Here is a 57671-nt window from a genome sequence, read left to right as displayed (position 1 = left end):
GCGCCGGCACCCGCCAGCGCCCCCGCGACCGGCCCCGGGCGTGGGCGAGCCGTGTCTGCGGGCTCGACACCGCTACACGCTTGACCCGGCTCATCCGGGCTGCCGCCGTGCCTCGCCGTCGAGTTCGCCGCGCTGGGCCGCGCGCAGGAGCTGTTCGCGCAGCTCGCGGGCGTGGCGCCGGCTGACCGGGACGTCGCCGACGTCGGTGTGGGCCAGTAGCCCGCCCACGGAGTCGCTGCGCAGCTCGCGGATGGCGTCGAGCGCGACCAGGTAGCCGCGGTGCACCCGGCTGAACCCGGTGCCCGACCAGTACTCCTCCAGCCGCGAGATCGGCATCCGCACCAGGTGCACGCCCGAGGGGGTGTGCAGCCGCACGTAGTCGCCGTTGGCCTCGACGAACCGGACGTCGCTGCGCCGCACGTAGCGGGTGCGCCCCGCCGACTCCACGGTCAGCACGGCCATGGTGTCGGGCAGCCGGGCCCCGGCGGGCGCATCGGCCGAGGCCGCCATGCGGGCCACCTTGCCCAGCGCGGTCGCCAGGCGCTCCGCGCGCACCGGCTTGAGCAGGTAGTCGACGGCGCCCAGCCCGTAGGCGGTGACCGCGTGGCCCTCGTGGGCGGTGACGAAGACGATCACGGGCGGCTCGCTGAGCTTGGCGAGCAGCGACGCCAGCTCGATGCCGTCGAGGCCGGGCATGGAGATGTCCAGGAAGACCGCGTCGAACCGGTCGCCCTGGATGGACCTCAGCGCGCTGAGGGGGTCGGCGGCGGCCACGACCTCGCCGACCTCGGGCGCGGCGGCGAGCAGCCGGCACAGGTCGTCGAGGGCGGGGCGCACGTCGTCGACGGCCAGCACCCGCAGGCGCACGCGATCCGGTGACATCAGGGCATCACTCCCGGCTGGAATCTCGGCACGCGCACCACGACCCGGGTGCCCGCGCCGACGGCGGTCTCGACCACCAGCCCGTACCAGGCGCCGTAGACGTGGCGCAGCCGGCGGTCGACGTTGGACAGGCCGACGCTGTCGGCGCGGCCCCGGCCGGCGAGGACGGCCTCGGCCTCGGCGGGGTCCATGCCCACGCCGTCGTCCTCAACGGCGATGACGCAGTCGTTGCCCTCTGCCTCCCCGGACACCTGCACCAGCCCGGCGCCGGAGCGGGGCTCGATCCCGTGCCGGATGGCGTTTTCCACCAGGGGTTGCAGAACGAGGTAGGGGACCGCGACGCCGAGGACTTCGGGGGCCACTCGCACCTCCACGCGCAGCCGGTCGCCCAGGACGGCCCGTTGCAGGATCAGGTAGGTCTCGATCGCGTGGAACTCGTCGGAGACGGTGGTGTACTCGCCGCGCCGGGCCAGGCTGTAGCGGGTGTAGTCGGCGAAGTCGAGCATCAGCTCGCGCGCCCGCTCGGGGTCGGAGGCCACCAGGGAGGCCACGACGGTGAGGGCGTTGTAGACGAAGTGCGGGGAGATCTCGGCGCGCAGCGCCCGCAGCTCGGCGCGGGCGGCCTGCTCGGCCGACGCCTCCAGCCGACCGCGGCGCAGCGCCTCGGTGATCAGAGCCGCGGCCTCGCGGACGGCGGCGCCGCGGACCCGCCCGGCGACGACGAGGGCGCCGGCCAGCTGGTCGTCGACGTGCAGCGGGACCGCCCGCAGCAGCGGGCCGCCGCGGGGCGCCTCGCGGTGCAGGACGTCCTCGACCAGGGGCGCGGTCTCCGCCTCGGGCGCGGGCCGCCCCGCCCACAGCAGCCGCCCCGACAGGTCGGCCACGGCCAGCCCGGGGACCCCGACCAGCCGACGCAACCGGCGGACGGCAGCGGGCGCGCCCGCCCCGGCCAGGCCGTCGCGCAGCCCATCGGTGACACCGCGCGCGGCGCGCAGGGCAGCGACCGGATCGACGTGCGACCCGCGCCGCCGGGCACCGGGCCGCCACGGCACGGCCGGGCTTCGGTGTCGGTCGGCGGGCGACTGCATGGGCGTTCTCATCATCACTGCCGGGGGCGGAGAGGGTCGGGTGGCGCGGACGGGTTGACACCCCCGCTGACCGTTCGTCGCGTCCGCGGTGCCGTCTATCGCGTGAACGGTACTGGTGGCCGTGCGGGACGTGTCCTGTCGGCACCCTTGATCCTACGGTGGTCGCCGAAGGTAGTGGGCATCACGTAGGTCAGGAGTTGACATGGCAGAGGAAGTGTTGTCGAACCTGATGAGCGAAGGTCGTTCGTTTCCACCGAGCGAGGAGTTCGCCGCCGGGGCCAACGCGACCGCCGCCCTGTACGACGACGCCGCCTCCGACCGCGAGGGCTTCTGGGCGGAACAGGCCGGCCACCTGAACTGGGCGACGCCGTGGGAGCAGGTCCTCGACTGGTCCGACGCCCCGTTCGCCAAGTGGTTCACCGGCGGGCGGCTCAACGTCGCCTACAACTGCGTGGACCGCCACGTCGAGGACGGCCACGGCGACCAGGTCGCCATCCACTGGGTCGGCGAGCCCGGCGACAGCCGCGACATCACCTACGCCGAGCTCCTCGCCGAGGTGAGCCGGGCCGCCAACGCGCTGTCGTCCCTCGGCCTGGTGGCCGGCGACCGCGTGGCCATCCAGCTCCCCATGGTCCCCGAGGCCATCATCGCCATGCTGGCCTGCGCCCGCCTGGGCCTGACCCACAGCGTCGTGTTCGGCGGGTTCTCCCCCGCTGCGCTGCGCTCGCGCGTGGAGGACGCGGCGGCGCGCGTGGTCATCACCTCCGACGGCCAGTACCGGCGCGGCAAGGCCGCCCCGATGAAGGAGAACGTCGACGAGGCCCTGGAGGGCCTGGCCGGGGTCGAGAAGGTCGTCGTGGTGCGGCGCACCGGCACCGACGTGCCCTGGACCGAGGGGCGCGACCTGTGGTGGCACGACCTCGTGGGCGCCCAGTCCGCCGAGCACACGGCCGAGGCGTTCGACGCCGAGCACCCGCTGTTCATCCTCTACACCTCCGGCACCACGGGGCGCCCCAAGGGCATCCTGCACACCTCGGGCGGCTACCTCACCCAGGCCTCCTACACGCACCGCGTGGTGTTCGACCACCGGCCGGGCGAGGACGTGTACTGGTGCACCGCCGACATCGGCTGGATCACCGGGCACACCTACATCGTCTACGGCCCGCTGGCCAACCGCGCGACCCAGGTCGTCTACGAGGGCACCCCCAACACCCCCAACGAGGGGCGGCACTGGGAGATCGTGGAGCGCTACGGGGTGTCGATCTACTACACCGCGCCCACGCTCATCCGCACCTTCATGAAGTGGGGGGCGCACATCCCGGCGTCGTTCGACCTGTCGTCGCTGCGCCTGCTCGGCAGCGTCGGCGAGCCGATCAACCCCGAGGCGTGGCTGTGGTACCGGGAGAACATCGGCCGCGGCACGACCCCGATCGTCGACACGTGGTGGCAGACCGAGACCGGGGCCATCATGATCTCCCCGCTGCCCGGGGTGACCGCCGCCAAGCCCGGGTCGGCGCAGCGCGCGCTCCCGGGCATCGGCGCCCGTGTCGTGGACGACTCCGGCACCGAGGTCGCCAAGGGGTCGGGCGGCTACCTGGTGCTCGACCGGCCGTGGCCGGCCATGCTCCGCGGGATCTGGGGCGACCCCGAACGGTTCCGCGACACCTACTGGTCCCGGTTCGCCGACCGCGGCTTCTACTTCGCCGGCGACGGCGCCAAGTACGACACCGACGGCGACATCTGGCTCCTGGGCCGGGTGGACGACGTCATGAACGTGTCGGGCCACCGGATCTCCACGACCGAGGTCGAATCGGCGCTGGTGTCGCACCCGACCGTCGCCGAGGCCGCCGTCGTCGGCGCCTCGGACCCCACGACCGGCCAGGCCATCGTCGCCTTCGTGATCGCCCGCGGCGGCGCCGCCGGGGTCGACGGCGACCGGTCCGCCGCGGTCGCCGCGCTGCGCGAGCACGTGGCCAAGGAGATCGGGCCGATCGCCAAGCCGCGGCAGATCCTGATCGTCCCCGAACTGCCCAAGACCCGCTCCGGCAAGATCATGCGCCGGCTGCTGCGGGACGTCGCGGAGAACCGCGAGGTCGGCGATGTGACCACGCTGGCCGACTCTTCGGTGATGGAGCTGATCTCCTCGGGCCTGCGGCCCGGGGCGGCCGAGGAGTGAGCGCGGTGGCCGGCGCCGACCGTCCCGGCGTCGGCCACCGCAACGTCCCCGTGCACTCACCGCCGCACCCCCGTAGGGTCGGGGTCGTGGCCGAACCGCCCGACGGCGCGCGTAGCGGTGTGAGGAGAGCAGGCATGGACTTCGACATGGTCGTGGAGATCCCGCAGGGGTCGCGCAACAAGTACGAGATGGACCACGCCATCGGCCGGATCCGGCTGGACCGGGCGCTGTTCACCGCCACGACCTACCCGGCCGACTACGGGTACCTGCCCGGCACGCTCGCCGAGGACGGCGATCCGCTCGACGCCATGGTGCCGCTGGACCTGCCCTCCTTCCCCGGATGCGTGGTGCGGGTGCGGCCGGTCGCGGTCTTCTGGATGCGCGACGAGGGCGGCCCCGACGCCAAGGTCCTGTGCATGCCCGCGGGCGACCCGCGCGTGGAGCACATCCGCGACCTGCGCAACATGCCGGAGTTCCAGGTCAACGAGATCACCCACTTCTTCGACATCTACAAGCGCCTGGAGCCGGGCAAGAGCTCGGAGGTCCGCGGCTGGCAGGACCGCCACGCGGCCGAGGCCACCGTCCTCGACGCCCAGCGCCGCGCCGAGCGCGCCCAGGCCGGCGCACCCGGGGTCTAGGCGGGGACCGGGCGGGGACCGGGCGGGCCGGGCAGGCCGGTCGGTCATCTGGGCGGATCGTCATGCCCCCGGAGGCGTAGAGGGGGACGCGGAGAGCACGGTCTACCCTGAGGGCCGCCATCGCGGATGCCCCGCGGCGCCGGAGCCGAACCGAAGGGATGCCCCCCATGCCCGCATCGACCGTCTCCCCCGAGCTGGCCCGTTCCGTCTGGAAGGCGACCGAGCCCCTGCACTCGCACGTCTACTTCGCCCCTCAGCGGCTGGACGTCTATGCGGCGGTCGGTCTCGAACCCAAGGTCATGGGGTACTTCGCCTCGCGCTCCGCCCCGCTGGGGGCGGTGGGGCCGGAGGCCGTCGCCGCCACCTTCTACAACTTCAACCCGGAGCTGATCGCGTCGGTGATCCCGCAGGCGTGGGGGGTCGCCACCCCCGATGCGGTGGTGGGCGCCCGCACGGCTACGGCGGATCTGTCGCTGCGGGCGCTGCTGGGCGAGGAGGCGATCGGCTCGGCGGAACTGGCCGAGGCGGCGGAGCTGGCCCGAACGGCGGCCGAGGGGGCGGCGCACCACGCCCACGGCCGCCCGCTGTTCGCCGGCCTCACCGGGCTCGGCTGGCCGAAGGAGCCGCACCTCGTGCTGTGGCACGCGGTGACCCTGCTGCGCGAGTTCCGCGGCGACGGGCACATCGCCGCCCTGCTCGCCGCCCGGATCGGGCCGCTGGAAGCGCTGGTGACCTATGCGGCATCGGGGGCCTCCAGCGCGTCCGGGCTGCGAAAGTCGCGGGGGTGGCCGCAGGCCGCCTGGGACGCGGGCGTGGCCGCCACCGCGGAGCGGGGCCTGGTGGACGTCGCCGGACCGGACGGCGCCCTGTCCGCCACGGACGAGGGCGCACGCCTGCGGGCGGAGGTGGAGGCACGGACCGACGAGCTGGCCCGCCCCGCCTTCGAAGCCCTCGGCCCGGACGGCTGCGAACGGCTGATCACCCTCGCGTCCCCGTTCACCCGCACGGTACGCGAGGCGGGAATCCTCCCCGGCACCCGCAAGCGCTGAGGCGGGAGGCCGGAGTCCGGTCCGTGGTCGGTGGTCTGTGGGTCTGCCGGGTGGCCGGGAGGCGACGGCCTCGAGCATTCGGCCGCCCGGGCGGACCGCCGCTGGCTACGCTCCTGTCGTGCACATGCGTTATGTGAGCGAGCAGGGACAGGGCGCGGTCAACGAGGACGCGGTGGTGGCCGGAGCCGGGTGGGCGTTCGTGCTCGACGGGGCGACCGCCCCGCCCGGCGTGGACAGCGGGTGCCGGCACGGGGTGCGCTGGCTGGTCGACCGGCTCGCACAGGGTCTGACGGCCGAGTTGACGGCACCCGACGCGCATCGGACCCCGCTCCAGGAGGTCCTCGCCGCCGCGATCCTGCGCACCCGCGCCGCGCACGGTCCGGGATGCGACCTGGGCGACCCCGACAGCCCATCGGCGACGACGGCCATCGTGCGCGCGACCGGCGACGGCCTGGACCACCTCGTGCTGGGCGACTGCACGGTGCTGCTGCCCGGGGACGCCGGGCCTGACGACGCCGGATCCGGCATCGGCCACCCAGGTGAGGCCGCCCCCTCCCCCGTCATCGCGGTGACCGATGATCGCCTGGAGCATCTGCCGGGCGGGCGCCCCTACAGCCGTGCGCTGGTCCGCGCCGCCCGGAACACAGAGGGCGGGTTCTGGGTCGCCGCCGCGTCCGTGGACGCCGCGGCGCACGCTGTGTGCGGCCGGGCCCGGTCCCCCCGGCGCTCCTTCGCGCTCCTGACCGACGGCTGCACACGCCTGGTCATGAACTTCGGCGCGACCTGGCCCGAGGCCTGGTCCCTGCTGGAGTCCGGCGGCCCCGAATCCCTGGTCGCCGCGGTCCGCACCGCCGAACGCGACCGCCCCGTCCCGGGCGTCAAGCGCCACGACGACGCCACGGCCGCCTTCGGCGCCTTCGATCCGCCGCCGCCGTCGTGACGGCGGCGGGGCGGGGCGGCCCGATGGGCGGGGAGGTCAGACGGTGTCGAGGGTGGCGCCGATGCGGTCGGCGACGGTGGTGGCGAGCAGGGCTGCGGCGTCCAGTTTCGCGTCGACGTCCATGTCCGGGGTTCCGCGGTAGATGACGTCGACCGCGATGTTGCGGGTGCTGAAGGTGGCTTCCGCCCAATCGTCCTGGGCCGCGACCGCGGGGTTGGCGCTGCGCGGGTCCGCGTAGGACACGGCGTGGCCGCCGTCGCCGGCCGGGAGGTCGCGCAGTTCCACGTCGGCGACGAGGTCGTCGCCGGTGTCGACCGAGGGGGCGGCCGATGCGCCGGCCAGTCCCCGTTCGATCGGGGCGAGGGCGCGCGTGACGTGGGCGCGCGGTTCGGCGTAGTCGGCGTCCCGGGTCTCGGGGAGGTAGCGCAGCACGATGACGGTGAACAGCGCCGGGCTCTCGTCGTCGCGGGTCGCCGAGCAGAACAGGGACTCGTCGACGCCCGGCTCGGCTTCGCCGTAGTAGTAGCTGGGCCCGCCGCCGAGCGTGTGCCCCCCGGTCGCGGGGATCTCGGCGACGACGTCGTCGGGGAGGAGGTCGGCGCAGGCGCCGAGGGCACCGTAGGCGGGCCGCGGCCCGGTCAGGCTCAAGGCGAGGGGGACGGCGACCGCCACCGCCGCGAGCGCCGCGGCGGCCCCGGCGAGGGCCCGGCCCCGTCCGGGCGGCCGGACCGCCCCCTCGGGCAGCGGTCCCCCGGGCTCCCCGGGGAAGTCCGGCCCGCGGACAGGGGCGCCTCCGGCCGAGGGGAGCCGTGACGGGCCTGGTGGCGGCGGTGGTGATCCGGCGGGCGGGACGTCCCCGGACGGCTCCGGCGGCTCCCACGGCGAGCGCTGGGCGGACGGCTCCGGGCGATCCCAAGGGGACCGGTGGGCGGGCGGCTGACCGGGCATCGTACTGGCTCCTCACACCGGAGGGAGACCGACCGGCGACGGGACCGGAGCCCCGCCGCCGCAGGCCTTTCGCCCCATCATTGTCCGCCTGTCATGCCGTATCGATCCCCCGCGGATGGGGGCCGCCAGTCGTGGCTACGCGGTCACTCCCGTGGCCTCGATGTATTGCTTGACCAGCCGGGCGGCGTCGGTCACCGCGTCGAGCCGTTCTCCGCGTTCCATGCCGGGGGTTCCTTCGTAGGTCAGCGAGACCAAGACGTTTCTCGTGGTGAAGCTGGCAGCGGCCCAGTCGTCCGGGTCTTCGAAGTCGAGGTACTCGTCTCGGATCTCGACATTGGAGTAGTCGACCGCTTGCCCGGTCTCGCCAAGCGACAGGTCCCGGATCTCGACGTCGGCAATGACGACCCCACCGGCGCCATCCTCGATCTCCACACCGTCACCCGTCGTTGCGCCGTCGCCTAACGCGCGCTCGATCGGGCTCCGAAACAGGAGATCGTGCTGCTGCTGGGGCAGGACGTAGTCATCCTGCTCTGTCGCCGCGGAATATCGCGAGATCGACACTTGGAGGACGGAGGACTCCACCCAGCCGTTATCCGTGACGACCGAGCACGAAGTGTCGACCGATGCAGGGGTAACGTAGCTGGTCGCTGCGTCGACGCCCTCGACTTCGGCACCCTCGGTGCCGGGGATCTCAGCGAGCACGTTGGCGTTCAGCAGCTCGTTGCACCCGCCAATAGCGGTAAAGGCCGGGCCGGGGACGGACAGACGCCAGACCAGCAGGCCCGCGATCACCAGCACAACGGCGGTTCCGCCCGCGGCCGCGCCGATGATCCAGACGCGCCGGGGATCACGGGGCGGGGGAAGCGGAGCGCCAGGCGGGGGGCCATCCGACGGCTGCCCGTGCCCCTCGGATCCGGGTCCGGTCGGATCAGGACCTGGCCGGCCCGGGGACGGGAGGGGGCCGTGGGGTTCCGCGGGAGGATCGGACTGGGGTGGGTCACCTGCCACGGCGGCACTCCTCGTGCGGTGGGGGAGCGTAAGGCGTCTCTCTGAGTATTCACGCCGAAACGGTCACCGCACCACCCGTCCACACCTCCTGATGGTCGTCCGCTTCCGGCCACCGCCGTGTCCGGCCCCGGCGACTAGACCGTCTCGCCGGCGGCCTCGATGGAGTCCTCGACCAGCACGGCCGCGTCGGACACGGCGTCGAGCCGTTCCGCGGGCTCCATGCCGGGGGTCCCCGAGTAGATGATCGACACCATGACATTGCGGGTGAAGAACTCCGCCGTGCTCCAGGCCTCTTCGCCCTCGACGTTCCCCTCCCCCCAGTCCGCGCCGGAGTAGGAGACCGCGTACCCGGCCCCCTCCACCGGCAGCTCGCGGACTTCGAGGTCGGCGGTGAAGCCGCCCTCGACCGCGACACCGGTGCCCGCGGTGGCGTCGCCCAGCGCCTCGTCGACCGGCCGGCGGGTGTCGTCGATCCGCCGTTGGAGCTCCGCGTAGCCGTCGTCGGCGGTCGACACGGGGAACAGCCGCGCGGAGACATAGAGGAGCTGCTCTCCCCCGCCGCTCCCGGCGGGGGCCGCAAAGCAGTCGGTGTAGCTTTCGTAGCCCCCGTCGGAGGGCTCGTCGCCCACGAACTCCTCGCCGTCGATCTCGGCGCCCTCGGCGCCGGGGATCTCGGCGAGCGCGTCGGAGGTCAGCAGCTCGTCGCACACGGGCAGCCCGGTATAGGCGGGCCCGGGACCGGACAGGCTCCAGACCAGCAGGCCCGCGATGACCAGCACCACGGCAGTAGCGCCCGCGACCACGCCGATGATCCACCCGCGCCGGGAATCACGAGGCAAGGGGCCACCAGGGTGGCCCGGGTAGCCGGGAGCGGGCGGCACCGGCCCGTGGGCGGCCTGGGGTGCGGGCGGGGCCGCGTACGGGCCCTGCGGGCCCGGGCTCCCCTGCGGTCCGTGTGGATCCTCCGGTGGGAACGAGGGGGGTCGGCCGGTCATCGCGGCACTCCTCTGGTCTGGAAGGGGGAGGGGGAGGGGGAGGGGGAGGGCGGGCGCACCGCCGGACGGCCGCTCCCCCCGCACCGGCGGCGGATCGGGGTCCGGCCACCGGGAGCGTACCCGCCCCCAGCGGGACGCCACCCGCCGCTCCCCGCTGGTCCTTCATCAATGCCCCGTCAAAGTCCGCCGGGTCCACATAAGAGGACCGTAAAAATCACCACGAATCGGACGGATGGCCAGTTCAATTCCTGGTGTCGCACCGGTTCACCCGGGGTCACCCACGTCCCCCGGCCGCGTGCGGCGGATGGGAGTGGTCCCGTGCTCGACGCCGCCTATGTCGGCCTGACTCTGGCGTGCTTCGCACTCATCGGGCTGATCGCACGAGCGGCGGCCCGGCTGTGAGCGCCGTCGCCGTTCTCGACCTGATCGGGCTGGCGGTCGCCGCGGCCCTGCTGGTCTACCTCGTGATCGCCCTCGTGCTCCCTGAGAGGTTCTAGGTGTCCGACACCGTGGCGGGGCTGCTCCAGATCGCCCTGCTGTTCAGCGCGCTCGCCGCCGTCTACGTCCCCCTCGGGGACCACATGGCGCGCGTCTTCTCCCCCGGGCGCCACCTGCGGCTGGAACGGGCCGTCTACCGGCTGTGCGGCGTGGACGCCGGCACCGAGATGCGCGGCCCGGTCTACCTGCGGGCCGTCCTGGCGTTCTCCCTGCTCTCGATCCTGCTGCTGTACGCCTTGCAACGGGTGCAGCAGTGGCTGCCGCTGAGCATCGGCATGGGGCCGGTCGACCCCGACCAGGCGTGGAACACCGCGGTCTCCTTCGCGGCCAACACCAACTGGCAGTCCTACGCGGGCGAGTCCACCATGGGCCACCTGGTCCAGATGGCCGGCCTGGCGGTGCAGAACTTCGTCTCGGCCGCCGTTGGGCTGTCGGTGGCGATCGCCCTGGTGCGCGGCCTGGTCCGGCGGCGCACCGACCGGCTCGGCAACTTCTGGGTGGACCTCACCCGCGGGGTGGTGCGCATCCTGCTGCCGCTCTCGGCCGTCGCCGCCGTCGTCCTGCTGGCCGGGGGTGTGATCCAGAACTTCGCCCCGCACACGGAGTACGCCACCGTGGCGGGCGGCGCGCAGACCATCCCCGGCGGGCCGATCGCCTCCCAGGAGGCGATCAAGGAGATCGGCACCAACGGGGGCGGGCCCTTCAACGCCAACTCCGCCCACCCGTTCGAGGGCCCCACCGCCTGGGTCAGCCTGTTCCAGGTCTTCCTGATCCTGCTGATCCCGGTCTGCCTGACCCGCACCTACGGAACCCTCCTGGCCCGCGCCGGCGTGGGCTCGCACCGCCACGGCCTCGCGGTCCTCGCCGCCATGGGAGCGATCTTCACGCTCTCGCTGGCCGGGACCACCGCCGCCGAGCTGAGCGCCCACGGCTCCGCCGCCCAGGCGGCGGGCGCCGCGGCCGAGGGCAAGGAGGTGCGGTTCGGCACCTGGCTGTCGACGCTGTTCGCGACCGCCACCACCGGCACCTCCACGGGTTCGGTGAACTCCGCACACGACTCCTACACCCCGTTCGGCGGGGGCCTGGCGATGGTCAACATGCTGCTGGGCGAGGTCACACCGGGCGGTGTGGGATCGGGCCTGTACGGGATGCTCGTGCTGGCGATGCTCGCGGTCTTCCTCGGCGGCCTGATGATCGGGCGCACCCCCGAGTACCTCGGCAAGCGCATCGGCCCGCGGGAGATCAAGCTCATCGCCCTGTTCGTGCTGACCACCCCGGCGCTCGTGCTGATCGGCGGCGGGATCGCGATGTCGCTCCCGAGCACGCCGGAGGCCATGTCCAACGCCGATGTGCGCCCGCACGGCCTCTCCGAGGTGCTGTACGCGTTCGCGTCGGCCGCCAACAACAACGGCAGCGCGTTCGGCGGCCTCGGCGCCGACACCTCCTTCTTCAACACCGCGCTCGGGCTCGCCATCACGCTCGGCCGCTACCTGCCCATGGTGTTCGTGCTGCTGCTGGCAACGTCGCTGGCCGCCCAGCAGCCCGCCCCGGCCACCGCCGGGACGCTGCCCACCCACACGCCGCTGTTCGTCACGATGCTCGTGGCGACGACCCTGATCATCACCGGTCTGACGTTCTTCCCCGCTCTGGCGCTCGGACCGATCGCGGAAGGACTGAACTGACCATGGCCGACACCGCCACCCGGCACAGACCCGACGGCCCCGGCCCCGTGCCCCCGTCCGCCCACCACGATCCCCGTCCGGCCGCCGCCGGGGCGTTCTCGCCGAAGGCCCTCGTCGCGGCGGTCCCCTCGGCGCTGCGCAAGCTCGACCCGCGCCTCATGGTGAAGCAGCCGGTGATGTTCACCGTGCTGGTGGGCTCGCTGCTGACCACGGCCTACTGCCTGGCCGACCCGGGCGTGTTCACCGTCGCGGTGACGCTGTGGCTGTGGGCCACCGTGCTCTTCGCCAACCTCGCCGAGGCCGTCGCCGAGGGGCGCGGCAAGGCGCAGGCCGACACGCTGCGCCGGGCGCGCCGCGAGTCCATGGCCCGGCTGCTGCGCGGCGGCGCCGAGTCGGAGGTGCCCGCGACGGACCTGACGGCCGGCGACCTGGTGGTGTGCGAGGCGGGCGACGCCATCCCCGGCGACGGCGATGTCGTCGAGGGCGTGGCCAGTGTGGACGAATCGGCGGTCACCGGGGAGTCCGCCCCGGTGATCCGGGAGTCGGGCGGCGACCGCAGCGCGGTCACCGGCGGCACGGTGGTGCTCAGTGACCGCATCGTCGTGCGCATCACCGCCGAGCCCGGCTCCACCTTCCTGGACCGGATGATCGCCCTGGTCGAGGGCGCCCAGCGGCAGAAGACCCCCAACGAGATCGCGCTGAACGCGCTCCTGGCGTCGCTGTCCGTCTGCTTCCTGCTGGCGGTGGTGACGCTCCAGCCGTTCGCGATCTGGTCGGGCGGGCGGCTGGACGTGCCGGTCCTGGTTGCGCTGCTCGTCTGCCTCATCCCGACCACGATCGGCGCCCTGCTGTCGTCGATCGGGATCGCCGGGATGGACCGCCTGGTGCTCCGGAACGTGCTCGCGATGTCGGGCCGTGCTGTGGAGGCCGCGGGCAACATCACCACCCTGCTGCTGGACAAGACCGGCACGATCACCCTCGGCGACCGGCGGGCCCACGAGGTGCTGCCCGTCGCGGACGCGGGCCGGGAGGAGCTGATGGCCGCGGCCCACCTGTCGAGCCTGGCCGACGGCACGCCCGAGGGGCGCAGCATCGTGGCGCTGTGCGGGCCCCCGGCGGGGGCGCGGGACCGGCAGGAGGGGGCGGTCCCCGTTCCCTTCAGCGCCGAGAGCCGGATGAGCGGGATGGACCTGCCCGGGGGCCGCTGCGTCCGCAAGGGCGCGGCCTCGGCCGTCCGGATCTGGGTGCAGCGCCAGGGCGGCAGGTGGCCCGCCGACGCCACCGATCTGGTCGACCGGATCTCCGGCGCGGGCGGGACCCCGCTGGTGGTCGCCGAGAGCGGCGAGGGCACGGCCCGGGTCCTGGGCGTCGTCCACCTCAAGGACGTCGTCAAGCCGGGCCTGCGGGAGCGGTTCGCGCAGCTGCGCGCCATGGGCATCCGCACGGTCATGATCACCGGCGACAACCAGCGCACCGCCGCCGCGATCGCCGACGAGGCCGGGGTGGACGACTTCCTGGCGGAGGCCACCCCGCAGGACAAGCTCGACCTCATCAGGCGCGAGCAGGAGGGCGGCCGCATGGTCGCCATGACCGGCGACGGCACCAACGACGCCCCGGCGCTCGCGCAGGCCGACGTCGGCGTGGCCATGAACAGCGGGACGACCGCGGCCAAGGAGGCCGGGAACATGGTCGACCTGGACTCCGATCCCACCAAGCTGATCGAGATCGTGCGGATCGGCAAGCAGCTGCTCATCACCCGCGGGGCGCTGACCACGTTCTCCATCGCCAACGACGTCGCGAAGTACTTCGCGATCATCCCGGCCATGTTCGCCGCGATCCCCGGCTACGGCGGCCTGGAGGCCCTCGACGTCATGGGGCTCTCCTCCCCGCAGTCGGCGATCCTGTCGGCGGTCGTGTTCAACGCCCTGGTCATCGTGGCGCTGGTCCCGCTGGCGCTGCGCGGCGTGCGGCACCGCGCGTCGGCGCCCGCGGCGATGCTCCGCCGCAACCTGCTCGTCTACGGGCTGGGCGGGCTCGTGACCCCGTTCATCGGCATCAAGCTCATCGACGTCCTCATCTCATCGATCCCCGGATTGGTCTGATCCCCATGGCTGCCTTCACACCGGCGGCGCTGCGCCAGTACGGCGCTGCGGCCCGCGCCCTGCTCGTCATGACCGTGCTCCTCGGCCTGCTGTACCCGCTGGCCGTGGCCGGGATCGGGCAGGTGCTGTTCCCCGCCCAAGCGAACGGCTCGCTCATCCGCGGCGACGGCGGCGAGGTGGTCGGCTCCGCCCTCATCGGCCAGAACGCCGACGGCCCCGAGTGGTTCCACCCGCGCCCCTCGGCGGCCGGCGAGGACGGCTACGACGGGGCGGCGAGCTCGCCGTCCAACCTCGGCCCCAACAGCGAGGAGCTGCGGGCGGCCGTCGAGGAGCGGCGGGCCGCGGTCGCCGCCGAGGAGGGGGCCGCGCCCGAAGCGGTACCGCCCGATGCCGTGACGGCGAGCGGCAGCGGCCTGGATCCGCACATCTCCCCGGAGTACGCCGCGCTCCAGGCCGGCCGCGTCGCCGCCGCGCGCGGCCTGAGCGCCGGGGAGGTCCGGGCGCTGATCGCCGCGCACACCGACGGCCGCGCGCTCGGGTTCATCGGGGCGCCCGCGGTGAACGTGGTCACCCTCAACGCGGCCCTCGCCGCGGGCTGACCCCGTGCCGCGCACCCGAGGAGCGTTTGCGCAGGCCAGGGGGCGGCCGGTGCGGCGGCGCCGCGGCAGGGCGCGCCGCCGCGCCGGGGCGAAAGAACAAAGGACACAACGCACAATGGATGGTGTGGCACGTGGAAAACTCCGGATATACCTGGGCGCCGCCCCGGGTGTGGGCAAGACCTACGCCGCCCTGAGCGAGGCGCGGCGCCGCCATGAGCGCGGCACCGACATCGTCATCGGCTTCGTCGAGACCCACGGCCGCGACCGCACCGCCGACCTGCTGGACGGCATGGAGGTCCTGCCCCGGCGGACACTCGCCCACCGCGACGGCACGTTCGAGGAGCTCGACCTGCGCGCCCTGCTCGCGCGCGCCCCGCGGGTGGCGGTGGTCGACGAGCTCGCCCACACCAACGTCCCCGGTGCCGGCAACGCCAAGCGCTGGCAGGACGTCGACGAGCTCCTCGCGGCCGGCATCGACGTCATCTCCACGGTCAACATCCAGCACCTGGAGTCGCTCAACGACGTCGTGCAGCAGATCACCGGGGTGCGCCAGCGCGAGACCATCCCCGACGAGATCGTCCGCCGAGCCGACCAGATCGAGCTGTGCGACATGTCCCCGCACTCGCTGCGGCGCCGGATGTCGCACGGCAACATCTACCCCGCCGAGAAGATCGACGCCGCGCTGTCCAACTACTTCCGCGAGGGCAACCTCACCGCGCTGCGCGAGCTGGCGCTGCTGTGGGTGGCCGACCGGGTCGACGAGGGGCTGGCGCGCTACCGCGGCGAGCACAAGATCCGGCAGACCTGGGAGGCCCGCGAGCGGGTCGTGGTCGCGCTGACCGGGGGCCCCGAAGGCGAGACCCTGCTGCGGCGCGCCGCGCGGGTGGCCGCCCGTTCGCGCGGGGGCCGGCCGCAGCCCAGCCACCTCATGGCCGTGCACGTGGTCTCCAGCGACGGCCTGCGCCACGTGCCGCCCGAGGCCCTGGCCCGCCAGCGCCAGCTGCTGGCCGAGCTGGGCGGCACCTACCACCAGGTGGTCGGCGACGACATCCCCACGGCGCTGCTGGAGTTCGCGCGGGGCGTCAACGCCACCCAGATCGTGCTGGGCTCCTCGCGGCGGCGCAGCTGGCAGTACGTCTTCGGCCCCGGTGTGGGGTCCACCGTCGCCCGCGAATCCGGCGACATCGACGTGCACATCGTCACCCACGAGGAGGTGGGCCGCGGCCGGGGGCTGCTGCCCCCGCTGGCCGGGAGCCTCGGGACGATGCGCCTGGTGTGGGGGTGGGCGCTGGGCCTGCTCGGGCCGCTCGTGCTGGCCGCGCTTCTGCACCTGCCGATCGCCGGCGAGCTCGGCCTGACCACCGACGTCCTGGTGTTCCTGACCGCGACCGTCATCACCGCGATGGTGGGCGGGCTGTGGCCGGCGGTGTGCAGCGCGGTGTGGGGCAGCCTCGTCCTCAACCTGCTGTTCACCCCGCCGCTGTACCGCTCCACCATCAACCAGCTCGACAACGCCATCGCGCTCGTGGTGTTCATCCTGGTCGGCGTGCTCGTGGCGATCGTCGTGGACGTCTCCAAGCGCCGCTCGGTGCAGGCGGCCCGGGCGCGCGCCGAGGCGAGCACGCTGAGCCTGCTTGCGGGCAGCGTGCTCGACGGCCAGGAGCCCCTGCCCGCGCTGCTGCTGCGGATCCGCGAGACCTTCGCCCAGCGCTCGGTGGCCCTGCTCAGCCAGGAGGACAACGGCGAGTGGGTGCGCTGGGAGGCGGTGGGCGTCGGCCCGCCCTGCGATTCCCCCGATGACGCCGACGCGCTCGTGTCGGTCAGCGACAGCCTGGCGCTGGCCCTGCGCGGGCACGTGCTCCCGGCGGCCGACCGGCGGATCCTCGGCGCGTTCGCCACCAACATCGGCATCGCCCTCGAACGCCAGCGGCTCACCCTCGACGCCGCCGAGGCCAAGCGGCAGGCCGCCAAGAACAAGATCCGCACCGCCCTGCTGGCGGCGGTCTCCCACGACCTGCGCACCCCGCTCACCTCCATCAAGGCGAGCGTGTCCAGCCTGCGGTCGGCCGACTTCGACCTGGACGAGGCCGACCGCGCCGAGCTGCTGGAGAACATCGAGGAGTCCACCGACCGGCTCAACGGGCTCGTCGGCAACCTGCTGGACATGAGCCGGCTCCAGACCGACACCGTCCGCCCCAACCTGCGCGACGTGGGCCTGGAGGAGGTCGTCCCGGCCACCCTCATCGGCATCCCGCCGCACAGCGTCTACGTGGAGGTGCCCGACGACCTGCCGCGGGTCCGCGTCGACGCCGGGCTGCTGGAGCGGGCCGTGGCCAACGTCGTGCAGAACGCGGCGCGCCACAACCCCGAGGGGGCGCGGCCGTTCCTGATCTCGGCCAGCGCCCTGGGCGACGTCGTGGAGCTGCGGGTGGCCGACCACGGGCCGGGTGTGCCCGATGAGTCCAAGGAGCGCATCTTCGAGGCGTTCCAGCGGCTCGGCGACGCCCCGCGCGGCACCGGGATCGGGCTGGGGCTGGCCGTGGCGCGCGGGTTCACCGAGGCGGTCGACGGCACCCTGACCGTCGAGGACACCCCGGGTGGCGGGCTGACCATGGTGTTCACGCTGCCCGCCGCCGGTTCCGGCGACGCGGGCGGCGATGCCGGCGACGGCGCAGGCGGCGATGCGCACGCGGCGGGTGCGCCTGCGGGGACGGACGCAGGCGCGGCGGGCGCCGCGGATACAGCGGGCGCCGGCCGGGCCGGCGCAGGGGCGGACATGCGAGCGACGGAGAGTGGGGGCGCGTGATGCGGATCCTGGTGGTCGACGACGACGCGCAGATCATCCGCGCGATGCGGATCAACCTGCGTGCGCGGGGCTACGAGGTGGACACGGCGTTCGACGGCGCATCCGCCCTCCAGGCCGCCGCCAAGCACCCGCCCGACATCGTCCTGCTGGACCTGGGGCTGCCCGACATGGAGGGCGGCGAGGTGATCGAGGGGCTGCGCGGCTGGACGTCGGTGCCGATCATCGTGCTCTCGGCGCGGCATTCGGCCAGCGAGAAGGTGCGTTCCCTGGACGCGGGCGCCGACGACTACGTCACCAAGCCGTTCGGGATGGACGAGCTGCTCGCCCGCATCCGCGCGGCGCAGCGCCGGTCGGTGCACGTGGAGGAGGCGCCGGTGGTGGCCACCGAGGCGTTCACGGTGGACCTCGGCGCCAAGCGGGTGGCACGCGACGGCACCGAGATCCGGCTGACCCCCACCGAGTGGCACATCCTGGAGATCCTCACGCGCAACGCCGGTCGGCTGGTCAGCCAGCGGCAGCTGCTGCACGACGTGTGGGGTCCGGCCTACCAGAGCGAGACCAACTACCTGCGCGTCTACATGGCGCAGCTGCGGCGCAAGCTGGAGCCCGATCCGGCGCACCCCCGCTACCTCATCACCGAGGCGGGGATGGGCTACCGGTTCGAGCGCAACGGCAAGGCCTGAGGGCGGCCCCGCACCGGGGCCGCCCGGGGGCGGGGACCCGCCCGCGCGCCCAGGGCGGATGCCCGGGGCGCGCGGGCGGGCGCCGGCGCGGGGCTCAGCCGTCGCGGCCGTCCACGAACGCGTCGCGCGCGGCGCGCAGGTGGTCGGGGCTGTCGGAGAACGCGCCGTCGACCCCCGTGGCCAGCACGGCGGTGTAGTAGGACCGGTGGTCGCCGTAGGCGGTCGGGTCCTCGCCCTTGTCGTAGCCGTTGGGCAGGTGGGCGTTCTCGCTGCGCAGCGTGTAGGGGGTGACGAGCAGGCCCCGGTCGTGGGCGTCGGCCACCAGCGACGTGGGCGTCCCGGCGCGGCCGTCCTCGCCGATGGGCAGCACCAGGCCCGTTTCGGGGCCGATGGCCTGGGCGTACTCGGCGATCCCGTCGAGCCCTTCGGGCGTGGTGAGGTCCCGCTGCGAGCCGCTGATGAGCTGCACGATCCGGGTGTCGACCAAGCCGTCGAGCTCGCGGGCGCTGCCGGGCTCGAAGGACTGGAGGATCAGGGGCGCGTCCTCGCCGTCGAGGCCCCGCTCTTCGAGGGTGTCGGCCACCAGTCGCTCGGTGTCGAGCCCGAGGGAGTCGAAGTAGGCGCCGTGCTTGAGCTCGGGGATGATCTGGAGGTCGCGGCCCCGGCGCGTGTCGCGGTGCTCCTCCCAGCGGTCCAGCACCTCGTCGAAGGTGGGGATCTCGTACCTGCCGTCGTAGCGGGTATTGCGCGGCCGGATGTCGGGGATGCGCTCGACGGCCCGCAGCGTCTTGATCTCCTCAAGGCTGAAGTCCTCGGAGAACCAGCCGGTGAGGGAGACGCCGTCGATGGTCTTGGTGGTGCGCCGGTCGGCGAACTCCGGGTGGTCGGCGACGTCGGTGGTGCCGCCGAGCTCGTTCTCGTGCCGGACGATCAGGTGCCCGTCCTTGGTGGGCACGAGGTCGGGCTCGATGAAGTCGGCGTGCTGGCGGACCGCGAGGTCGTAGGCGGCGAGCGTGTGCTCGGGCCGGTAGGCGGAGGCACCGCGGTGGGCGATGACCCACGGGGTCTCCACGATGGACTCCTCGCCGCCGCCCTGCGGGGCGTCGTCGTCGGCCGCGGCCGGGGCGGCGTGGGCACCGGCCAGGACCCCGAGGGCCAGCAGCGGGGCAGAGAAGGCGGTCCATCGGTGGGTGGGGGCGTAGTGCCGCATGTGTCTCCTTCGATTCCCCATTTCACGATCACGGACCTGGGAAGGCTCCTCTGCCCATGCATCGCGTCGATTCACCGGAATCGAACGAAAACCCACCAGGGGCCGAATTGTGAACGGCGCGGCCACAACCGGACACTTTCGGTCACATGAACCGGACGGTGGGTGGGGGCGGCCGCGGGCACGGCGCCGTAGGCGGGCGCGCGAAGCGCGGCCCGTGGCACCGCCTTCCGGCGGCCGTAAAGGGGTTCGAAAGGGTGTCGCCCGGACACGCCGTGCCGGCACGGGAACGCGCTCCCACGGGGCGCTGTGGTCGCGGCGGGAGAAGTCCGCGCCACTCACGTGCCGGCACGGCGGGCGCCGGTCAGGACGAGAAGTCGAGCAGGAAGCGGAACTCCTCGGAATCGGCCCGGCCCCGCTGCGCCCACGCGACGGCGAAGATCGGCGCGTACGCGCGCGCCCAGGCCAGCAGCCGCTCCCCGGGGACCCCCATCACGTCGGACAGCTCGGACACCCGCCGTTCGACCTCCACGGTCGAGGTGGCCTTCCACAGGAGCCAGTCGACGGCGTCGAAGGCGGCGTCGCCCACGCAGGCGCGGGGGTCGACGGCGACCAGGCCCCGTTCGGGCCCGCCGTCGATGACGTTGCCGGGGTGCAGGTCGCCGTGGAGCGGGACGATGTCGTCCTGGCCGTGCGCGAGCTCCCGGGCGCGCGCGTGGCCCATGTGCAGCAGCGCGGTGGGCACCAGGTCGGCGGCGAGGCCTTCGCGGCGGTTGCGGTCCCACATGTCGAAGATGAAGTTGACCCGCGTGAGGAGCGGATGGAGCTCGCCCTTCTCGTCGCACGGGACGTCGACGGAGTGCAGATCGCGGATCAGTTCGCCGATGGTCCGCATCGAGGGCACTTCACCGTTGAGGGAGACGGTGCGGCCGGTGCCGATGGCCTCCAGCAGAACGGCGCCGCGGTCGGCGTCGACCTCCCACACGGCCGGGACGCGGCCGCTGCTCTCCCACAGCTTCAGGATGCGGGCCTCGCTGGAGCCCAGCCCGGGGTCGGGCGAGATCTTGAGGATGCCCGCGGAGCCGTCGACCCGGCGGCAGAACAGGACCACCGAGGTACGGCCGTGGGGAGCCGGGCCGTCGATGGTGAGTTTCCACTCGGCGGCGAGGTCGGCCACCAGCCCGGGAAGGCCGGACAGCCAGTCGGTCGCGCCGGTGCCGAAGCGGCGCAACAGGCGCGCTCGCTGCTTGTCATCGATCAATTGCGCTATGACGTCGCTCATGCCTCCACCTTAGGAACCAGCACAGCTCGGGAATCGGGATTCCGGTTGCCTCCCTGTTACCACCGCGAAAACTCGCACGGGGGGCGTGTGGGACAGGGGGCGTCCTGAGGGGATCTACCCAGGGAATGGGCGTTTCTATACCCGCGGGGGGCATTATGATGGAGGTGTGATCCGCACAGCACACCCACGACGGACGGTGCCCCTCTGGGCCCGCCTGGTACTGCTGCTGTGCGTGGTGGTGGGCGTGGGGGCCATGCACACCCTCGGCCACCTGCACTCCGACCACGAATCCGGGGCGTCCGCGCAGGCCGCGATGGCACCGGCGCAAGCGCCTCCGGCAGGGGGCGAGGGGTCCGCGGATTCCGGCGCCCTCGGCGAAACCGGCGGCTCCGGCGAGCCCTCGGGCGCCGCGGGCCACATGTCCATGGCCGCAGCGCCGGAAGCGACGGATCCCGGCGGCGCGACGCAGGCGACGACGCCGGGCGAGGCCGACTCCGGCCCGGCGCAGGGAACGTCGCCGGACCATGCCGGATCCGGCGCTCCGATGCTCGACCCCACCTCGGTCTGCCTGGCCCTCGGCGGCCTCGCGCTGGCCGTGTTGTGGGTGGTCACAGGGGCGTTCCGGCACTGGCCGGGCCGCACCGCCCTCGCGCGGGCCCTGCCGCGGCTGCGCGCCGCGATCGAGTCCGGGCCACCGCCCCGACCTCCGTCTCTCTCCGCTCTCCAGGTGCTCCGGGTGTAGATGCCCCGGGGAGCGCGCCGCCGTGCCGTCGTGTGCACGCGTCCGCACCGCGCTCCGGGCCCATCCACCTACGACCACACGCAGGACAGCCGCGCCACTGCGCCGCTGTGCCCTGCGCGCACTCTGGAGAAGAATCCACATGTTCAAGACCCGCAAGGCCCGTGCCCGCCTGCTGCTGCCCATCGCCGCCCTCGCCGGGGGAACCGTCCTCCTGGCCGCGTGCGGGACGGCCGGTGAGGACACCGCCGACAGCCCGTCGGCCTCGCCGGAGGCGTCGGCGGAGGCCAACTCCGCGGACGTGATGTTCGCGCAGATGATGATCCCGCACCACGAGCAGGCCGTGGAGATGTCGCAGCTGGCCGAGACCCGCGCCGGCGACGACGTCCTCGACCTCGCCCAGCGGATCGAGGCCGCCCAGGGGCCTGAGATCGAGCGCCTGACCGGAATGCTGGAGACCTGGGGCGAGCCCACCGAGCCCGAGGGCGGTATGGACCACGGCATGGACGGGATGATGAACGACGACCAGATGGCCGAGCTGGAGGCGGCCGACGGGGAAGCGTTCGACACCCTGTACCTGGAACTGATGATCGAACACCACGAGGGCGCGGTCGAGATGGCCCAGACGGAGCTTGAGGACGGCTCCTACCCTGAGGCCACCGAGATGGCCCAGGAGATCGTGGACGCCCAGGAGGCCGAGATCGAGGAAATGCGCGGCCTCCTCGGCGAGGACCCGTCGGCTCCGGCGGAGGACTCCGGCTCGGACACAGAGGGCGGCCACGGCGGCCACTGAGCCGTCGCTTGTCGCCGGTCTGTGACCGGTGAGGGTGCGAGCGCCCGAGAGGGCGCTCGCACCCTCACCCATGGCATAGTCGGAACCGATGGTTATGGTGTCCTTGCGCAATCCGGCTCGGTCGCGACCAATCGTTCTGACCGAACGGTATTCGGCCGCCGGATAGCCCCAGGTCATTTGGTGTCCGCTCCGCACATGCGGAGGTGAACCGATGAACGGCCGCAGCCTGGAGACCACGAACGCGTCCGCTCCGCACATGCGGAGATGAATCCACCCGCCGCGCCCGGTCGACCGGTCCCCTGGGCCGGCTGACCGGGCGCGCTTCCTTTGGATCCGCTGGCTGATTGCTCCACTGCTCTCAACCTCATCCGCATGTCCTCTTGACAGGAATATACCCCTAGGGGGTATTAATACAGCGTTGGTGAACTACTTCAAGGAGCGGCGTCATGACCTCCGATGCGGGACGACATGACCACGATGGGCACGGCGAACATCAGGAGACCCACGACCACGGCGGCCACGGCAACAAGGAGCGGCGTCATGACCTCCGATGCGGGACGACATGACCACGATGGGCACGGCGAACATCAGGAGACCCACGACCACGGCGGCCACGGCAACCACGGCGACCACGCCGCCGTGTTCCGGGGCCGGTTCTGGTGGAGTCTCGTCCTCGCCCTGCCCGTTGTCGCGACCAGCCACATGGTCTCCGGGTGGCTCGGCTACATGGTGCCCGGCGCGTTGACCTGGGTTCCTCCGGTGCTGGGCACCGTGGTCTTCGCGTACGGCGGGTGGCCGTTCCTCAGTGGGGCCGTGACGGAGCTTCGTGCCCGTGCTCCCGGGATGATGACCCTTGTGGCCATGGCCATCAGCGTCGCGTTCGTGGCGAGTCTGGCCAGCACGTTCGGTATCGCCGGCATGGGGCTGGACTTCTGGTGGGAGCTCGTCCTGCTGATCGTCATCATGCTGCTGGGGCACTGGCTGGAGATGCGGGCGCTGGGTCAGGCCTCCGGGGCGCTCGAAGCGCTGGCCGCGCTGCTGCCCGATACCGCCGAGCGCGTTGGGCCCGACGGCGAGACCGCCGAGGTCGCGATCGCCGCCCTGCGGCTCGGCGACACCGTCCTGGTGCGCTCCGGCGGGCGGGTCCCGGCCGATGGCACCGTTTCCGAGGGCGCCGCCGCCATGGACGAGTCCATGATCACCGGCGAGTCCCGCACCGTCACCCGCTCGACGGACGACCACGTGGTCGCCGGAACCGTGGCCACGGACTCCGCGATCCGGGTCCGCGTCGACGCGATCGGCGACGACACCACGCTCGCCGGCATCCAGCGGCTGGTGGCCGAAGCCCAGGCGTCGCGCTCCCGCGCTCAGGCACTGGCCGACCGCGCGGCGGCGATGCTCTTCTGGTTCGCGCTAGGGGTCGGGCTGTTCACCTTCGCCGTCTGGTCGCTGATGGGCGCGCTGACCGACGCGGTCACGCGCACCGTCACCGTGCTGGTCATCGCCTGCCCGCACGCCCTGGGGCTGGCGATCCCGCTGGTCATCGCGATCTCCACGGCGATGTCGGCGCGCGCGGGGATCCTGGTGAAGGACCGGCTGGCGCTGGAGCGCATGCGGGTGGTCGACGCCGTGCTGTTCGACAAGACCGGCACCCTGACCAAGGGCAGCCCCGCCGTCGCCGACGTCGTCGCCTCCGACGGGGAGGACGCCGGGCAAGTCCTCGCCCTCGCCGGGGCCGTGGAGTCCGACTCAGAGCATCCGCTCGCCAGGGCGGTCGTCCGCGCGGCCCGTGACAAGGGCCCGCTGCCGCGGGCCGCGGAGTTCCGGTCGCTCACGGGGCGCGGCGTGCGCGCCACGGTCGACGGCGCCACCGTGCACGTGGGCGGCCCCGCCCTGCTCGCGGCGCTCGGCGACGGCCTGGCCGAACCCGCCTCCCTTGCGGCGCGCACCGGTGAGTGGCGCGACCGCGGCTCCACTGTCCTTTACGTGGTCCGCGACGACGCGGTCATCGGTGCCCTGGCGCTGGCCGACGAGGTGCGGCCGGAGTCGGCGCAGGCCGTCCGCGAGCTCCAGGAGCAGGGGGTGCGGGTGGCCATGGTGACCGGTGATGCCCGCAGCGTCGCCGACGCCGTCGCGGCGCAGCTGGGCCTGGACGAGGTGTTCGCCGAGGTGCTCCCCGATGAGAAGGACGGCGTGGTCCGCGACCTGCAAGCACGGGGCGACATCGTGGCCATGGTCGGCGACGGCGTGAACGACGCCCCGGCGCTGGCGCGGGCCGATGTCGGCATCGCCATCGGCGCGGGCACCGACGTGGCGATCGAGTCGGCGGGCGTGGTGCTCGCATCGGACGACCCTCGGGGGGTGCTGTCGGTGCGCACGCTGTCGGTCGCCGGGTACCGGAAGATGCTCCAGAACCTGGGGTGGGCCGCGGGCTACAACGTGGTGTCGGTGCCGCTGGCGGCGGGTGTGCTGGCGCCCATCGGGGTCGTGCTGCCGCCCGCGGTCGGTGCGGTGCTGATGAGCCTGTCGACCATCGTTGTGGCGCTCAACGCCCAGTTGCTGCGCCGGGTCGACCTGGGCCGGGCGGCGGCGGCCGAGTGACGCGGCGCCGCGGGTCCGTCAGCGCCGGGCCGCCCGCACGATGAGGGCGACGCCCCCCGCGACGAGGGCGAGGAGCACGAAACCGAGGACGATGAGGACGAGGGGAGAGACGAACATGACGCCACGGTAACAGTGTTGCCGCCGGATCGGTCCCGGTCGGTCCCGTTCTGTCCTTGCGGCCGGTCGCCGGCCCCTCCAACGGCGCGGGCCTTCGCGCTCGGGGGCGGAGGGCGCCGCGGAGCGGCGCCCGGTGCGGAGGTGAGGTGTCGCGGGATGCTGCGGGGCGCGTGCGCCCGTTCCGGTGGCCGACCCGCCACCCGGACGGCCGGCTCAGGCCGCCAGGCGGGCCTTTGCAGCGCGGTGCTGGGCGAGCAGGGTGTCGACCACGATGTCCGACGGCCACAGCGGTGCGGTCAGTGAGGTGGCCCCGAGTTCGCGGAGGCGGTCGTAGTCGCCGCCCTCGACCAGGCGCCAGGCGGCCACCGAGACTCTGCGGTGCCCGCCGCGGTGCAGGCGCTCCAGCGCGTCGGTGACCGTGGGGGCCCAGGCGTTGAGGTAGCCGACCTGGACCGGCGACTGGAGCCGGCGGCTCAGCATCCGGGCGACGTCGGTCACCGCCTGGCGCTCCTCCTGGTCGGTGCTGCCGTCGGCCGCCAGCACGACGCCGTCGCCCGCGGTCCAGCCGTCGTCGAGGAGCCGGCCCGCGAGGTCGGCCACGATCGAGGGCACGGCCCCCAGCGGGGCGGTGGAACAGGCGTCGGACAGGTGGTGCAGGTTCAGGCCGGCGAAGAGCTCGGCGCTGGCGAGGTCACCGCCCGCCACGAACGCCGGGACCACGACCTTGGGGCCGGTGACGGTGCGGACTGCGGCCGCCACCTCCGAGCGCGATCCGAACGCCGGGACGACGGGGGCCTCGCCCCGGTCGGCGACGGCTCCGGCGAGATCGCACAGGGCCTCCCTTCGATGCGCGTCACATGAATCGTCTGCTACGAGCACCATCGTCGGGACCATATCCGTCTCCTTAGAATCGCCGGGAACGCCGGTCCGGTACGGAAGAGGGTAGGGACCAGCGGTTTCACTGGAATGACCTCGTGTTAAGCACGTGAAAACAGAGCACAATCACCGGGCGCTGCCGTCCGAAGGCACGGCGCGGATCAATGCGGAGCGGCTCCATTGCGGGGCCGGGCGGTTGGGGGGAGGGGGGCTCCGCCATCCGGACCTGGCCGCACGCTCACATGCCGGACACGTTATACACATCGCATTGCTTTTTCCATGGCCACCGTCTGTTGCGGTGGTCACTTCCCACCCGCCCGCAACCGCACTCCCTGACCGATGGTCGAAAACGTGACGCATTATGGGGGGCAACACATTTCCCAACCTCTCTGCGCGGACGGCGCAGATCAGAACGGCAATTCGTGGATCCCAGTCGGGAATTGCTGACTACCCATCCGGATGGTCCGGGTAACCCAATGCGCGACAATCCGCAGTGCGAAATGCGGTGCCGCGGAGGCCGCCTACGGGGGCCGACCGCGAGGCCCCCTCGCTGAACGGGCAGGACAGCGACGACGATCCGGTCATCCCACCTCTGCCTCCCACAGGCGTAACGGGAAGCAGCATCTTCCCCTCCGGACCGGGAATGTGCCCGACATCACGTCACGCCGGGCCGACCGGGCCCGTGGGACGGGAGCCGCGGCCCGGGCCCGGTCCCCGGCCGCCCGGAAGCGCCCTCGCTTAGCAGGATCACGGAGCAGGGGCAAGGGCGCATGCACCCCCATTCCCGCACAACCCCGCACCCCGGGAGCCGGGGAGACAGCAAGCGGATCCGGTGCCGCCGCTTGCGAACAGTGGTGATGGATCTCAGACTTGGGGTTGATGGGGGCTCAACGCCACGCGACACCACCGCGCGGCACCCCGGACCCACGCTCCCCCGCCGCGGTGGCGGGAGCGCACCGCCGCCGCACGGCGGGCCCCTCGGCACCTGCGGGGCGCCGGCACCCGAATCCGACGCTCCCAGCGGCCGGGACGATCCAGACTGGAGACCGCATGGCGATCCACCCACGCGTGCAGGCCCTGGCCGAGGTATTTCTCCGCAACGCGGACCTCGAAGCGCCGGGCCTGGTCCAGGGCCTGTATCTGACCGGCTCCGTCGCCCTGGGTGACTTCCGGCCGCACTCCAGTGACGTCGACTTCGTCGTCGTCACCCCCGATCGCCCCACCGCCCCGCAGCGCGACTCCCTGCGCCGCGTCCACGCGCGCACGCGCTCGCAGATCCCCTCCCCCCAGTTCAACGGCGTCCACGTGACCTGGGCCGACCTCGCCGAGGACCCCGCGTCGTGCGGCCCGGTCCCCTCCATGGTGGGCGGCCGGTTCAAGGAGCAGGCCGCCGCCGACGTCAACCCCGTCACCTGGCACGTGCTGGCCACGCGCGGCGTCACGGTCCGCGGCCCGCTCCCGGTGGAGCTGGAGGTGTGGGACGAGCCCGAAAGCCTGCGCGCCTGGTCGCTGGGCAGCCTCGACGAGCAGTGGCGCCGCTGGCGGGCCAAGGCCGGGCGGCTGGTCACCCCGCGCGGGCTGGCCGCGCTGGGATCGCTGGCGCCCTCGTGGAGCGTGCTGAGCGTCAGCCGCCTGCACTTCACCCTGCGCACCTGCGAGACCACGTCGAAATCGGGGGCGGGGATGTACGCCCTGCACGCGTTCCCCGAGCGCTGGCAGCGCATCGTCAACGAGTGCCTGCGCGTGCGCCGCGGCGGCCGGCTCCCCTCGCTCTACGCCAGCTCGCTGGCCCGCCGCCGGGCCGCCCTGGACTACATCGAGATGGTCCTCGACGACGCCCTGGCGCCCAGCCTCGCCTGAGCGGCCCCGACCTGCCGGACCCACCCTGATCGGCGCGTTCCCCGGCGGGTCCCACCCGCCCTGTGGACGAACCCCGGCCGCCTTTCGCCCGGCGCGGCTAGGCTGTGGGCCATGAGCAAGCGCCCCATCGTCCTCTTCGGCGACCCCGTCCTCGTCACCGCGACGACCCCCATCACCACGTTCGACCGGCACACCGACGCGCTGATCCGCGACCTGCTCGACACCGTCGACGCACCGGGGCACGCGGGGGTGGCCGCCACCCAGATCGGGGTGGGGCTGCGGGCCTTCAGCTACAACGTCGAGGGCAAGATCGGCTACGTCATCAACCCGCGGATCGCCGAGCTGTCCGATGAGGTCCAGGAGGGCGACGAAGGCTGCCTGTCCGTCCCCAACCTCTGGTACCCCACCACCAGAGCCCGGCGCGCGGTGGTCACCGGCGTCGACCTGCGCAACGAGCCGGTCACCGTGCAGGGCGAGGGGCTGATGGCCCGCTGCCTCCAGCATGAGACCGATCACCTCGACGGCATGCTGTACCTGTCCCGGCTCGACCGCGAGACCCGGCGCGAGGCCATGCGCGCCGTCCGCAGATCCGCGTGGTTCCTGCGCGAGGAGCCGCCCGCCGATCCGGCGCCGAAGCTCCCGAGCGCATTCGGCGGATTGTCCTAGTCCGACCGCTCTGACCCGCATCGCCGGATAAATCTCCTAGGATCGCTAGTCAGATAACGGCGGGATCTCGTATCGTCTGCTCCAGCATCGCGCGGACCACGGGCATCACCACCCCCCGCCCGTCCGCCCCGACACCACCGGGCGAGACCGCAGGTTCGTCCGCGCCCGACACCAGGTGACCCCACATGCACATACCCTCAGTCCGCCGCGCCGCCCCCCGCGCGGCCGTCCTCGCCGGTCTCGCGATCGGCGCCGCCCTCCTGCTGCCCGCCTCGTCCTTCGCCGCCCCGGGCGATGAAGACGTCGACATCGACGAGCTGAACGAGCGCGCCGAGGCCCTGGAGGCGGAGTACGACAGCGAACTCGTGCAGTTCACCGACGCCGAGGAGGCCGTCGCCAACGCCGAGGAGCGGCTCCAGCAGGTCCAGGACGACCTCGACATCGCGCGCGGCAACGTCGCCGAGCTCGCCGCCGCGCAGTACAAGGGCACCGGGCTCGACCCGGCGGTCGAGATCGTGATGAGCAGCCACCCCGACCGCATGCTCGACGACGCATCGGTCGTCGGCCACGTCGCCAACAACAACGGCGAGCGCGTCGCCACACTGACCGATCTGGAGGCCGAGCGCCAGGAGGCCGCGGACGACGCCCAGGACACCCTCAAGGAGGCCGAGGACCTCATCGACGACCTGGAGGAGCAGCGCGACGACGTTCTCGCCAGGATCGAGGAGTACGAGGCCGAGCAGGTCCCCGAGACCCCCGGCACCGGCTCCGTCCCCGACAGCGCGATCGGCCCCGGCTGGGACGGCGCGACCCCGCGCATGGCGTCCATCCGCGACGAGATCGTCAGCCAGTTCGGCGCCCCGTTCCCGGTGGGCTGCCTGCGCCCGGGCGACCCCGGCGAGCACGGCTCGGGCCGGGCGTGCGACTTCATGATGAGCAACAACGGCGGCTCCCCCTCGGCCGCCAACCAGCAGCTCGGCCAGCAGATCGCCGACTACGCGCAGGCCAACGCCGACCGGCTGGGCGTCATGTACATCATCTGGGAGCAGAGGATCTGGGACACCCGCAACCCCGGGGCCGGCTGGAAGCCCATGGAGGACCGCGGCAGCATCACCCAGAACCACTACGACCACGTGCACATCTCGTCGTACTGAGCGCGCGCCCGGCGGGGGCGCCGGGTGGATCAGCCGCGTGCGCGGCGCCGGTACAGCCGGCGGGTCGGGCCGGTGAGGCCGGTGGGACCCGCGGGCACCCGGCGCGCCGCGCCGCCGTCCCCGCCTTCGGCGTCCTCCTCGCCCGGACCGTCCTGGAGCCGGCCGCACAGCCGGCACCGCACGGACTCGGGCGGCAGCGGGCACGGGCAGTAGCGGCAGGTGGTCGTGCACGCGGCGTCGTAGCGCGCGAGGAGCGGGTCGGACCGGTCGTTCATGCCTCAAAAGCCTCGCACATCCGCGGGGGCGCCCCGGCCGCCCGGCGTCAGCCGGTCCGGCGGGCGACGGCCGCGGCGTTCGGCAGGCACACGGCCATCGCGACCGCGGTGAGCGCGAACGCCGGGCCGTACCCGAGGTACTGGATGACCACACCCAGACCGAGCGCGCCGGCGCCGGTGCCCGCGTCGATGCCGATGTTCCAGGCCGCGCTCGCCGCCCCGTAGCGCGCCGGCCCGATCCGCCGGAACATGACCACGAGCGTGTCGTTCTGCACCGCGCCGAACCCCGCGCCGAACAGGGCCGCGCCGGCGACCACCGCGACCGTGCCCATGGCCCCCGGCCCCGCCCAGCCGGCGGCGGCCGGCCACACGGCCGCGGCGGCCAGCGCCATGCCGAGGACCACGGCGGCCACCCCCGGTATGAGCAGCACGGGGCGCCCATGGCGGTCGCCGAGCATCCCGGCCCACCAGCGGGAGGCCACCGAGAACACGCCGTAGGCCAGCAGGGCGGCCGCCGCCACGGTGGCGGCCTCCTCCAGCGGGATGGCCAGGAAGGTGACGATCGCGCTGGAGGCGACGGCCGCGACGAGCATCAGCAGCAGCGGGACGGCCAGAACCAGGTAGGACGCCGGTCCGGAGGGCGGCGGGGCGGTGCCGCGCCCAGGTGCGGCGTCCGGGGCGGGCCCGGAGCCTCCGCCGTCCGGCTGCCGGATCCCGAACGCCAGCACGGCGCCGATGAGCGGGGCGATCGCGGCGATCCAGAACACCGGGCCGAAGCCGATCTCCAGCGCCAGCCACACGCCCGTGGACAGGGCGACGATGTTGGGGATCCCGCCGGCGAGGCCGTAGTACCCGGCCGCCCGCCCGATCTGCTCGCGCCGGACCAGCCGCGCCGCCAGCGCGGCCCCCACCACGGTGACCATGCCGAAGCCGACCCCGCGGGCGACGGATATGGCGATGAGCGCCCACAGTTCGCCGGTCAGCAGGAACAGGGGCGTGGGCACGGCGAGCAGGAGCGCCCCCACCGGGAAGGTCCAGCGGTATCCGCCGTGGTCCAGCAGCCAGGGCATGGCGAGCTGGACCACGACCGTGGTGAACATGAACACGGCGGTGGTGGCGCCCGCCCCGACGTCGCCGGCTCCCCCGCGGACGGCCCACAGCGGCACCAGCGGCAGCATCAGGACGTGACCGGTGAAGGTGGCGCCGGTCGCGGCGACGAGCAGCCGGAACGCCCACCCGTTCAGGCCCGCGTGGGGGCCGGGCTCTCCCGGTTTCATCCGGACATGGGAGGAATCGGCGGAGTCGACAGGATTGGCCACCCGGTCTTTCTAACGTATACGGAGGCGGGCGCGCACCCCCGGCCCGTCCGCTGCCGCTCAGTCGCTCCGGGCCCCGTCACCGGTGTTCTCGGCCAGCCAGGTCGCGATGTCCCGCGCGATCTCGGGCCGGACGGCGCGTTCGGCGTGGCCCATCCCCGGGACGATCCACAGCTCCTTGGGCTCGTTCGCGGCCCCGTGCACGCGCTCGGCGTGCTCGACGGGGAAGTAGGAGTCGGCGTCGCCGTGCACGATGAGCAGCGGGCTCGGCGCGATGGCGGGGGCGAGCTCCACGGGGTCCGGCGGGACGGGGTCCCACTGGCGGTCGGTCACCCGGACCTTGCGGGCCACGCGCAGGAACCAGCGGCCCACCGCCTGCTCGACGCCGAAGTGCAGCAGCCGCATCCGCTTCGACCCCCGGTAGTACCACTGCCCCGGCCCGCTGACCGCGACGACCGCCGCGACGCCGCCGAACATCGCGGCGTGCCGGATGGCGACCGCCGCACCCATCGAGAACCCCACGGTCGCGATCTCCGTGTAGCCGCTGTCGCGCAGGTGCGCGACGACGGCCTCCAGGTCGTGGACCTCCTCGTTGCCGACGGTGCACCGGCCGTCGGAGCCGTGGTGGCCCCGGAAGTCGAAGGTCATGACGTCGCCGACCGTCAGCAGCACCGAGGCGATCATGCGGGTCAGCGGGCTGCGCCAGGTGCCGGTGAACCCGTTGGCGAGCACGACGGCGGTGGTGCGCTCACCAGGGCCGCGCAGGAAGGCGGTGTCGATGTGGACCCCGTCGGAGGTGGTCAGCCGCTGGCGGACGGGATCACTCTGGGTGTCGGGGCGGTGCAGTGCGTCGGACATCCCACCATCGTGCCTGACCGGGGTGAACATCGGGAGTCGGGCTCGCATGTGTTGCGGGGTGGGGCGTCCACCACCGGTTCAGGTCCGGCTTGCGCTAGATCGCGCGGGTGCGGTGGCGGCGCCCGCGGCCGGTCAGCAGCAGTGAACGCAGGTCCAGGGCCATGTGCAGCACGATCGGGATGAAGATGCTGCCGGTGCCGAGGTAGACCACCATGAACAGCGCCCCGAGCAGGCCCGGGCCGACCAGCCCCCACCAGCCCTGGTAGACGTGCGCGACCGCGAACAGGATGCACGACACGACCGCCACGAGCCACACCGGCAGTCCCAGGCTCACCCCGAGCGCGACGAACAGGCCCCGGTAGAGCAGCTCCTCGCAGATCCCGGCGGTGATCCCGAGCCCGGCCGCCATCCGGCGCTCGGCGCGCGTGTGCGGGGCGAGCACCTCCAGGACGTCGCCGCCGGGCTCCGGCCCGGGCGGCAGCACCGGCCGTGACCGGCCCCGCCCGGCCCCGGCGGAGCGGTCGCGCGTGATCAGCCAGACGATGAGCAGGGCCACGGCGAAGCCGATGACCGCCGCGAACAGCGGGCCCCACGCATGGGGCGCGCGCAGGCCGAGGTCGCCCACCGAGAGCGCCGGCGAGAGCACCAGGATGACGAGGATGACCGCGGTCCAGCCCCACTGGATGCAGATCGCCAGCCGGTAGAACCGCTTCAGCGCCCGCGGGTCGGTGTCGCGGTCGCGTTCCAGCCGCTTGAACGCGCTGCGGCCGATCAGCGGCTCCCCGATCGCGGCATAGAGAAGGAGGACGATCCCGAGGATCGTCGCGACGAGACTGAACTGAGGAATGCTCTCGGACCACGGCACGCGCCACAGCCTAGGAGATGCGGGCCGCCATGCCACACATTCCGGGCCCGACGCGTCGCTTTCCCCCTTTATGTGGGCGCGGACACGGGAATGCGGCGCCGAAGTCGCCGCGGGCGTGTCGCACCCTTTGCCCCCCTTGAGATATCGGGCGCCGCGGGCGACCGTGGAGAGTGTTCCGCGTCACATCGGATGCGGACCGACGACGTCGCCCGCGCGCTCCCCGCCGGAGACGCGCCCCCGGCCGCGGCGGCCGAGAACGGCCCCGGCCGGCCGCACGCCCGCGCGGGCGAGGGAAGGTTGGGAGGTATGGCGGACACATCCGGCCCTGCGGCCAACGGCAGGGCACCGGCGGCCGATCGGCCCGCGGACATCCGCAACGTGGTGCTGGTCGGCCCGTCCGGAGCAGGCAAGACGACACTCCTGGAGGCACTGCTGCACGCGGCCGGCGCCGTCCCGCGCCGGGGCCGCGTCGAGGACGGCACCACGGTCGGCGACCACGACGACGTGGAGATCCGGCAGCGGCGCTCGGTCAACCTGGCGGTGGCCCCGATCCACACGGGCGGCGCCAAGGTCACCCTGATCGACGCGCCCGGCTACGCCGACTTCGTGGGCGACCTGCGCGCCGGGCTGCGCGCGGCCGACGCGGCGCTGTTCGTGGTCTCGGCGCTCGACGGGGTCGACGGCCGCACCCGGCTGCTGTGGGACGAGTGCGCCGCGATCGGCATGCCGCGGGCCGTCGCCGTCACCAAGATCGACCACCCCCGGGCCGACTTCACCGCCACCGTCGAGCAGTGCCGCGCGGCCTTCGGCGACGGCGTGCTGCCCGCCTACGTGCCGGTGGTCTCCGGCGAGGGCGCGGGCCACCGCGTGCGGGGCCTGTTCGGGCTCGTCTCCCAGCGCTACCACGACTACTCCTCGGGGGCGCCCGTTGAGGCCGCCCCTCCGTCCGGGCTGGCCGAGGAGGTCACCCCGCTGCGCACCGAGCTGATCGAGGGGGTGATCCAGGAGAGCGAGGACGAGACCCTGATGGACCGGTACATGGAGGGCGCCGACCTGGACCCCGATCTGCTCATCGCCGACCTGGAGGCCGCGGTTGCGCGCGGCGGCTTCCACCCCGTGCTGCCCGTCTCCGCGGTGCACGGCCCCGGGGTCCACGAGCTCCTGCGCGAGCTGCCGCGCGCCACGCCGTGCCCGGGCGAGCGCCCCCTGCCCGAGACCGCCACCGTGGACGGCCGGCCCGTCGACGGGCTGTCCTGCGACCCGGACGGCCCGCTGCTGGCCGAGGTCGTCAAGACGGTGAGCGACCCCTACGTCGGCCGCATGAGCCTGGTCCGCGTGTTCTCGGGAACGCTGCGGCCCGACACCGTCGTGCACGTGAGCGGGCACGGCCCGGCCGGCCACGACGAGCACGACGTCGAGGAGCGCGTGGGCGCGCTGTCGGTCCCCATGGGCAAGAACCACACGCCGGCCGCCGCCGCCATCGCCGGGGAGGTGTGCGCGGTCGCCAAGCTCACCCGGGCCGAGACCGGCGACACCCTCTCCGCCCGCGAGCGGCCCCTGCGGATGCCGCCCTGGACCTTCCCCGAACCGCTGCTGCCGGTCGCCCTGCGCGCCGCCTCGGCCGCCGACGAGGACAAGCTCGCGCAGGCGGTCGCCCGGCTGGCGTCGGAGGACGTCACCCTGCGGGTCGAGGTCAACGCCGAGACCCACCAGCTGGTGCTGTGGTGCATGGGCGAGGCCCACCTGGACGTCGCCCTGGACCGCCTGTCGGGGCGCTACGGGGTCGCCGTCACGACCGACGAGGTCCGCATCCCGCTGCGCACGACCTTCGCCGCGCCCTCCGACGGCATGGGGCGCAACGTCAAGCAGAGCGGCGGGCACGGGGAGTACGGGATCTGCCGGATCTCGGTGCAGCCGCTGCCGTCGGGGTCGGGGCTGGAGTTCGTCGACGAGATCGTGGGCGGTGTCGTGCCGCGCCAGTTCATCCCGGCCGTGGAGAAGGGCGTGCGCGCCCAGATGGAGAGCGGGGTGCGCACGGGGCACCCGCTGGTGGACATCCGGGTCACGCTCCACGACGGCAAGGCGCACCCGGTCGACTCCTCGGACATGGCGTTCCAGAAGGCGGGCCGGCTCGCCCTCAGGGACGCCGCCGAGAAGGGCCGCCTGTCGATGCTGGAGCCGGTCGACGAGGTGGCGGTCACGGTCGCCGACAGCGACATGGGCGCGGTGATGAGCGACCTGTCGGCGCGGCGCGGGCGGGTCTTGGGCACCGAGGCCGTCGAGGGCGGCCGGACGCTGGTCCGGGCCGAGGTCCCGCAGCTGGAGATCACCCGCTACGCGGTCGACCTGCGGTCGGTCGCACATGGCACCGGCACGTTCCGCCGCCGCTACCTGCGCCACGAGCCGCTGCCGCGGCAGCTGGCCGAGAAGTACGCGGCCGACGGAGCCCCCTCCTGATCCACCCGGCCCTGACCCTGGCCGCGCCCCGGCGCCGGCCGCGCCCGGGCCCGGCCAGGGGCCCTGCACAGGCGCCCACGACGGCACGCGAAGTGGGTACCCCGCTCGGTCCGGCCGTGGCCGGGCGGCCGGATGCGGACCTGCACGATGCAACGTCCCGGTAACGGCGAATACCCTGGGAGGAGCCCTATGTCCCAATTCCCACCCCCGAGGAGCGCCGCCGTGGCCGGTGGATCACCTTTCGACCCTCCCCCGGAGCCGTACCAGCCCGGCCAGCCCGGTCCCTACGGCCAGTACCCGCCCCCCGGGCAACCGGGGCCCGGACCCGCCGACTGGCAGGGGCAGCCGGGGTTCGGCCCGCCCACCGGAGGCCAGGCCCCCATCCCTCCGGGCGGCGGGTTCCCCGGCCAGCCCGGCGGGCCCCTCCCGCCCGGCCCGGGCTACCCCCCGGGTTACCCCGGCGGGCCTCCGCAGCAGGGTGGTTCGAAGGGGTGGATCATCGCCGTCATCGTGGGCGGCGTCATCCTGGTGCTGGTCATCGCCGTGCTGCTCTTCGTGTTCGTCTTCAACCGCGACGGCGGCTCGGGCGGGGGCGGCGGGACCGGGACGGGTGCGGGCGGGTTCGAGAACACGTCACCGCTGGCGATCGAGGACCAGTCCACGGTGGAGTCCACCATCAATGTGACGGGTGTCGACGGCAACGCGCCCACGTCGCTGGGCGTCAACGTGGACATCACCCACGACTACATCTCGGATCTGGACCTCGAACTGGTCGCCCCCGACGGCACCTCCTTCCCCTTGGAGGCGTTCGAAGGGTCGCACCGCTACACCGTGGACGCTTCCGCGGCCGCGGCCGCAGGTACCTGGACCCTGCGCGTCTCCGACGGGGCGCCGGCCGACACGGGCACGCTCAACTCCTGGAGCCTGGAGTTCGGGTCGGGCGGGTCCGGGTCGACGTCGTCGGGCGCCGGGTCGTTCGAGAGCGGTTCGTCGGTGACGATCGAGGACCAGTCCACGGTGGAGTCCGCGATCGAGGTGTCGGGTGTCGAGGGCAACGCCCCCTCGTCGCTGGGCGTCACCGTGGACATCAGCCACAGCTACATCTCGGACCTGAGCCTCGAACTGGTCTCGCCCGACGGCACCTCCTTCCCCTTGGAGGCGTTCGAAGGGTCGCACCAGTACACGGTGGACGCTTCGGCGGCCACGGCCGCGGGCACCTGGACCCTTCGCGTCGAGGACTCGGCGGCGGCCGACACGGGCACCATCAACTCCTGGAGCCTGAACTTCTGACCCCTCCGCCCCTGCTCACCGCCCCGGGACCGCGTGCGCACCCCGGACCCGTCGCCTCCGGGCACGGTGTTCAGAGCACGCGGCCGGGGCGGGAGCGGTCGGCCAGGGCGTGGAAGCGCCACGTGTTGACGGGGTGGCTGGAGAGCAGGTTCACCAGCATCACGAACAGGCCCTGGTCGGTGGTCGCGCGGGCGGCGATGTCGTCGAAGTCGATGCGGCGGTAGAGGTACTTGCCGACGACCAGGATGCGCAGCCCCTGGACGCCCTCGGGGCAGAACTCGTAGCCGTGGTTGTCGGCCGTGTACTCCTGCACGCGGCTGAGGGTGCTGCCGATGCCGGGGATGATGTTGGCGACGGAGACACTGAACTGCCGCCAGTAGGAGACGTGCCCGGCCGCGATGTGGCCGACCTCGTGGCCGATGATGAACCGCAGCGCATCGGGGTCGGCCAGGCGCCCGCCGATCTCGAAGAGGTCGCTGGTCACCGCCACGTAGCGGCGGAACCCGTGGCCGGAGGCGAAGGCGTTGATCTGCCCGTTGCCGAGCACCACGTAGGCGTCGGGCACCGAGGGCAGGTCGAACGCGCGCGCGGCCTCGACCACCATCCGGTGCGCCTCGGGGAACTGGGTCTCCGTGATGCGCACGCCGTTGACGCGCTGGGTCGCATACAGCTGGCCGCGCACGAAGAACACGAGCGCGGGGATGCTGAGCAGCAGCAGTGGCTCGCGGTTCTCGCCCTCGAGCGCGCGGTTGACCGCGCCCAGCACGGCGAGCGCGGTGACGACCACGCAGACCACCAGGACGACGTTCTCCCGCGGGTGCCGGAGTGCGCGCCGCCGCCGGCGGTCCCCCCAGGTCACGAACACCATGGCCCCATTCTGCTGGTGCCGCGCCGGGGATTCGGGCGGAACACCCCGGTTGCTCCGCCGCCCGGGGGCGCCGGAGACTCCGCGCCGCCCGTTCGCTCGCCTTTCGCGTGCGCCCGCACGGCGCGGCACCGTCCGTTGCCGGCTCGCCGCGAGCGGCGGGGCGGCAACGGACGGCGGCGGGTCAGTAACGGTAGGGCGGATCCTCCGGCGGCCGGGCGGCGGGGTCGTGCTCGTCGTAGCGCGGCTCGGCCGGCGGCTCACCGATGCCGTACGGCGTGGCGCCGGGCGGTGGCGGTGGCGGCGCGGAGACGGCGGGGCTCCCCTGCGGCGGCGGGGCCGCCACCGGCGGGCCCTGAGGCGGGCCCGAGGGCGGCGGCGCCGCAATGGGCGCTCCCTGCGGCGGGCTCGGGAGCGGGGGCACGGGCGGGCCCACCGGAGGCGGCGCCTGCGGACCCGACAGCGGCGACACCGGCCGGCCCTGGGGCGGCGACACGGGCAGCCCCTGCGGGGACCCGGGCATCCCGTGGGACGGCGGCGCGGCCGCGTCCCGGAGCGGCGGGACTTGGGGCCCCGACGGCGCGATCGGCGGACCCGACGGCGGCGGAGCCGACAGCGGGATCTGCGGACCGGACGGGACGACCGGCGGCCCTGAGGGCGGCGGAGCCGACAGCGAGGCCTGCGGGCCGGACGGCGCGATCGGCGGGCCTGAGGGCGGCGGAGCCGACAGCGGGACCTGGGGGCCGGACGGGACGACCGGCGGGCCAGAGGGCGGCGGAGCCGACACCGGAGGCCCCTGCGGCGGCGCGGGCGCGGCGGGAGCGGGAGGCGGTGGCGGCGCGTCATCGTCGTCGTCGAGGAAGTCGGCCATGTCGGTGTAGGCGGTGGACTCGCCCTCGCCGCCACGGGCCGCCGCTCCATCGTCGGGCGCGCCGGCGCCGCTGTGGCGGCCCACGGGGGCGGGGGCATCGTCGCCGCGGCCCGCCTGCTCGCCGTAGGCGGCGCCCTGCGGGTCGGCGTGGGCCGCAGCGGGGACGGCACCGGCCGCGCCCGGCCGGGGGTGGTTGTAGGGCTCGTTCGGCCCCGGCGGCGGCGGAGGCGGGGGCGGGGGCGGCGGTGCGGACGGCGCCGCGACCGGGGGCCCGGCCGGGGCCTCGCCGAAGGACCGCTGCCCGCCGGTCGGGGCGATGTCCTCGGGGCGCCCGAGGTAGGTCAGCGCGCCCACGGTGAGCGCGGCCAGCCCCGCGCGCAGCGTCGGCTCGCGGTCGGGGGCGAAGAACGGCGAGTGGCCGGCGGGGATCGACGCCAGCTTCTCGTAGGGGGTCGCCCCGGGCGCCGCCTCCCACACCTCGTGCGGCGTGGAACCGACGAACCAGAAGACGTAGGGCACCGGCGACGGGTCGCCGGGCAGGCCGTACTCGGAGAAGTCCTCGCTGGCGGTCAGCGGCTCGGGGAGCTCGATGACGTAGCCGTCGCCGAAGTAGGCGCGGTGGGCGGCGGCGACCTGCCGGGTGGCCTCGGGCTCGTTGTGGGTGACCCCGGCCTGCTGGAAGACCTCGATCTCGGGATTGCGCTCCGCGCCCGACGCCGCGGCCTCGGCCAGGACGATGCGCTCGATGGCGGTCCGCAGCCGGTCGGCGACGGCCTCGTTGAGGGCGCGGGTGTTGATCTCCAGGTAGGCGTCGTCGGGGATGATGTTGCCCTTGGACCCGGCGCGGATCACGCCGACCGTGACCACGGCCATCTCGGCGGGGCTGACCTCGCGGGAGACGACGGTCTGCAACCGCGTGACGATGTTGGCGGCGATCACCACGGGGTCGACCGTCAGGTGCGGCCGCGAGGCGTGCCCGCCGGTGCCGTGAACCCGGACCCGGTAGGTCGCGGCGGCGCCCAGGATGACACCGGGGCGGTGGGAGATCATGCCGGCGGGCTGGGGGCCGACGTGCTGGGCCAGGGCGATGTCGGGGCGCGGGAACCGGGTGTAGAGGCCGTCGCGCAGCATCGACCCCGCGCCGTCCATGGTCTCCTCGGCGGGCTGGGCCACGACCACGAGGGTCCCGCGCCAGCGCTCGCGCTCGTCCGCGAGCAGGTCGGCGGCGCCGACCAGGCAGGCGGTGTGGGCGTCGTGCCCGCAGGCGTGCATGATCGGGACGTCGTTGCCGTCGTCGTCGGTGCCGCGCGCGGTGCTGGCGTAGGGCAGCCCGGTGCGCTCCTCGATGGGCAGCGCGTCCATGTCGCCGCGCAGCAGCACGGTGGGGCCCTCGCCGTTGCGCAGGACGCCCACGACACCGGTGCCCCCGATGCCGGTCTCGACCTCGAAGCCGGCGCGGGTCAGCCATTCGGCGACCGCGCTGGCTGTCCGGTGTTCCCGATGCGAGAGCTCGGGGTTCTTGTGCAGATCGACGTAGAAGCCCTCGACCAGAGGGAAGATCTCGTCGACGAGCCGCATGATCGCGCCACCGTGCTGGGCGACACGCTGGGGTTCCACCGCGTGCGGCACTGCTTCCACCGCCTTCAATCCATGGATGGGGCGCCGTGCCCGACCGCGTCGGTGCCGGCCGCCGCCCGATTGTCTCGCCCGCCAAAACGAATCTCAACCGCGGTGCGCGGGACGGGCCGTCAGCGAAGCCTATCCGCGGGTGACCGCCCGTTCCGCCGGTCGGCGGCCGTTCACGGGCCGGGAGGGGCCGGGTGGCCGTGCCGTCTGTCCGGGAGAACCCGTGATCACCCGGGTTGCGGGGCGGCCGGCCGCGGCGGCGGGCGACGGCGACTTTCCGGAATCCGGGCCCGCGCGTGGCGTGCCGAGTGGCCAATCCCACGACTGCCCCGCCACCAGGACAAGGTTACGGAAAAGACACGTTCCGCCACCCCCGAGCATGGATCACATACGGCGGTAGCGGTAGTCTGCCTTCACAGAGTTCACAGCGAACTCCCAGCGACCTCCGATATGCGCCGGCGTTCCCGTGTTCCCGGGACCCCCCACCCGATCAGTGGTGCCGGCCGGCGGCCATGAGCGTCGCGCCTCGTACCGGCCATGTCCGCGCCACATGCGCCCTTACGCCTCTACGTCCTACACAGCCCCGAATCGGTGACTCGGAGACCCCGTGGCCTCAGCGACCACCCATCCGTCCAGTACGCACGACCGCGGTGTCCCGGAGGGCGCCGCCCCGCCCGCCGCGACGGGCAGCACGGCGCGCCCCAAGCGCGACGCCCTGCTCGATAACGCGAAGTTCCTGCTGATCCTGCTCGTCGTCGTCGGGCACGCGATCTCGCCGACGGCCGACAGCCACCTGGCCAGTGCGGTCTACTTCTGGATCTACCTGTTCCACATGCCCGCGTTCGTGCTGATCAGCGGCTACCTGTCGAAGTCCTTCGACGGCTCGGGGCGGCGGGTCGACAAGCTGCTCACCACGGTCGCCGTGCCCTACCTGGTGTTCTGGGGCATCTACGCGCTCCAGTCACTGTCGGTGGGCCGCAGCCTGCCCGAAAGCCCGGCCGATCCCGTGTGGCTCACCTGGTTCCTGGCCGCCCTGTTCGTGTGGCGGCTGACCGTCCCGATCTGGAAGCGGATCCGCTGGCCCTTCGCCGTGGCGGTCGCCGTCTCGCTGGCGGGCGGCGTGGTCGCCACCGGCGACATCCTCGGGATCTCGCGGATCATCAGCCTCACCCCCTTCTTCGTCGCCGGGCTCCTCCTGGAGCAGCGCCACTTCGACTTCCTCAAGCAGACCTGGGTGCGCGTGTGGGCGGGCTGCACCGTGCTCGTCACCGCCGCAGCGTGCTACCTCTACCTGGAGCGGCTCAGCCTCGAATGGGTCTACTGGCGCGAGAGCCTGACCGACCGCGACGTCGACCTGCTGCCCGTGGGCCTGCCCGCCCGGATCGTCTTCCTGGCGCTGGCCTTCGCGCTCACCGCAGCGGTGCTCTCCCTCACGCCGCGCCGCACCACGTGGTTCACCGCCCTGGGCGCGCTGACCATGTACGTGTACCTACTGCACGGGCTGGTCATCCGGGTCGGCGACTCGCTCGGCTGGTACGAGCTCACCGGGTCGTTCGCGGGTCCCTTGGGGTCCTTCGTCGTGAACACCGTCGCCGCGGTCGCCCTGACGTTCGTGCTGTGCTCGCCATGGGTGCGCCGGTCCACCAAGTGGATCGTGGAACCCAACGTCGACTGGGTCCTGCGCCCCGGCCGCGACTCGGCGGCGCCCAAGCGGCCCGTGGGCTGAGCCGGGCACGCACGACACCTCTCCAATCACGAAGGGCCGCGTGGAGTTCCACGCGGCCCTTCGTGATTGGCGACGGCTACGGCTGCCCTTGGAGGCGGGCCAGCTCCTTGGTGAAGTCGCGGGTGGCCAGCCACAGCTTGTAGACGATGACCAGCTCGAACGCCGCGATCGCCGCGCAGGACAGCACGGTGACCGGGACGATCAGGCTGCTCACGGGGGCGGCCAGGGCGATGACGGCGGTGAGCGGCGCCACCACGCAGATGAACATCTCGAACTCGATGCCGCTGAACAGGTGCGGCCGCACCCGGCTGCGCAGCAGGCGGTCGCGGACGCCTTCGTACCAGCCGAACCGGCTGCTGAACCCGCGGTGGACGTCGATGACCCGGGCCCCGCCGGCGGCCTGGGCCCCGGCGCGCACCTGCTCGTGGTCGAGGTCGGGGTTGTCGCGCAGGACCTCCTCCATGAACACCACCGACGGGGCCTCGGCCCGGGCGGGGTCGGTGCCGGCGTCCTTGGGGGTCTCGGTGCTCTCGGGGTCGTCGACCATCGAGTCGACCGCGCGGCCCTCGGCCGCGGCGCGCAGCTTCTCGCGCATGCTCTGCCGGGTCTTGGCGACCTGCGACCCGTTGAGGTAGCGCAGCAGGTCGAGGAAGGTGACGACCGGCATGAGCATGAGGTAGACGACCTCGCCGGTCACCGCCCACTGCCCGATGAGCAGCGCCATCATGCAGCCGAAGAAGCGGATGCGGTCGAAGATGAAGTCGACCCAGGCCCCGAACACCGAGCCGTTGTTCTTGAGGCGGGCGATCTTGCCGTCCATGCAGTCGAGGACGAAGCTCAGGTGGAACAACAGCGCACCGGCCACCAGCCAGTACCAGTCGGCCGCCCCCAGGGCGAAGCAGACGGCCGAGCCCAGGCCCAGCACGCCGGCGCCGAAGGTGATCTGGTTGGGGGTGATCTCCGTGCGGTTGGCGGTCCACACGACCAGCCGGGCGGCCAGCGGGTCGACCAGGAAGACGGTCCACCAGGCGTCGCGGCTCTTATAGGTGCGCTCGCGGACATCCGCGAGTGTGAAGCTCGTCATCTCATCTCCTGCGGAACTCCCGCCGATGGCCGCGTGTCGGATATCGGACACACACGGTGATCGATCACGATCGAAGGGGAGGGGAGGGTGGGTGTCAGCCGGGAGATCATCGCAGACGCTCTTCCCGGGACGCTAATCAACACGGTCATAATTGATGGGTAATGGGGGATCGGCACGGTCATCGGACGCCCGTGCGGCCGCCCCCGGTGAGCTCCGACCGAGGTAGAGGCGTGCGGTTTCTCAACAACCAGGTCCCCGGCCACGATCTGACCTACAGCGACGTCTTCATGGTCCCGCGGCGATCGGCCGTCGGCTCACGGCTGGACGTGGACCTCGCATCCCACGACGGCACGGGCACGACCATCCCCATCGTAGTCGCGAACATGACCGCGGTCGCCGGTCGCCGCATGGCCGAGACGGTGTCGCGGCGCGGCGGGCTCGCGGTCATCCCCCAGGACATCCCCATCGACGTCGTGACCGACGTGATCTCGTGGACCAAGCGGCGCGACCTCGTCCACGACACCCCCATCACCCTCTCCCCCACCAGCACGATCGGCGACGCGCTGAACCTGCTGCCCAAGCGCGCGCACAACGCGGTCATCGTCATCGACGGCCGCCGCCGGCCGGTCGGGGTGGTCACCGAGGCCGACTGCGTCGGGGTGGACCGGTTCACCCAGCTCCGCGAGGTCATGAGCACCGAGCTGCTGACCATCGCGGCCGGCACCGACCCCACCAGCGCGTTCGGCACCCTCCACGACCGCAGGCACCGGCTGGCGCCGGTGGTCGACGGCGACGGCGCACTGGTCGGGGTGCTCACCCGCACCGGCGCGCTGCGCGCCACGCTGTACAAGCCCGCGGTGGACCCGTCTGGCCGGCTCCGGATCGCGACGGCGCTGGGCGTCAACGGCGACGTGGCGGGCAAGGCGGCGGAGCTGCTGGCGGCCGGGACCGACGCCCTGGTCCTCGACACCGCCCACGGCCACCAGGAGAAGATGATCACGGCGCTGCGCGCCGTCCGCGCGCTCGACCCCGACGTGCCCATCGTGGCGGGCAACATCGTGACCGCCGAGGGCACGCGCGACCTGATCGAGGCCGGCGCCGACATCGTGAAGGTCGGGGTGGGGCCGGGCGCCATGTGCACGACCCGGATGATGACCGCGGTGGGCCGCCCGCAGTTCTCCGCCGTCCTGGAGTGCGCCGCCGAAGCGCAGGCGCTGGGCCGGTCGGTGTGGGCCGACGGCGGGGTGCGCCACCCGCGCGACGTCGCGCTGGCGCTGGCGGCGGGCGCGTCCAACGTGATGATCGGGTCGTGGTTCGCCGGCACCTACGAGTCGCCGGGCGACGTCATGCGCGACGCGCAGGGGCGGCTGTACAAGGAGAGCTTCGGGATGGCGTCGGCGCGCGCGGTGCGCCTGCGGACGTCGGAGGACTCCCCGTTCGACCGGGCGCGCAAGGCCCTGTTCGAGGAGGGGATCTCCACCGGCCGGATGTACCTCGACTCCGAGAGCCCCAGCGTCGAGGACCTCATCGACGAGATCATCGCCGGTGTCCGCAGCTCCATGACCTACGCCGGCGCCACCACGCTGGAGGAGTTCCACGAGCGCGCGACGGTGGGCGTGCAGAGCGCCGCCGGCTACACCGAGGGCCAGCCCGTCCAGACCAGCTGGTAGCACGCGGGAATACAAGGGCCCGGGGACCATCGGTCCCCGGGCCCTTCCTGTTCCCGGGAGAGCTGCGGCGCGTTCCGGCTCAGGCGGGGTCGCAGATCACGACGGGGATGGTGCGGTCGGTCCACGACTGGTAGTCGGCGAAGCCCGGGTGGAACCCGACCAGCCGGGGCCACAGCCCGTCGCGCTCGTCGTCGGTGGCGACCCGGGCGCGCATGCGCCGCAGCAGGCGGCCGGTCTGCACCACGACGATGGGGTCGTCGAGGATGTTGCGGAACCACATCGGGTGCCGCGGCAGGCCGCCCTGGGAGGCCACGAACACCACGCGGTCGCCGTCGGGCAGGAACAGCAGCGGGACGGTGCGCCGCCGTCCGCTCTTGCGCCCGCGGGTCGTCAGCAGGCAGACGGACTCCCCCTTGGGGAAGAGCCGGTGCCACCGCAGGCGGCCGGTGACGACACCGTCGGTGGCGCGGTAGGCGACCGCGTCGACGCGCGATACCGCCTTCAGGATCCGGGCGGTGAGCGGGGAGTCGAGCTGCCGCGGCCGGGGAGAGGGCATGGGGGGTCTCCTCGTGAGTGGGGGACCCACGACGCTACGGCCGATGACCCCGCCATGGGAACAGTGGCGGCCCGGCCGGAGGCGTCCGCTACCGGACTCTTCCCCGTCCGCGCGGCCCGGTGCGTCCGGGAAGGCCGACGGCGGGCCCGGACGCCCGTGAGGACGTTCGAACCCGCCGATCACCCGGGGACCGAAGCGCGCCCTGCCCGGCCCCCCAATCGCGCAGCCGGTGCGCACCCCGTATGTGCGCGGTCCGACCGTGGTTCCACCGTAGGTTCCCGGCCGTGGCGCGGGCATCGGCCGCCCGGCCGATTCCGCACTACGTCGGAAGGCGGTGCCGGGCTCATCCCCTCGACGTAGGCGCGTCATCGCGGCCGTGTCTCCCGCTCAGTCTGCGGGGGCGCGGTGCGTGTCCGGCTCCGGACTTTCCGCGGAAACGTGACCCCTACGCGACCAGGGGACCCTACGCTCCGGTGGATGAAGCGGGTCACACGGGAGCGAAGGCGGCGACGCGGAACATGGACTACAGCACCCGGCCGGCGCGGCGCCGTGTCCTGCCCTACGTCATCGTCGGCCTCGTCGCGGTCCTGGTGATCGCCCTGGTGCGCTGGGTGTCCATCGGGGCGCCGCTCCCGTTCTCCGCCGCGTCCCGCTGCGGGGACGACGCCGTCACGCTGCGTGTCGCCTCCTCACCCGAGAAGGCCGGGCTGATGCGCGCGCTGGCCGAGGACTACAGCGGCACCGAGATCGACGCGGGCTGCGTCGAGGTGGAGATCATCGAGCAGGCGTCGGGCGCGACCATGGAGGCGCTGGTCGGCGAGTGGGACGAGGCGGAACTCGGCCCCGAGCCCGACGTCTGGAGCCCGGCGAGCTCCAGCTGGCTCCAGCTGGCCCGCGACCGCATGGTGGCCGCGGACCGCGAGGGCGTGCTCCCCGACGAAGCCCCCTCGATCGCCAACTCCCCACTGGTCATCGCGATGCCGCGGCCCATGGCCGAGACCCTGGGCTGGCCTGATGAGCCGCTGGGCTGGCACGACGTCCTCGAACTCGCCGAGAACGACGAAGGCTGGGCCGCCCAGGGCCGCGCGGAGTGGGGCGAGTTCCGGCTCGGCAAGACCAACCCCAACTACTCCACCTCCGGGCTGCACGCCACGATCGGCGCCTACTTCGCCGCCACCGGGCTCACCTCCGACCTCACCGCCGGCGACATCGACTCCTCGGAGACCCGCGGGTTCGTCAGCGGGGTCGAGCGCTCGATCGTCCACTACGGCGACACCACGCTGACGTTCCTGTCCAACCTCCAGCGCGCCGACGACGAGGGCCGCGGCCTGTCCTACATCTCCGCCGTGGCCGTGGAGGAGATGTCGGTGCTGCACTACAACGAGGGCAACCCCACCGGCGACCCCGCCACCGCGGGCGAGCACGAACCGCCGGAGGTCCCGCTGGTGGCCGTCTACCCCGAAGAGGGGACGGTGATCTCCGACCACCCCTACGCGGTCCTGGATTCCGCGTCGGCGGACGCGCGGGCCGCCGCCGACTCCTTCCGCGAGTACCTGCTCGGCGACGGCGCCCAGCAGGCGTTCCAGGACAACGGGTTCCGCGACCACGAGGGCACCCCGGGCGCCGACGCGGTCGCCGAGAACGGGGTGCTGCCAGAGGAGCCGGGCCGGCTGCTGACCCCGCCCTCCTCCGGCGCGCTCGACGCGATGCTCGACAACTGGGCCGAGCTGCGCAAGCCCGCCAACGTGCTGCTGGTCATGGACACCTCGGGCTCGATGGAGGAGTCGGTCGCGGGCACCGGGCAGAACAAGCTCGGGCTGGCCAAGGAGGCCGCGATCCAGTCGCTCGGGCAGTTCGGCGACCGCGACCACCTCGGGCTGTGGATGTTCAGCACCGAGCTGGAGGGCACGCAGGACTGGCGCGAGCTGGTCCCGCTCGGCCCCATGGACGGCGACGTCGACGGCACCGAGCGGACCGAGGCGCTCACCGAGGCGATCAACGGGCTGCCGCCCAGCGGCGGGACCGGCCTCTACGACACCGCGCTGGCCGCCCACGAGCAGGTCGGCGAGCGGCCGCGCGACGGCGCGATCAACGCGGTCGTCTTCCTCACCGACGGCCGCAACGAGGACACCGACGGCATCTCGCTGGACACCCTGCTGGAGTCGCTGGAGGGCGAGTCCGGTGAGGAGACCGTGCGCATGTTCACCATCGGCTACGGCGACGACTCCGACATGGAGACCATGACGACCATCGCCGAGGCCACCAACGCGGCGGCCTACGACGCCTCCGACCCCGAGAGCATCGACGAGATCTTCGAAGCGGTGATCTCGAACTTCTAGCCCCGGTTCAGGCGGGATACGTGGGTGAGACGGGAGGACGTCCGGGGTGAAGGGCTTGGCGTGGCGGCGGTTCGCCGACCCGTGGTGGCTGCTGGCGGGGGCGATCGCGGGCGGGCTGGCCTGGGCGGTCGGGCTCCCGCTGCCCGCCTCCGCCGGCATCGGCCTGATCATCTGGCTCACGGCGATCGTGGTGGTCGGGTACGTGTTCGGCGAACTGCGCTCCGCGCCCGCTCCCGGAGACGGCGATGCGCCGGCTCCGGAGGACGGCTCCGCGCCCCCGGGTTCGCCGCGCTGACCGGCGCGATGGGCGACGGGGCCACCGATGCCGAACTCGGCGCGCTGGGGGGAGCCTGCTCAGCGGCCGGAGGGCGTCGGCTACGGTGTGGCCATTGCCGAACAGAAGGTCGCCGAGGCGCTGGGGATCGGTGCGCCACCCGAGCACTTCCGGTCGGCCCAGCAGTGCCCGCACACGCTCGGAACGGACGACACCGTGGTGGACTACTACCCGTTGCTGCCCATCGGAGCAGGGCTGGTCATGCTCGCCCTGCTCCTGCGCCACCTGCGCTTCTCCTCCTTCCTCGCGCGCAAGGGGGTGCGGGCGGTCGGGGAGATCGTGGGCTACGCGGAGACCGCCACGACCTCCCGGATGATCGTCCGCTTCCGGACCTATGACGGCCGCGAGATCGAGGCCGCCCACACCAGCAGCACCGGGTGGACGGCTGCGCGCGCCGGGGACACCGTCACCGTCTCCTACCCGCCGGGACAGCCGGAGAAGGCGCGCGTCGTCCGGGCGCGCTGGCTCAGCAGCGGCATCGACCTCATGCTCGGCCTGCTGGGGGCCACCATGATCGCGATCGGCCTGCTGCTGGGCTACTTCGCCTGGGACGGCTTCTGGCCCGGCGGCGAGCCGGCGCGCTGACCCCCCGGCGCGGCCCCGGGGGCGCGTCAGGCGTAGTGGACCGGCAGGCGCTTGACCCCGTTGATCCACGAGGACCGGAACCGGGTGGGCTCGCCCGCGCGGCGGATGTCGGGCAGGTGGTCGGCGATGGCGTCGAAGATCAGCCGGATCTCCAGGCGCGCCAGGTTCGCGCCGAGGCAGTAGTGCGCCCCGGTGCCGCCGAACCCGAGGTGGGGGTTGGGGTCGCGGGTGATATCGAAGGTGAACGGGGAGTCGAAGACCTCCTCGTCGAAGTTGGCGGAGCTGTAGTAGAGGCCGACCCGCTCGCCGCGGCGGATCGGCTGCCCGCCCAGCTCGGTGTCGGCGAGCGCGGTCCGCTGGAAGGCGATGACCGGGGTGGCCCAGCGCACGATCTCGTCGGCGGCGGTCGGGGGGCGTTCGCTGCGGTACAGCTCCCACTGCTCGGGGTGGTCCAGGAACGCCGTCATGCCGTGTGTGATGGCGTTGCGGGTGGTCTCGTTGCCGGCCACGGTCAGCAGGATCACGAAGAACCCGAACTCGTCGTCGGTCAGCCCGCGGCCCTCGACGTCGGCCTGCACCAGTTTGGAGACGATGTCGTCGCGCGGTGCGGCCCGCCGGTCGCCCGCGAGGGCCATCGAGTAGCCGAGGATCTCGGCGGCGGCCACCGCGGGATCAACGGCGTACTCGGGGTCCTCGTAGCCCAGCATCTCGTTGGACCAGGCGAACAGGCGCTCCCGGTCCTGCGGTTCCACCCCGATGAGGTCGGCGATGGCCTGGAGCGGCAGCCGCGTCGCGACGTCGGCGACGAAGTCGCCGTCGCCGCGGTCCACCGCCTCCATGGCAATGCGCTGCGCCCGCTCCCGCAGCGCCTCCTCCAGGCGCCCGATGGCACGGGGGGTGAAGCCGCGCTGCACGATCTTGCGGAGCTTGGTGTGCTCGGGCGGGTCGATGTTGATGAGCAGGTTGTGGCGCTGGAGCTCCACGGCGTCGGCTTCGATGCCCGGGTAGTAGCGGATGAGGGCGGTGTTGGCGTGGGTGGAGTAGAGGTCGGCGTTGACCGACGCCTCCCGGACGTGGTCGTGGCGGGAGAGGATCCACAGGCCGCCGTCGTCGAAGCCCACGTCGGAGGGTTGCGGGTTCCAGTGCACGGGCCGCGTCCCGCGCAGCCGGGCGAACTCCTCGTGCGGGATGCGCGCGGCGATGAGGTCGGGGTCGGTGAAGTCGAATCCGTCGGGCACCGGTGGTGGTGCGGTCATGTCGTACCTCCCTGGGGCGTGCGTTCGGGCGTTCCGGTGTGAGGGGGCCGCTCCCCTGAGGCGACTCGCTTGGCCCACCGGTAGTCGGCCTTGCCGCTGGGCGAGCGCCGCACCTCACCGACGAAGGTGTACTGGCGGGGCGCCTTGTAGCCGGCGATGCGGCCGCGCACGTGGGCGTCCAGGCCGGGGGTGCTCAGGCCGGTCCCGGAGACGACCGCCGCCACGCGCTGCCCGAAGCGGGCATCGTCCACCCCGACCACTACGGCGTCGGTGACCCCGGGGTGGCCTTTGAGGACGGACTCGACCTCTTCGGGGTAGACCTTCTCGCCGCCGGTGTTGACACACACCGACCCGCGCCCGTGCACGGCGACCGTGCCGTCGGCCTCCACGGTGGCCATGTCCCCGGTGAGCGTGTAGCGCACACCGCCGACCTCGACGAACGTCGCCGCGGACTTTTCCGGGTCCTTGTAGTAGCCCACCGGTGTGCGCCCGGCCCGCGCCACCTGGCCGATCTCGCCCGACCCTGGGGCGACGGGGCGCAGCCGGGCGTCCAGGACGGTGATGCGGTCCTCGTCGAAGCGGTAGCGCAGCCCGGTCTCGGGGGTCGCCCCGTCCACGCCCCACGCGACCAGGCCGGTCTCGGTGGAGCCGTAGTTGTCCATGATGATCCGGTGCGGGAGCGCCTTCTCCAGCCGCGCGCGCACCGATCCCGACAGGATGGCCCCGGTGGAGCTGACCACCACGAGCGAGGAGACGTCGTAGTCGCCGGCCGCCAGTTCGTCGGCGAGCGGTGCGGCCATGGCGTCGCCGACGATGTTGATGGTCATCACGCGTTCGCGCTCGACCGTGCGCAGCACGTCGGCGGCGTCGAACCGGCGCACCAGCACCAGCGGCCCGGCCCCCCAGAAGGTGATGAAGGAGGCCAGCTGCGCGGCGCCGTGCATCAGCGGGGCGACCGGCATCATCACCGTTCCGGCGGTGGTCGCGGCCACCTTCTCCATGAGCGCCTCTGGGGTGGCGACAGGGGTGCCGCCGGGGTTGCCGCCGCCGTGCCCGGCGAAGAACAGGTCCTCCTGGCGCCACATGACGCCCTTGGGCATGCCGGTGGTGCCGCCGGTGTAGATGATGTAGAGGTCGTCGCCGGAGCGCTCCGGGAACCCGCGGCCGGGCGGCTGGGCGGCCAGCGCCGCCTCGTACTCGGCGGTGGTCACGGTCTCCGCCGGCAGCGGGGGGCCGCCCACCGACACCAGGTGGCGCAGGGTGGGGGCGGCGGGCAGGACGGCGGCGATGCGGTCGGCGAACTCGGTGTCGTAGACCAGGGCGGCGAGGTCGGCGTCGGCGTAGAGGTAGGCGAGTTCGTCGCTGACGTAGCGGTAGTTGACGTTGACCGGCACCGCCCGGATCTTCAGCGCGGCGAGCAGCGACTCCACATAGGGCGCCCCGTTGTACATCTGCATGCCCACGTGGTCGCCGGGGCCGATCCCCGACGCGGCCAGGTGGTGGGCCAGCCGGTTGGCGCGGGCGTCGAGTTCGGCGTAGGTGCGGCGTTCGCCGCCGCAGGCGAGGGCGGGGTGGTCGCCGACCCTGTCGGCGACGCCCTCGAACAGGTCCGCGAAGTTGAAGTGCATCTTGGGCCTCCCGGGGGTTGGGGAGCCGCCGGGTGGACGCGGCCGCGCCGGGCGCATGCGTCCACGGAGCGGGTCACGGGGGTTCCGATCCGACGATCCACATGGCGAAGAACTGCGACCCCGCCCCGTAGGCGTGGCCGAGTGCGGTGCGCGCGCCGTCGACCTGGTGCCCGCCTGCGGCCCCCCTGACCTGCTGGGCGGCCTCGGCGAAGCGGATGAGCCCGGACGCGCCGATCGGGTTGGAGGACAGCACCCCGCCCGAGGCGTTCCAGGGGATGTCGCCGTCGGCCGCGGTGGCGCCGGCCTCGGTGAGCCGCCACCCCTCGCCCGGCCCGGCGAAGCCGAGGTTCTCCAGCCACATCGGCTCGTACCAGCTGAACGGCACGTAGACCTCGGCGGTGTCGATCTCGCGGCGGGGGTCGGTGACACCGGCCTGGGCGTAGACGTCGGCCGCGCAGTCGCGGCCCGCGCGGGGGTCGACCGCGTCGCGCCCGGCGAAGGAGATGGGTTCGCTGCGCATCGCCGTCCCGCGGATCCAGGCGGGTGTCCCCCGCGCGGAGCGGGCGGCCTCCGCACTCGCGATGACCATCGCGCACGCGCCGTCGGAGGAGGGGCAGGTGTCGAGGTAGCGGATGGGCTCCCACAGCATGGGCGAGGCGGCCACCGTCTCCGCGGTGATGCCGGGGATCCGCAGGTGGGCGTAGGGGTTGCGGAGCGCATTGCGCCGGTCCTTCGCGGCCACGACGTGCCCGATGTGCCCGGGCGCGCCGGCCCGTTCGATGTAGGAGCGGATGAACGGGGCGAAGTAGCCGCCCGCCCCCACCACCAGCGACGTGGAGAACGGCTGGCCGACGGTCAGCGCCCAGGTGGCGTTGGACTCCGACTGCTTCTCCCAGGCCACCACCAGCACCCGGTCGAACACGCCGCTGCGCACGTGCCCGGCGCCGACGATGGCGGTCGACCCGCCGACCGACCCGGCGGTGTGCACCCGCAGCAGCGGCTTGCCGCGCGCGCCCAGCGCGTCGGCCAGGTAGAGGTCGGGCATCACCACGCCCTCGAACAGGTCGGGCGCCTTGCCGAGGACAACGGCGTCGATGTCGCCGAAGGCCAGGCCGGCGTCCTCCAGCGCGCGCAGCGCCGCCTCGCGCACCAGCCCCGCGATCGACACGTCCCCGCGCCGCGACCGGTACCGCGTCTGCCCGACCCCGATCACCGCCGCAGCCCTACCCATGGGCCCTCCCCTTCCGCACCGCCGGCGCTCTTCGGATCGTCATGGGGCCGCCTCCAGGACGGCGACCAGGTTGTGCTGGAGGCACGGGCCCTGTGCGGCGTGGGCGACGCCGCGCGCGGCCGTCCCCTCCGCGATGCGCCGGGCGACCTCCCCGATGCGGATCAGGCCGGTGGCCATGACGGGGTCGGCCCCCAGCGGGCCGCCCGAGGGGTTCACGTCGACGCCGTCGCCGAGCCCCAGCGCGGCGCGCAGCAGGATCTCCTCGTGGGCGAACCGGGCGTGCAGTTCGGCGACGTCGACCGGGCCCTTGCCGACGCCCGCCGCGGCGGCGGCCAGCTCGGCGGACTCGGCGCGGGTGAGGTCGCGGGCGCCGGGCGCGTGGGCGTCGATGCGGTGCTCCAGGCCGCGGATCCACACCGGGCGCACCCCGCGGCGGGCGGCGATGCGGAGCGCGGTATCGCCCGTGGCCAGCAGGACGGCGGCGGCGCCGTCGCAGGGCGGGGCGATCCCGGCGGGCCGCAGCGGGTGCACCACGGCGTCCTGGGCGAGCACCGCATCGGGGTCCGGTGCGGATCCCGCGGCGCGGTCCTCCCCCGCGGCCACAGCGGGGTTGGCCAGCGCCGCGGTGCGCGAGCGCGCCGCCACCTCGGCGAGGCCGCGCTCGGCCACCCGCCCGGTGTCCAGCAGCGCCTGCGCCTGGAGGGCGGCCAGCGAGACCGCGTCGAGGCCCAGCGGCGCGAGGTAGTAGGGGTCGAGCTGGCGGCCGAGGATCTCCGCGATATCGCCCTGGGTGGCCTTGCCGAACCCGTAGACCAGCGCGCAGTCGACGTCGCCGTGCCGGAGCACGAGCCACGCCTCGTACAGCGCCCACGCCGCGTCCATCTCCACGTGGCTCTCGCTGATCGGCGGCCAGGCGCCCAGGGCGTCGAGCGCGCTGACGAAGGAGAACGGGGCCCCGGCGAGGTAGTCGAGGCTGCCCGAGACGGTGAACCCGATGTCGCCGCGGCCGGCCCCGGTCTGGTGCAGCACAGCGGCGACGACCTCGCGGACCAGCGCCAGTTCGGACACGCCGGCGTCGGCGGACCGGTGCGCGGTCTGCGCGAACCCCACGATCGCGACGCCGCCGAGGTCCGGCAGGCCGCCGTTCGGAGAGGACGCGGTCATCGGCCGGCTCCTTCCGCTCGCCCTTCCTCGGGCACGAACGACGCGATGCTGGGGCGGGTGCGGGTCCGCTCCTCAGGGGGCAGCCAGGCGGCGCGCACCCGCATCCCGGCGCGGACCTCGCGGACGTCGACCCCGGTGATCAGGGCGAGCAGGTCGGTGTCGGCGCCGTCGAGCCGGACGTAGCCGGTGACGAAGGGGACCTCGGGCGCGCGCGGGTCGGGGACGTGGTTGACGGAGAAGGTGACAAGCGTCCCGGTGCCGGGAAGCTCGACCGTCGCTGCGGCCGGGCTGCCGTCGGTGGGATCGAAGTCGCGCAGCGGGACGTAGACGGTGCCGTGGCGCGAGCGCATGCCGAGGATGCGCCCCTCGACCTGCGCATCGAGGTAGCGGGTGAGCGCGTCATCGGCGCGGATCGTGTACTCCAGCCGCCCGGGCGCCGTGATGGCGGTGACCTCGGGGCGGAAGCAGGCGATGTCGGTGATGGAGCCCGAGCGCTCGGCGCGCAGCAGCGGGCGCACCCGCAGCCCGGAGGCCAGTTCACGCGGCGGCTTCGCCCCGGCGTCCGGGCCGAAGCTGATCGCGTGCAGGAGCGGGGTGTCGGCGCCGTCGAGCAGGACGAGCGCCCACGCGAAGGGGTGGTCGAGGGGGTGCGCGGCCCGCGGGGCGGGGACCCACGCCCACGCGGTCACCGTTGCGCCCGGCCCGACCTCGACGAACTCGGCGGTGACCGGCGAGCCGTCATGAGGGTCGTACTCGGTCGGCGGCACCAGGACCCGGCCCGAGGCGGTCCGCACCCCGACGATCCGGCCGTCGCGCAGCTCCGTGAGGAACCGGCCGATGACCGGCCCGGTGCTGCGGGTGTACCCGCCCGGGAACTCCACGACGTGCCGCCCGGACAGGGGTGCGCCGTTCACTCGCTCAGATGGCATGGGTCCGGCCCTCCCAGTAGGGATCCCTCAGGCGGCGCTTGATGAGTTTGCCGTTGGGCTCGCGCGGCATCTCCTCGATGAAGTCGATGCTGCGCGGCCACTTCATCCGCGACAGCCGGCCCTCCAGCGAGTCGAGCAGCCGGCGGGCGAGCTCCGGGCCGGGGGCGACGCCTTCGGCGGGTTCGACGATGGCCTTGACCTGCTCGCCCCAGTCGTCGTCGGGCACCCCGAAGACGGCGACGTCCATGACGTCGGGGTGGGCCATCAGCTCGTTCTCGATCTCGGCCGGGTAGATGTTGGCGCCGCCGGAGATGATGACGTCGGACGTGCGATCGCTGAGGTAGAGGTAGCCGTCGGCGTCGACGTGCCCCATGTCGCCCAGGGTGAAGAAGCCGCCGAGCCGCGCGGCCCGCGTCTTCTCCCGGTCGCCCTTGTACTCGAACGACGGACCGGCCATCTTCATGTAGACCGTGCCCGTGGTGCCGACGGGCACCTCGGCGCCGTCGTCGTCGGCGATGAGCAGCTCGGTGATGGGCCACGGGCGCCCCACCGACCCCGGGTGGGTGCGCCAGTCGTCGGGGCCGGCGATGGTGCCGCCGCCCTCGGTCGCCGCGTAGTACTCGTACACGCAGTCGCCCCACCACGCGACCATGGCCTCCTTGACGGCGGGCGGGCACGGCGCGGCGCCGTGGATCAGCCAGCGCATCGAGGAGACGTCGTAGCGCGCCCGCTCCTGCGCGGGCAGGCGCAGCATCCGCTTGAAGTGGGTGGGCACCATGTGCGTGCTGGTCACCCGGTAGGCGTCGACCAGGCGCAGGGTCTCCTCGGCGGTCCACCGGTCCATGTAGACGACGGTGTGGCCCATGTGCAGTGCCGTCGTGCTGAACTGCGTGACGGCGGTGTGGTAGGTGGGCGAGGTGACGAGGTGGGCGTGGCCGCGGCCCGCTTCGATGCCGAAGAACCCGAACAGCCCGGTGCCCAGTTCCGCGGCCATGTCGGGGTCCAGGCCGGTGAGGGCGCGCCGCACCCCTTTGGGCCTGCCGGTCGTGCCGGAGGTGTAGTGCATGGTCAGCCCGGCGGTGCGGTCCTCGGGGGTCACCGGCGGGTACCCGGCGATGAGGGCGTCCAGGTCGGTGAACCCGGGGATGGGGCGGCCCACGGCCACCCGCCCCTGCTCGGGCAGGCCGGCCGCGTCGGCGCCGCTGCGCCCCTCGTCCGCGAAGCGCTCGTGCACGAAGAGGGCCTTGGCGTCGCTGTCGGCGACGATGTGCCCGATCTCCGGGCCGGTCAGGTGCCAGTTGATCGGCGTGTAGTACAGCCCCGCCTGGAGTGCCGCGAGGTAGAGGGTGAGCCCCGCGGACCCGTTGGGTGTCAGCCCGCAGATGCCGTCGCCCGTCCGCAGCCCCAGGCCGCGCAGCGCGTGCACGAGGCGGTTGGCGCGGCCCAGGAGCGCGCCCGCCCGGTGTTCGGTGCCGTCGGGGTCGACGCAGGCGAGCCACTCCGGATCGGCCTGCGCGAGCTTCCAGAATCCGAGCACTGCCGCGTCGCTCACTGAGATCTCCCTCACATGGATGGACGCTCAAGCGTAAGTAGAGCACGTTCTCTTTTCAGTCCACAAGGAGTGTTCACCATTGGTTTTCGTGTCTAGAATTCGTTCTGATCAACAACTGTTAACGGTGTTCGCGAATCAGGAGGTCAATGTGGGTGAGCGGCTCGGCATCTCCACCCCGCACTGCGAGGTCCACCGCAGCGGTCACGTCGTCACGGTCACCATGAGCCGCCCCGAGGCGCGCAACGCGCTCTCCACCGACATGCTCGTCGGCCTCGCCGACGCCTTCGCCTACATCGACACCGAGCCCGGTGTGCGCGTCGGCATCCTCACCGGGGCCGGCGGGGTGTTCTGCGCGGGCGCCGACCTCAAGGCGATGGGCGAGCCCTCAGCGGATGCGCGCGTGCGGCAGCGGGCGGGCGAGATCGAGAACTACCACTGGAAGGGGCTGCTGCGTGAGGCGCGGCCGGGCAAGCCCCTGGTGTCGGCGGTCGAGGGGTACGCGGTGGCGGGCGGCACCGAGCTGATCGTGGGCACCGACATCCGCATCGCCGCCGAGGGCGCCACCTTCGGCCTGTTCGAGGCCAGGCGCGGCCTGTTCCCCATGGGCGGCTCCGCGATCCGGGTCCCCCGGCAGATCCCCTACACCCACGCGATGGAGGCGCTGCTGACCGGGCGCTCCTACACCGCTCAGGAGGCCGCCGCCATCGGGCTGGTCACGCGGGTGGTCCCCGACGGCCAGGCGCTGGACGCGGCACGGGGGGTCGCCGACGAGATCGCCGCCTGCGGCCCCTTGGCGGTCCAGGCGATCCTGCGCGTGCACCGTGAGACGGAGGGGCTGGCGGAGGCCGAGGCCCTGGCGGTCTCCGACCGCATCGGCTGGGAGGTCATGGCCTCGGCCGACGCCCGCGAGGGCGCACTCGCCTTCCGCGAGAAGCGCGCGGCCCGTTTCACCGGCGAGTGACGCACCCGATGCGGCGCACGCCGCTCAGGGCAGGGGCACCGGCTCCGTGGCCGAGCGGGCGGGGGTGAAGCGGATGAGCCGGTCGGGCAGGTGGCCGGTCAGCGCCGACCGGGTCACCACCCGCGTGCCCGCGATGAGGTCGAACAGCCCCGCCTGGTCGCGCCGGACCATGGCGCACGACCCGTGCAGCACCCAGACGGCCGGCGCCCACCACGGCAGGCCGGCGGCGACCAGCACCGCGACCGGCCCGTAGAGGAGCGCACCGCGCAGCGCGACCCGCCACCGCGCGGCCGGGTGCGGCGGCCCCTGACCGGCGAGCGCGACCCGCACGGCGGCGCGGCCGGGTGCGCCGCGGTCGGTGCGCAGGAGCGGGGCCAGCAGCCCGAAGACCGCCGCGAAGACGAGCAGCAGCGCCGCCCGCACCTGCCCGGCCTGGCCCGGTCCGGCGACGCCGGCGGCCACCGCGACCCCGGCCAGCAGCATGGCCGCGTACCACCACATCGCCAGGTCCAGGGTGTGCCCGAGGATCCGCCGGAGCAGCCCCGGGGGCATGAGGTCGGCGATCGCCCCGGGCCAGGCGCGCGGGAGCAGCGCCACGGCGGCGGCCCCCAGCGCCCAGCCCAGCGCCGCGCCGAGGCAGCCGAGGACGATGTCGCCGGTCGCCGCGACCCGGTAGGGGCAGGGGTAGGCGCCCAGCAGCGCGGAGCCCTGCACGAGCTCGATCGCCCCCGCCAGCACCGCGGCGACCGCGAGCGTCGACGGCAGGCCCCGGCGGTAGCGGTAGCGGGCGAGCAGGCCGACGGGGACGAACACCGCCGCCGCGACCGCGGCATCGGCGGGCCCC

At 73.4% G+C, this 57671-nt stretch carries 47 protein-coding genes and 1 pseudogene (1 of these 48 cut by a window edge); 24 read left to right on the top strand and 24 right to left on the bottom strand.

The features are described 5' to 3' along the window. The 3 genes in view from ACFOVU_RS03855 to ACFOVU_RS03845 are tightly spaced (at most 20 nt apart) and all read right to left on the bottom strand, a layout consistent with a single transcriptional unit that may run on beyond the window. Positions 1-70, bottom strand: partial view of a hypothetical protein gene (locus ACFOVU_RS03855; RefSeq protein ID WP_378529869.1) — the start only. It extends 257 nt beyond the left edge of the window; 70 of the gene's 327 nt are visible here — the first part of the coding sequence; it begins with the start codon at positions 68-70; its stop codon lies off the left edge, out of view. 20 nt (positions 71-90) lie between these two features. Further along, positions 91-882 carry a LytR/AlgR family response regulator transcription factor gene (locus tag ACFOVU_RS03850; protein ID WP_378529868.1) on the bottom strand — a complete coding sequence of 264 codons (792 nt, stop codon included), beginning with the start codon at positions 880-882 and terminating at the stop codon, positions 91-93. Then, positions 882-1877 carry a sensor histidine kinase gene (locus tag ACFOVU_RS03845; RefSeq protein WP_378529970.1) on the bottom strand — a complete coding sequence of 332 codons (996 nt, stop codon included), beginning with the start codon at positions 1875-1877 and terminating at the stop codon, positions 882-884. Before ACFOVU_RS03845 ends, ACFOVU_RS03850 begins: the two co-directional genes overlap by 1 nt. A 295-nt stretch (positions 1878-2172) precedes the next feature. On the opposite strand from ACFOVU_RS03845, the gene acs reads away from it, so the two are divergent. From acs to ACFOVU_RS03825, 4 genes are all read left to right on the top strand, one after another. Then, the gene (gene acs / locus ACFOVU_RS03840) at positions 2173-4146 is read left to right on the top strand and encodes an acetate--CoA ligase (RefSeq protein ID WP_378529867.1); all 1974 of its coding nucleotides are present in this window, start codon (positions 2173-2175) and stop codon (positions 4144-4146) included. A 134-nt stretch (positions 4147-4280) separates the two neighbouring features. Next, positions 4281-4784 (top strand): inorganic diphosphatase, encoded by a 504-nt coding sequence (locus ACFOVU_RS03835; RefSeq protein WP_378529866.1) that lies wholly within the window; start codon positions 4281-4283, stop codon positions 4782-4784. 158 nt (positions 4785-4942) lie between these two features. Next, a complete protein-coding gene (locus ACFOVU_RS03830) occupies positions 4943-5833 on the top strand; it encodes an SCO6745 family protein (protein ID WP_449289727.1) in 891 nt (296 codons plus the stop codon). Between the two features lie 124 nt (positions 5834-5957). Continuing rightward, on the top strand, positions 5958-6773 hold the full coding sequence (locus ACFOVU_RS03825; protein WP_378529969.1) for a protein phosphatase 2C domain-containing protein: 816 nt from the start codon (positions 5958-5960) through the stop codon (positions 6771-6773). 36 nt (positions 6774-6809) lie between these two features. Here the strand turns inward: ACFOVU_RS03825 and ACFOVU_RS03820 are convergent, their stop codons facing one another. The 3 genes from ACFOVU_RS03820 to ACFOVU_RS03810 form a co-directional block, all read right to left on the bottom strand. Further along, entirely contained in the window at positions 6810-7721 is a 912-nt protein-coding gene (locus ACFOVU_RS03820; RefSeq protein ID WP_378529864.1) for a hypothetical protein, read from the bottom strand. Between the two features lie 135 nt (positions 7722-7856). Beyond that, positions 7857-8519, bottom strand: coding sequence for a hypothetical protein (locus tag ACFOVU_RS03815; RefSeq protein ID WP_378529863.1), 663 nt, complete (start codon positions 8517-8519; stop codon positions 7857-7859). A 344-nt stretch (positions 8520-8863) separates the two neighbouring features. Next, positions 8864-9568 (bottom strand): hypothetical protein, encoded by a 705-nt coding sequence (locus ACFOVU_RS03810; protein WP_378529862.1) that lies wholly within the window; start codon positions 9566-9568, stop codon positions 8864-8866. A 554-nt stretch (positions 9569-10122) separates the two neighbouring features. On the opposite strand from ACFOVU_RS03810, the gene ACFOVU_RS03805 reads away from it, so the two are divergent. The 6 genes from ACFOVU_RS03805 to ACFOVU_RS03780 all read left to right on the top strand — a co-directional run bounded on the left by ACFOVU_RS03805 (position 10123) and on the right by ACFOVU_RS03780 (position 18094). Beyond that, entirely contained in the window at positions 10123-10221 is a 99-nt protein-coding gene (locus ACFOVU_RS03805; protein ID WP_378529861.1) for a potassium-transporting ATPase subunit F, read from the top strand. Next, complete coding sequence (gene kdpA, locus ACFOVU_RS03800; protein WP_378529860.1) at positions 10222-11904, top strand: potassium-transporting ATPase subunit KdpA; 1683 nt, start codon at positions 10222-10224, stop codon at positions 11902-11904. It abuts the gene before it with no gap. A 2-nt stretch (positions 11905-11906) separates the two neighbouring features. Further along, entirely contained in the window at positions 11907-14006 is a 2100-nt protein-coding gene (gene kdpB / locus ACFOVU_RS03795; protein WP_378529859.1) for a potassium-transporting ATPase subunit KdpB, read from the top strand. Positions 14007-14011: 5 nt separating this feature from the next. Beyond that, complete coding sequence (kdpC, locus tag ACFOVU_RS03790; RefSeq protein ID WP_378529858.1) at positions 14012-14605, top strand: K(+)-transporting ATPase subunit C; 594 nt, start codon at positions 14012-14014, stop codon at positions 14603-14605. 115 nt (positions 14606-14720) lie between these two features. Next, complete coding sequence (locus ACFOVU_RS03785) at positions 14721-17411, top strand: ATP-binding protein (RefSeq protein WP_378529857.1); 2691 nt, start codon at positions 14721-14723, stop codon at positions 17409-17411. Further along, a complete protein-coding gene (locus ACFOVU_RS03780; protein WP_378529968.1) occupies positions 17411-18094 on the top strand; it encodes a response regulator in 684 nt (227 codons plus the stop codon). Before ACFOVU_RS03785 ends, ACFOVU_RS03780 begins: the two co-directional genes overlap by 1 nt. A gap of 94 nt (positions 18095-18188) precedes the next feature. Here the strand turns inward: ACFOVU_RS03780 and ACFOVU_RS03775 are convergent, their stop codons facing one another. Further along, positions 18189-19304 carry a glycerophosphodiester phosphodiesterase family protein gene (locus ACFOVU_RS03775; RefSeq protein ID WP_378529856.1) on the bottom strand — a complete coding sequence of 372 codons (1116 nt, stop codon included), beginning with the start codon at positions 19302-19304 and terminating at the stop codon, positions 18189-18191. 361 nt (positions 19305-19665) lie between these two features. Beyond that, positions 19666-20583: an aminoglycoside phosphotransferase family protein gene (locus tag ACFOVU_RS03770; RefSeq protein ID WP_378529855.1), complete on the bottom strand. Its 918-nt coding sequence runs from the start codon at positions 20581-20583 to the stop codon at positions 19666-19668. A 166-nt stretch (positions 20584-20749) separates the two neighbouring features. Here ACFOVU_RS03770 and ACFOVU_RS03765 point away from each other — a divergent pair, with 166 nt between their 5' ends. The 3 genes from ACFOVU_RS03765 to ACFOVU_RS03755 all read left to right on the top strand — a co-directional run bounded on the left by ACFOVU_RS03765 (position 20750) and on the right by ACFOVU_RS03755 (position 24716). Further along, positions 20750-21325 (top strand): hypothetical protein, encoded by a 576-nt coding sequence (locus tag ACFOVU_RS03765; RefSeq protein ID WP_378529854.1) that lies wholly within the window; start codon positions 20750-20752, stop codon positions 21323-21325. Positions 21326-21464: 139 nt separating this feature from the next. Then, complete coding sequence (locus ACFOVU_RS03760) at positions 21465-22115, top strand: DUF305 domain-containing protein (protein ID WP_378529853.1); 651 nt, start codon at positions 21465-21467, stop codon at positions 22113-22115. 540 nt (positions 22116-22655) lie between these two features. Then, on the top strand, positions 22656-24716 hold the full coding sequence (locus tag ACFOVU_RS03755) for a heavy metal translocating P-type ATPase (RefSeq protein ID WP_378529852.1): 2061 nt from the start codon (positions 22656-22658) through the stop codon (positions 24714-24716). A gap of 330 nt (positions 24717-25046) precedes the next feature. On the opposite strand, the gene ACFOVU_RS03750 is transcribed toward ACFOVU_RS03755, so the two are convergent. Next, a complete protein-coding gene (locus ACFOVU_RS03750) occupies positions 25047-25727 on the bottom strand; it encodes a sirohydrochlorin chelatase (RefSeq protein WP_378529851.1) in 681 nt (226 codons plus the stop codon). Between the two features lie 1032 nt (positions 25728-26759). Between ACFOVU_RS03750 and ACFOVU_RS03745 the strand changes: the two genes are divergently transcribed. From ACFOVU_RS03745 to ACFOVU_RS03735, 3 genes are all read left to right on the top strand, one after another. Further along, on the top strand, positions 26760-27569 hold the full coding sequence (locus tag ACFOVU_RS03745; RefSeq protein ID WP_378529850.1) for a nucleotidyltransferase domain-containing protein: 810 nt from the start codon (positions 26760-26762) through the stop codon (positions 27567-27569). A gap of 111 nt (positions 27570-27680) precedes the next feature. Further along, a complete protein-coding gene (def, locus tag ACFOVU_RS03740; RefSeq protein WP_378529849.1) occupies positions 27681-28235 on the top strand; it encodes a peptide deformylase in 555 nt (184 codons plus the stop codon). A 185-nt stretch (positions 28236-28420) separates the two neighbouring features. Beyond that, positions 28421-29389, top strand: a complete 969-nt coding sequence (locus ACFOVU_RS03735) for a coiled-coil domain-containing protein (RefSeq protein ID WP_378529848.1) — start codon at positions 28421-28423, stop codon at positions 29387-29389. Between the two features lie 29 nt (positions 29390-29418). Here ACFOVU_RS03735 and ACFOVU_RS03730 read toward each other — a convergent pair whose 3' ends face one another. The 4 genes from ACFOVU_RS03730 to ACFOVU_RS03715 all read right to left on the bottom strand — a co-directional run bounded on the left by ACFOVU_RS03730 (position 29419) and on the right by ACFOVU_RS03715 (position 32703). Continuing rightward, positions 29419-29664 carry a hypothetical protein gene (locus ACFOVU_RS03730; RefSeq protein WP_378529847.1) on the bottom strand — a complete coding sequence of 82 codons (246 nt, stop codon included), beginning with the start codon at positions 29662-29664 and terminating at the stop codon, positions 29419-29421. A 47-nt stretch (positions 29665-29711) separates the two neighbouring features. Continuing rightward, complete coding sequence (locus tag ACFOVU_RS03725; RefSeq protein WP_378529846.1) at positions 29712-30941, bottom strand: MFS transporter; 1230 nt, start codon at positions 30939-30941, stop codon at positions 29712-29714. 99 nt (positions 30942-31040) lie between these two features. After that, a complete protein-coding gene (locus ACFOVU_RS03720) occupies positions 31041-31838 on the bottom strand; it encodes an alpha/beta hydrolase (protein WP_378529845.1) in 798 nt (265 codons plus the stop codon). A 94-nt stretch (positions 31839-31932) separates the two neighbouring features. Beyond that, the gene (locus tag ACFOVU_RS03715) at positions 31933-32703 is read right to left on the bottom strand and encodes a CPBP family intramembrane glutamic endopeptidase (RefSeq protein ID WP_378529844.1); all 771 of its coding nucleotides are present in this window, start codon (positions 32701-32703) and stop codon (positions 31933-31935) included. 306 nt (positions 32704-33009) lie between these two features. Between ACFOVU_RS03715 and ACFOVU_RS03710 the strand changes: the two genes are divergently transcribed. Next, positions 33010-35160 carry an elongation factor G-like protein EF-G2 gene (locus ACFOVU_RS03710; protein WP_378529843.1) on the top strand — a complete coding sequence of 717 codons (2151 nt, stop codon included), beginning with the start codon at positions 33010-33012 and terminating at the stop codon, positions 35158-35160. A 222-nt stretch (positions 35161-35382) separates the two neighbouring features. Beyond that, positions 35383-36450, top strand: coding sequence for a proprotein convertase P-domain-containing protein (locus tag ACFOVU_RS03705; protein ID WP_378529842.1), 1068 nt, complete (start codon positions 35383-35385; stop codon positions 36448-36450). 70 nt (positions 36451-36520) lie between these two features. Here ACFOVU_RS03705 and ACFOVU_RS03700 read toward each other — a convergent pair whose 3' ends face one another. After that, entirely contained in the window at positions 36521-37318 is a 798-nt protein-coding gene (locus ACFOVU_RS03700) for a M48 family metallopeptidase (protein WP_378529841.1), read from the bottom strand. Between the two features lie 700 nt (positions 37319-38018). Then, positions 38019-39824 (bottom strand): annotated as a pseudogene (locus ACFOVU_RS03695) (amidohydrolase); the annotation flags it as partial. 595 nt (positions 39825-40419) lie between these two features. On the opposite strand from ACFOVU_RS03695, the gene ACFOVU_RS03690 reads away from it, so the two are divergent. Further along, positions 40420-41538, top strand: coding sequence for an acyltransferase family protein (locus tag ACFOVU_RS03690; protein WP_378529839.1), 1119 nt, complete (start codon positions 40420-40422; stop codon positions 41536-41538). 76 nt (positions 41539-41614) lie between these two features. Here ACFOVU_RS03690 and ACFOVU_RS03685 read toward each other — a convergent pair whose 3' ends face one another. Further along, positions 41615-42622 (bottom strand): CDP-alcohol phosphatidyltransferase family protein, encoded by a 1008-nt coding sequence (locus tag ACFOVU_RS03685; protein WP_378529838.1) that lies wholly within the window; start codon positions 42620-42622, stop codon positions 41615-41617. 230 nt (positions 42623-42852) lie between these two features. Between ACFOVU_RS03685 and ACFOVU_RS03680 the strand changes: the two genes are divergently transcribed. Then, positions 42853-44292 carry a GuaB1 family IMP dehydrogenase-related protein gene (locus tag ACFOVU_RS03680; RefSeq protein WP_378529837.1) on the top strand — a complete coding sequence of 480 codons (1440 nt, stop codon included), beginning with the start codon at positions 42853-42855 and terminating at the stop codon, positions 44290-44292. A gap of 79 nt (positions 44293-44371) precedes the next feature. Here the strand turns inward: ACFOVU_RS03680 and ACFOVU_RS03675 are convergent, their stop codons facing one another. After that, a complete protein-coding gene (locus tag ACFOVU_RS03675) occupies positions 44372-44848 on the bottom strand; it encodes a nitroreductase family deazaflavin-dependent oxidoreductase (protein WP_378529836.1) in 477 nt (158 codons plus the stop codon). Between the two features lie 518 nt (positions 44849-45366). Between ACFOVU_RS03675 and ACFOVU_RS03670 the strand changes: the two genes are divergently transcribed. From ACFOVU_RS03670 to ACFOVU_RS03660, 3 genes are read left to right on the top strand one after another with little or no spacing between them, the layout of a single operon-like run. Then, positions 45367-47187, top strand: a complete 1821-nt coding sequence (locus ACFOVU_RS03670; RefSeq protein ID WP_378529835.1) for a substrate-binding and VWA domain-containing protein — start codon at positions 45367-45369, stop codon at positions 47185-47187. Positions 47188-47233: 46 nt separating this feature from the next. Continuing rightward, complete coding sequence (locus ACFOVU_RS03665) at positions 47234-47482, top strand: hypothetical protein (RefSeq protein ID WP_378529834.1); 249 nt, start codon at positions 47234-47236, stop codon at positions 47480-47482. Between the two features lie 27 nt (positions 47483-47509). Further along, the gene (locus ACFOVU_RS03660; RefSeq protein WP_378529833.1) at positions 47510-48106 is read left to right on the top strand and encodes a DUF3592 domain-containing protein; all 597 of its coding nucleotides are present in this window, start codon (positions 47510-47512) and stop codon (positions 48104-48106) included. 26 nt (positions 48107-48132) lie between these two features. On the opposite strand, the gene ACFOVU_RS03655 is transcribed toward ACFOVU_RS03660, so the two are convergent. The 6 genes from ACFOVU_RS03655 to ACFOVU_RS03630 form a co-directional block, all read right to left on the bottom strand. Further along, a complete protein-coding gene (locus ACFOVU_RS03655) occupies positions 48133-49362 on the bottom strand; it encodes a cytochrome P450 (protein WP_378529832.1) in 1230 nt (409 codons plus the stop codon). Beyond that, entirely contained in the window at positions 49359-50990 is a 1632-nt protein-coding gene (locus ACFOVU_RS03650) for an acyl-CoA synthetase (RefSeq protein WP_378529831.1), read from the bottom strand. Before ACFOVU_RS03650 ends, ACFOVU_RS03655 begins: the two co-directional genes overlap by 4 nt. A 73-nt stretch (positions 50991-51063) precedes the next feature. After that, positions 51064-52221, bottom strand: a complete 1158-nt coding sequence (locus tag ACFOVU_RS03645) for a thiolase domain-containing protein (RefSeq protein WP_378529830.1) — start codon at positions 52219-52221, stop codon at positions 51064-51066. Between the two features lie 39 nt (positions 52222-52260). Then, a complete protein-coding gene (locus ACFOVU_RS03640; protein WP_378529829.1) occupies positions 52261-53385 on the bottom strand; it encodes a lipid-transfer protein in 1125 nt (374 codons plus the stop codon). Next, positions 53382-54314, bottom strand: coding sequence for a Zn-ribbon domain-containing OB-fold protein (locus ACFOVU_RS03635; protein WP_378529828.1), 933 nt, complete (start codon positions 54312-54314; stop codon positions 53382-53384). Before ACFOVU_RS03635 ends, ACFOVU_RS03640 begins: the two co-directional genes overlap by 4 nt. Beyond that, positions 54304-55866: an acyl-CoA synthetase gene (locus ACFOVU_RS03630; protein ID WP_378529827.1), complete on the bottom strand. Its 1563-nt coding sequence runs from the start codon at positions 55864-55866 to the stop codon at positions 54304-54306. The genes ACFOVU_RS03635 and ACFOVU_RS03630 overlap by 11 nt, the downstream gene beginning before the upstream one ends. 148 nt (positions 55867-56014) lie before the next feature. Between ACFOVU_RS03630 and ACFOVU_RS03625 the strand changes: the two genes are divergently transcribed. Further along, complete coding sequence (locus tag ACFOVU_RS03625) at positions 56015-56827, top strand: crotonase/enoyl-CoA hydratase family protein (RefSeq protein WP_378529826.1); 813 nt, start codon at positions 56015-56017, stop codon at positions 56825-56827. A gap of 24 nt (positions 56828-56851) precedes the next feature. On the opposite strand, the gene ACFOVU_RS03620 is transcribed toward ACFOVU_RS03625, so the two are convergent. After that, the coding region (locus tag ACFOVU_RS03620) for a hypothetical protein (protein WP_378529825.1) at positions 56852-57671 on the bottom strand (820 nt) is incomplete at its 5' end.

This window comes from Nocardiopsis sediminis (genome assembly GCF_042650565.1).
Lineage (GTDB): Bacteria > Actinomycetota > Actinomycetes > Streptosporangiales > Streptosporangiaceae > Nocardiopsis_B > Nocardiopsis_B sediminis.
Note: the sequence above shows the minus strand (reverse complement) of the source record. Positions and strands in the feature narration are given on the sequence as shown.

Coding starts and splice junctions, on each gene's coding strand:
- ACFOVU_RS03850 (WP_378529868.1), bottom strand. CDS start 882: ATGTCACCGGATCGCGTGCGCCTGCGGGTGCTGGCCGTCGACGACGTG.
- acs (WP_378529867.1), top strand. CDS start 2,173: ATGGCAGAGGAAGTGTTGTCGAACCTGATGAGCGAAGGTCGTTCGTTT.
- ACFOVU_RS03835 (WP_378529866.1), top strand. CDS start 4,281: ATGGACTTCGACATGGTCGTGGAGATCCCGCAGGGGTCGCGCAACAAG.
- ACFOVU_RS03830 (WP_449289727.1), top strand. CDS start 4,943: ATGCCCCCCATGCCCGCATCGACCGTCTCCCCCGAGCTGGCCCGTTCC.
- ACFOVU_RS03825 (WP_378529969.1), top strand. CDS start 5,958: ATGCGTTATGTGAGCGAGCAGGGACAGGGCGCGGTCAACGAGGACGCG.
- ACFOVU_RS03820 (WP_378529864.1), bottom strand. CDS start 7,721: ATGCCCGGTCAGCCGCCCGCCCACCGGTCCCCTTGGGATCGCCCGGAG.
- kdpB (WP_378529859.1), top strand. CDS start 11,907: ATGGCCGACACCGCCACCCGGCACAGACCCGACGGCCCCGGCCCCGTG.
- kdpC (WP_378529858.1), top strand. CDS start 14,012: ATGGCTGCCTTCACACCGGCGGCGCTGCGCCAGTACGGCGCTGCGGCC.
- ACFOVU_RS03785 (WP_378529857.1), top strand. CDS start 14,721: ATGGATGGTGTGGCACGTGGAAAACTCCGGATATACCTGGGCGCCGCC.
- ACFOVU_RS03780 (WP_378529968.1), top strand. CDS start 17,411: ATGCGGATCCTGGTGGTCGACGACGACGCGCAGATCATCCGCGCGATG.
- ACFOVU_RS03775 (WP_378529856.1), bottom strand. CDS start 19,304: ATGCGGCACTACGCCCCCACCCACCGATGGACCGCCTTCTCTGCCCCG.
- ACFOVU_RS03770 (WP_378529855.1), bottom strand. CDS start 20,583: ATGAGCGACGTCATAGCGCAATTGATCGATGACAAGCAGCGAGCGCGC.
- ACFOVU_RS03760 (WP_378529853.1), top strand. CDS start 21,465: ATGTTCAAGACCCGCAAGGCCCGTGCCCGCCTGCTGCTGCCCATCGCC.
- ACFOVU_RS03755 (WP_378529852.1), top strand. CDS start 22,656: ATGACCTCCGATGCGGGACGACATGACCACGATGGGCACGGCGAACAT.
- ACFOVU_RS03750 (WP_378529851.1), bottom strand. CDS start 25,727: ATGGTCCCGACGATGGTGCTCGTAGCAGACGATTCATGTGACGCGCAT.
- ACFOVU_RS03745 (WP_378529850.1), top strand. CDS start 26,760: ATGGCGATCCACCCACGCGTGCAGGCCCTGGCCGAGGTATTTCTCCGC.
- def (WP_378529849.1), top strand. CDS start 27,681: ATGAGCAAGCGCCCCATCGTCCTCTTCGGCGACCCCGTCCTCGTCACC.
- ACFOVU_RS03735 (WP_378529848.1), top strand. CDS start 28,421: ATGCACATACCCTCAGTCCGCCGCGCCGCCCCCCGCGCGGCCGTCCTC.
- ACFOVU_RS03730 (WP_378529847.1), bottom strand. CDS start 29,664: ATGAACGACCGGTCCGACCCGCTCCTCGCGCGCTACGACGCCGCGTGC.
- ACFOVU_RS03725 (WP_378529846.1), bottom strand. CDS start 30,941: ATGAAACCGGGAGAGCCCGGCCCCCACGCGGGCCTGAACGGGTGGGCG.
- ACFOVU_RS03720 (WP_378529845.1), bottom strand. CDS start 31,838: ATGTCCGACGCACTGCACCGCCCCGACACCCAGAGTGATCCCGTCCGC.
- ACFOVU_RS03710 (WP_378529843.1), top strand. CDS start 33,010: ATGGCGGACACATCCGGCCCTGCGGCCAACGGCAGGGCACCGGCGGCC.
- ACFOVU_RS03700 (WP_378529841.1), bottom strand. CDS start 37,318: ATGGTGTTCGTGACCTGGGGGGACCGCCGGCGGCGGCGCGCACTCCGG.
- ACFOVU_RS03685 (WP_378529838.1), bottom strand. CDS start 42,622: ATGACGAGCTTCACACTCGCGGATGTCCGCGAGCGCACCTATAAGAGC.
- ACFOVU_RS03675 (WP_378529836.1), bottom strand. CDS start 44,848: ATGCCCTCTCCCCGGCCGCGGCAGCTCGACTCCCCGCTCACCGCCCGG.
- ACFOVU_RS03670 (WP_378529835.1), top strand. CDS start 45,367: ATGGACTACAGCACCCGGCCGGCGCGGCGCCGTGTCCTGCCCTACGTC.
- ACFOVU_RS03660 (WP_378529833.1), top strand. CDS start 47,510: ATGCCGAACTCGGCGCGCTGGGGGGAGCCTGCTCAGCGGCCGGAGGGC.
- ACFOVU_RS03655 (WP_378529832.1), bottom strand. CDS start 49,362: ATGACCGCACCACCACCGGTGCCCGACGGATTCGACTTCACCGACCCC.
- ACFOVU_RS03650 (WP_378529831.1), bottom strand. CDS start 50,990: ATGCACTTCAACTTCGCGGACCTGTTCGAGGGCGTCGCCGACAGGGTC.
- ACFOVU_RS03645 (WP_378529830.1), bottom strand. CDS start 52,221: ATGGGTAGGGCTGCGGCGGTGATCGGGGTCGGGCAGACGCGGTACCGG.
- ACFOVU_RS03640 (WP_378529829.1), bottom strand. CDS start 53,385: ATGACCGCGTCCTCTCCGAACGGCGGCCTGCCGGACCTCGGCGGCGTC.
- ACFOVU_RS03635 (WP_378529828.1), bottom strand. CDS start 54,314: ATGCCATCTGAGCGAGTGAACGGCGCACCCCTGTCCGGGCGGCACGTC.